The sequence below is a fragment of the Roseicyclus persicicus genome, from assembly GCF_012395815.1.
Taxonomy (GTDB): domain Bacteria; phylum Pseudomonadota; class Alphaproteobacteria; order Rhodobacterales; family Rhodobacteraceae; genus Roseicyclus; species Roseicyclus persicicus.
On sequence record NZ_JAAZQQ010000007.1, the window covers coordinates 1 to 54,113 of the forward strand.

The following is a 54,113-nucleotide window of genomic DNA, read 5'->3' on the forward strand; positions in this document are numbered from 1 at the left end:
GTGCCGTCTCAAGGACTGGCGCAGGATCGCAACCCGATATGACAAGCTCGCACGCAACTTCCTCGCAGCCGCCCAGATCGCCGCAGCCTTCATCTGGTGGATCAATTGAGTCCGGAGCCTAGGCGGCCCGCACCGCGGCAGGGGCGATCTCGGCCAGGACCTCGGCATAGTCGGGGTCCTGCGCGGCCAGGTGCAGCGTCGCGCGCAGCATCCCCGCCTTGGACCCGCAGTCGAAGCGCAGCCCCGAGAAGCGGTAGCCGGATAGCCCGACCGCCCCCGCGCCGCGGGCGATGGCGTCGGTCAGCTGGATCTCGCCGCCCGCGCCCGGGGTCTGGGTGGCCAGAGCGTCGAAGATCGACGCGTCGAGGACGTAGCGGCCCACCACCGCCTCGCGCGAGGGGGCGGCCTCGGGCGCCGGTTTCTCCACCATGCCCGAGGCGGCCACCACGCGGCCCGCGGTGCCGGTCGCGCTGAGGATGCCGTATTTCGACACCTCGGCGCGGGGCACGGTCATGGTCGCCACCATGTGTCCGCCCGCGTAGGCGTCGATCATCTCGGGCAGGGCGGGGGCGTCGAGGATCAGGTCGTCGGGCAGGATCACGGCGACGGGGCCCGGCAGCACGTGGTCGCGCGCGCAGAGCACGGCATGACCGAGGCCCAGCGGCTCATGCTGCATGGTGAACACCACGTCATCGGCGCGGGGGCAGAGTGCGGCCTCCTCCAGCGCCTCGGCGACGGCGGTCTTGCCGCGCGCCTGCAGCTCGGCCCGGAGCGCGGCGTCGTCCATCACGTGGCGTTCGATGGCCGCCTTGGAGGGGTGGCTGACGAAGATCATCCGCTCCACGCCGGCCGCGCGCGCCTCGTCGATCGCGTACTGGATCAGCGGCGTGTCGATCACCGGCAACAGCTCCTTGGGCGTCGCCTTGGTGGCGGGCAGGAAGCGGGTGCCGAGGCCGGCCACGGGAAAGATCGCGGTGCGGACGGGGGTGGTCATGGGACGGTCTCCTTCGTCTGGTCCTGATCTGCGCTGCATTGCAGCAGGATAGGCTCTTGTGCGGAAATGTCAAAAAGCGACCAAATATGGTCGGAAATGGTCATCCGGCCTGCCCGATGCCTGTGCGGGCTGCGCAAATTTCGGGCAGATGCCGTGCCCGGGGCAGGTGCGGGGCGCCGCCATTCCCGGTGTCAAGCGGGCTTTTTGCACGCGCGGCATTGATTTTTCGGCGCAGACATGCATCTTTTGCGACATGCAAGGTCATTAAACGACATATGCCGCGGCACGACCCCCGTCTGCCGCCCCGTCAGCCCGTCCCCGAGGCCGACCCTCCGAGGTGCCCATGAAACATCAGCCGCTCTCCGGCGATCCGTTGCCGTCCCATGCCCACCCCTACCGCTCCGCCGCCGTGATCGGCGCTGGGTCCTGGGGCACGGCGCTGGCCGTCACGCTGGCCCGCGGCGGGGTTCAGACCCGGCTCTGGGGCCGGGACCGCGCGGTGGTCGACGGGATAAACCGGGCGCGCGAGACGCGCTTCCTGCCGGGCGTGCCGATGCCCGCGGGCCTGAACGCGGTGCACGAGATGGAGGCCGCGCTGGCCGGCGCAGATGTCGCGCTGATCGTCGTGCCCTCGCGCGCCGTCCGGTCGGTGGCACGCGCGGTGGCCGAATACGCCGCCCCCGGCCTGCCCGTGGCGGTCTGCGCCAAGGGGATCGAGGCCGAGACCGGCCTGTTGATGACCCAGGTCGCCGAGGAGGAGCTGGGCCGCCGCCCCGTCGGCTGCGTCTCGGGCCCGACCTTTGCGCGCGAGACGGCGCTGGGCCATCCCACCGCCGCGACCGTGGCCTTTCCGTTTTCCTACGCCGACCGGCTCAAGCCCGCGGACAGCGCCGCGGTGCGGCTGGCCCTGTCGCTGTCGACCGAAAGCTTCCGCGCCTATGTCTCGGACGACCTGGTGGGCGTCGAGATCGGCGGCGCGCTCAAGAATGTCATCGCCATCGCCTGCGGGATGATGACCGGCGCGGGCTTTGCCGAGAACACCCGCGCGGCGCTGATCACCCGCGGCGTGGACGAGATGAAGAACCTCGCCGAGGCGCTGGGCGGCCGCCGCGAGACCGTGACCGGCCTGTCCGGCGTGGGCGACCTGACGCTGACCTGTTCCAGCCCGACCTCGCGCAACATGGCGCTGGGGCTGCAGCTGGGGCAGGGGGTGGCGCGCGCCGACTGCTTCGACGGCGAACCCGTCGTGGTGGAGGGCGAGGTGAACGCGAAATCCGTCACCGACCTGGCCCGCCGGGTCGGCGTGACCCTTCCGATCTGCGAGACGGTGCGGGCGATCCTGCACGAGGGCGCCCCCCTCGGGGATGCCTTCGCCGCGCTCTGGGCCCGGCCCATCGAGGCCGAGCCGCGGGCGATGGACCTGTCCTTCTCGCATCCCGCAACCGACCAAGCCATTGCAACACTTGCAGAAAGGATCTCATGACCCGTCACGAAACCTTCGCCAGACCGACCATCGCCGACAAGGACTTCGTTCTTGCCACCGACCTTGACGGCACCTTCCTCGGGGGCACCGAGGAGAGCCGCCGCAAGTTCTATTCCTGGATCGAGGAAAGCCGCGACCGCGTCGGCCTGATCTTCGTGACGGGCCGCGACCCGGGCCATGTGCGCGACCTGACGCGCCGCCGCGGCGTGCCGCGCCCCGACTACGTGGTGGGCGACGTGGGCACCACCATCGCCGAGGTCGACGACGAGCATTTCCTGGCCCCGATCGCGCCGCTGGAGGCCGAGATCGCGGCCGCCTGGAACGACGCGGGGATGCGCGTGCAGGCGGCGCTGCGCAGCGTGCCGGGCCTGACGCTGCAGTCCTCGGGCTTCCGCTTCCGGGTCAGCTACGACATGGACCCCGACCGCTTCGACGACCGCGCCTTCGACATCGTGGCCGAGCTGGGGCTCGACGCGCTGGTCTCGGCCGACCGCTACTTCGACGTGCTGCCCAAGGGGGTGAGCAAGGGGCCGTCGCTGCTCCGGCTGCTGACGCACCTCGGCGTGGACAACCGCAAGGTGCTGGTGGCGGGCGACACGCTGAACGACCTGTCGATGCTGACCATGGGCCTGCCCGCCGTCGCGGTCGGCAATTCCGAGCCGGCGCTGATCTCGGCGCTGGAAGGCATGGAGCATGTCCACCGCGCCCGCGAGGAGGGTGTTGGCGGCATCGCCGAGGCGATCCTGCACCACAAGCTGCTGCAGTAAGGGGAGGGCGCGCGCATGGCATCCGATCTCGTCATCGTCTACCACCGTCAACCTTATGAAGAGGTTGAGGAAAACGGCAAGATCGTGTTCCGCGAGAACCGCAGCCCCAACGGCATCGTGCCGACGCTCAAGGGGTTCTTCGGCCGCGTGAACCACGGCGCCTGGGTGGCGTGGAAGCTGGCCGAGGACCCCGCCGACCCCGGCTTCGAGCGGCGGGTCGAGATCGACGATGCCCATGGCCGCTACACCGTCTCGCGCCTGCCGCTCACCGAGCACCAGGTGCGGGAGTTCTACCACGTCTCCTCCAAGGAGGCGTTCTGGCCGATCCTGCATTCCTTCAAGGAACGCTACAACTACGACCCGGTCGACTGGGAGAACTTCCAGGACGTGAACCGCCGCTTCGCCGAGGCCGCCGCCGAGGAGGCGGCCGAGGGCGCGCTGGTGTGGGTGCACGACTACAACCTGTGGCTGGTGCCGGGCTACCTGCGCCGGATCCGGCCCGATGTGCGCATCGCCTTTACCCACCACACGCCCTTCCCGGCGGCCGACATGTTCAACGTGCTGCCCTGGCGCAAGCAGATCGTGGAAAGCCTGCTGGCCTGCGACGATGTCAGTTTCCACATCCCGCGCTATGCCGCCAACTTCGTGTCGGTGGCGCGCAGCCTGTTCGACGTCGACGCGACGCAGCGCGTGCAGGTGCCCGAGCGCCTGTTCACCGAGGGCACCGCGCTGACCGAACGCACGGTGCACGAGCGTCTGACCTGCGACGGGCACGTGACGCAGGTCAGCGTCTGCCCGCTGGGCGTGGCGACCTCCTTCATCGAGGACCGCGCCCGCCGGCCCGAGACCGAGGCGCGCGTCAAGGCGATCTGGGACGACCTGCGCGGGTCCAAGCTGATCGTCTCGGTCGGCCGGACCGACTACACCAAGGGCGGCGCGCAGCAGCTGCAGAGCTTCGAGCGCGTGCTGGAGGCCAACCCCGAGCTGCGGGGGAAGGTGCGGCTGATGCATGTCTCGGTCTCGGCCAACCGCAACATGTCGGCCTACGAGGACATCCAGACCGAGATCGAGCAGATCGCGGGCCGGATCAACGGCCGGTTTGGCACTCTGGAATGGCAGCCGGTGGCGTTGATCTCCCGCGCGATCCCCTTTGACGAGCTGGTGTCCTACTACCGGGCCGCCGACGTGGCGTGGATCACGCCTCTGGCGGACGGGATGAACCTCGTGTGCAAGGAATTCGTCGCGGCGCGGGTCGACGGCGACGGGGTGCTGGTGCTGTCCGAGTTCGCCGGCGCGGCGGTGGAGCTGGGCGATGCCCTGATCGTGAACCCGTTCTCGAACCGGGCGATGGACCGCACCATCCGCCAGGCGCTGGAGATGGACGGCCCCGAGCGGCGGCACCGGATGGAGCGGCTGCGCCGCGCCGTGGCCGAGAACGACCTGAGCCAGTGGGGCCCGGGCCGGCTCGAGGTGACGCCGGGGCCGAAACGCGCGGCCTGAGCGCCGCGCGGGGAAAACGCGCGTTTTCCGCTGTCGCTCTTTCTGGGCGCTGCGGGCCGTGGGCGTCTTGCTGCAGCAAGACGGCCCGGAAAACCGCGGTTTTCCGGGCCGCGAAACTGCAGTTTCGCGCCGCCGCCCGCGGCGGGCGGCGCTTGGCCCGGATTCGGCTTGCAGTGCTGCGCCACCAATCCTAGAAGGGCGCGAATTTCGTGATGCCATCGGGTTGTCCCGGGTTGCAGACGGCTGCCCGGTCCGGCCCCGACTTTCGTGAGGATGCGATGCAGATCACCGAGACCCTGGCCGAGGGCCTGAAGCGCGAGTACCAGATCACCATCACCGGCGCCGACCTGGAGGCGCGCGTGAACGAGAAGCTGGTCGAGGCGCAGCCCGAGATCGCCATGAAGGGCTTTCGCAAGGGCAAGGTGCCGATGGCGCTCCTGAAGAAGCAGTTCGGCCCCCGCCTGATGGGCGAGGCCATGCAGGAGGCCGTCGACGGCGCGATGCAGGGCCACCTGGACGAGACCGGCCACCGCCCGGCGATGCAGCCCGAGGTCAAGATGGTCAACGAGGACTGGAAGGAAGGCGACGACATCGTCGTGTCCATGTCCTACGACATGCTGCCCGAGATCCCGGCGATCGACTACAAGGCGATCAAGCTCGAGAAGCTGGTGGCCAAGCCCGCCGACGCCGACATCGACGAGGCGCTGCAGAACCTCGCCAAGAACGCCCAGAACTTCGAGACCAAGAAGGGCAAGGCCGCCGACGGCGACCAGGTCGTGATCGATTTCGTCGGCAAGGTCGACGGTGAGGCCTTCGAGGGCGGCGCGGCCGAGGATTACCCGCTGGTGCTGGGCTCGGGGTCGTTCATCCCCGGCTTCGAGGACCAGCTTGTGGGCGTCAAGGCGGGCGAGGAGAAGGCCGTCGAGGTCAGCTTCCCCGAGGAATACGGCGCCGAGCACCTGGCCGGCAAGGCCGCGGTCTTCGACGTGACCGTCAAGGAGGTGAAGAAGCCCGTCGCCGCCGAGGTGGACGACGAGCTGGCCAAGAAATACGGCGCCGAGAGCCTCGAGGCGCTCAAGGGCCAGATCTCCGAGCGCATCGCCGCGGAATACAGCGGCGCCGCGCGCCAGGTGCTCAAGCGCAAGCTGCTGGACCAGCTCGACGCGATGGTGAGCTTCGACCTGCCGCCCGCGCTGGTCGAGGCCGAGGCGAACCAGATCGCGCACCAGCTGTGGCACGAGGAGCACCCCGAGGTGCACGGCCATGACCACGGCTCGATCGAGGCGACTGACGAGCACAAGACGCTGGCCGCCCGCCGGGTGAAGCTGGGCCTGCTGCTGGCCGAGCTGGGCCAGAAGAACGAGGTCAAGGTCTCCGACGCCGAGATGACCCAGGCGATCCTGATGCAGGCCCGCCAGTACCCGGGCCAGGAGCGCGCCTTCTTCGAGTTCATCCAGAAGAACCAGGCCGCGCAGCAGCAGATCCGCGCGCCGCTGTTCGAGGACAAGGTCGTCGACTTCATCGTCGAGCTGGCCGATGTCACCGAGACCGAGATCACCAAGGACGAGCTGAAGGCCGCGGTCGACGCGCTGGAAGCCGAGTGATCCGACGCGCCCCCGCGGCGCGCCAGGACAGGACAGGGGCGGCCCCGCCATGGGCCGCCCCTTCGCATGTCGGGGCGCGGCCGTCCGCATTGTTTTTCTAGCGTGACGCGAACGGTCGGCGTAGACTTCGCCTCGGTCGACAGGGTCAGGGTTTCCGCAATTCCGCAAACGGGGCCCCGCGCGCTAGGGTCTGCGCGTCCCGGACCGTGAGCCGGACCGACACGCAAGATGTGGAAGGAAAACACATGCGTCTTTTTGCAGTAAGCCTACTCGGGGCGCTCGCCTGCGGCACGGCTGCCGTGGCGTGCCCCGCCATGAACATGTCGCAGGGGGCAACCACCTACGGCATGGACCAGCTTGGAAGCGTGCAGAGCGTTGCCCTGATGGCGGGCGGCGACCAGCGGCTGGACCAGTGCGGTCTCGGCGCGCTCGGTGTCGGCCAGTTCCGGTCCGCCCCCGACCACTCCTTCGTCGTGCCCGGCGGCAGCGCCCAGGACGTGGTGCTGGCGGTGACGTCCGACTGCGACGCCGCGATGCTGGTCAACAGCGCCGACGGCCAGTGGCATTTCAACGATGACGGCAACGGCAACCTCGACCCGCGGCTGGTGATCCCGGCCGGCGCCGCGCTCGACGGGCAGGTCGATGTCTGGATCGGCACCTTCGCCGGCGGCGAATGCGCCGCGACCCTGAACATCGCCCAGTCCGGCGTCGAGATGCCGATCGCCGTCCCGGCCCCCGGCCCGATGGCCGCCGCGACCCCGCAGCCGATGCCGATGCCCATGCCCGCGCCCGCCCCGGCGCCGCAGGGCAACACGCCGACCTTCTCGCTGAACGGCGCGACCCCGGCGCCGATGCCGCAGCCGATCGTCCCGCAGCCGGCGCAGCCGCAGCCGATGCCGACGCAGACCCTGCCGCAGCCGGTGCCGATGCCGCAGCCCGTGCCGATGCCGATGCCGGTCCCCGTGCCGGTGCCAGCGCCGGCCGCCCCGGTCCCCGTGCCGGTGCCGATGCCCGCGCCGGTGATCCCGGCCGCGATCTGCCCCAACCCCAACATGGTCGGCCCCTCGCTGACGGTGTCCGGCCCGCAGCTGCAGAGCCCGCAGGCCTACATGGCGATGGTCGGGGCCACCCACGACATCAACCCCTGCGCCGACATCGGCGGCTGGGGCTACGCGGACGAGGCGCCGAGCTTCACGCTCTACATGTCGGCGATGGACGGCTACACCTTCACGGCCGAGACCAACTCGGACTGCGACCCGACGATGATCCTGCGGGACGCCTTCGGGCAGTGGTACTTCAACGATGACGGCCCGAACGGCCTGCAGCCGATGATCGAGGTCGACGGCAGCAGCCTGAACGGCCGCGTGGACATCTGGGTCGGCTCCTTCGGGGGCTCCACCTGCCAGGGCACCATCGTGTTCCGCACCGCCTCGGTCGCGCCGCCGATGCCGCCGGTGGGCGGCGGCTGCCCGAACCCGGGCCTGCAGGGCATGATCGTGAACACCACCGGCTCGGCGCTCTACAGCCCGACCGACTACCAGACCATGGCCGGCGGGTCGCAGGACATCAGCGCCTGCGGGCTCCCGATCTCGGGCTTCGGCTTCGTCCAGGCGCAGCCCAGCTTCACCTTCTTCCTCTCGGGGATGCAGGAGTATGGCCGGCTGGAGATCCAGGGCGAGGCGGCCTGCGACACCATCATGCTGGTCCGCACGCCCGACGGGATGTGGCACTTCGACGATGACTCGAACGGCAACTTCAACCCGATGATCAACCTGACCAACACCTTCATGCTGAACGGTCGCGTCGACATCTGGATCGGCAGCTACGGCGGCACCTCCTGCCCGGCGACCGTCGAGATGGAGACCTGGTACAACTGACCGGCCGCACAACGGCCAGACCTCCGGCCCCCGGGAGATGCCTCTCCCGGGGGCCGTTTCGTTCACGCTTCCTTAGGGGGCGGCTGGCAGGATCTTCGCCATGATGCGGCGCGTGATCCCCTGTCTCCTCGCCCTGGCCTGGCCCCTGGCCGGCGGCATCGGCCCGGCCCTGGCCTGCCCCGACCCGCGCGCCGTCCCCGCCCGGTGGGAGGCCGCAACCGGGCGCGACCTGTGGTCGCCGGCGGTGTTCCCGGTCGAGGCGGGGGGCGACACGCTCCTGTCGCGCTGCGGCGTCGGCGGGCGCGGCCACGTCCGGTCCCCGCCGGATTTCCTGTTCGATCTCAGCCGGATGGGCCGCTACGACCGGCTCCATGTGCGGTCCAACGCCGACTGCGATACGGTGCTCCTCTTGCGCGACCCGGCCGGGCGCTGGCATTTCGACGACGACAGCGGCACCGGGCGCACCGCCTCGCTCAGCCTGGCGGACCCGGCCGATGGCGCCTACGCGATCTGGGTCGGCACCTACCGCGGCCGCCCCTGCCGCGCGCGCCTGACGCTGGAAACCTTCTGATGCCGCCGCCTCAGCGCGACAGCCGCATCAGCCGCGAGGCCGGCCCCTCGTCGGTGACGAACAGGACGGAGCCGTCGAGGTCCACCGCCACGTCGCGCACCCGGCCCACGCCCTCGGCCAGCCGTTCCTCGCCCGTCACCGCGTCGTCGGTCAGGTCGAGCCGCACCACCGCCTGCGCTACCAGCCCCGCGGCCAGGATGTCGCCCTGCCAGTCGGGGAACATGGCCCCGTCGTAGACCACCATGCCACCCGGCGCGATCACCGGGTCCCAGTAGTAGCGCGGCTCGACGAAATCGGGCGCATGGGCGGCGCGGCCATCGCCGATCGCGCGCCCGTCGTAGTTCACCCCGTAGCTGGCGACGGGCCAGCCGTAGTTGCCGCCCGGCACGATCAGGTTCAGCTCGTCCCCGCCCGCGGGCCCGTGTTCCAGCACCCAGAGCCGGCCCTCGCCATCGACCGCGGCACCCTGCACGTTGCGGTGGCCGTGGCTCAACAGCCCCGGCAGCGCGCCGGGCACGCCGGCGAAGGGGCCGTCGGCGGGGGCGCTGCCGTCGGGCATCACGCGGATCACCGCGCCGTAGCCGGTGGCGGGGTCCTGCGCGCGGCCGGCGTGGCGCATCCGGTCGCCGGTGGTGATCGCCACGCTGCCGTCGGGCAGGGGCACCACGCGGCTGCCGAAATGACCCGGGGTGGGCGCGGGCGGATCCTGGCGGAAGATCTCGGCCAGCCCCTCGATCCGGGTCAGGTCGGGCGACAGCGTGGCGCGCGCGGCGGCGGTCGCCGATCCCATCAGGCCGGCCGGCGCGGCGTAGGTGAGGTAGAGCGCCCGGCTCTCGGCGAAGTCGGGGGCCAGCGCGAGGTCGAGAAGCCCGCCCTGCCGCCGGGCCACCACCTCGGGCACACCGGCGAGGGGCGCCGAGACCGTGCCGTCGGGCGCGACGTGGCGCAGCGTGCCGCCGCGCTCGGTCACGAGGTAGCCGGCGCCGCCCGGCAGCACCGCGACGGCCCAGGGCGTGTCGAGCCCCGCGGCGACCTCGGACAGGGCCGGGGCGGGCGCGGTCACCTGCGCCGGCGCCTCGGTCTGGCCGGGAAAGGCGGGCGTCACGTCGGGGCGGTTCGGGGCGCCATCGGGCCAGGGCTGGGCATGGGCCGAGGCCGCGGCGGCGAGGGCGGCGAGCAGGGCGAGGGCAGGGCGCATGGGGCAATCTCCGGTCCGGGTCCGCGCAACGAAATAGGCCGCATCCCGGGGGATGCGGCCTGAACTTATCGCGAAGGACGCGAGGCTTAGCCCTGCGGGCCGTCGCCCTCGTCCTCGGAGGTCGCGCCGCCGATATCGTCGAACAGCTCGGCGATCTCGAATTCGGCCGCGGCCTCTTCCTCGGCGGCGAGCTCCTGGATCGTCTTGCCCGACGCCTGCAGCTCGGCCTCTTCGGGCGAGCGGGCGACGTTCAGGACGATCTCGACCTCGACCTCGGGGTGCAGCACGACCTGCACCGCGTGCAGGCCCAGCTCCTTGATCGGCCGGTTCATCTGCACCTGGCGGCGGTCGACGGTGACGCCCGCCTCGGTCGCGGCATCGGCGGCGTCGCGGGTGGTGACGGATCCGTAGAGCGCACCGGCGTCGGACGCCGAGCGGATGATGACGAAGCGCTGGCCGTCAAGCTTGGCGGCGAGGGCCTCGGCCTCTTTCTTGGTCTCGAGGTTGTTGGCCTCGAGCTGCGCCTTCTGGGCCTCGAAGGACTTCAGGTTGGCGTCGTTGGCGCGCAGGGCCTTTTTCTGCGGCAGCAGATAGTTGCGGGCGTAGCCGTCCTTGACGGTCACGACCTCGCCCATCTGGCCGAGCTTGGCCACGCGTTCGAGCAGGATGACTTCCATGGGTCGGGCCTCCTTACTTCACGGCGTAGGGCAGAAGGGCCAGGAACCGGGCGCGCTTGATGGCCTGGGCCAGCTTGCGCTGATTCTTGGCGCCGACCGCGGTGATGCGGGAGGGCACGATCTTGCCGCGCTCGGAGATGTAGCGCTGCAGGAGACGCACGTCCTTGTAGTCGATCTTGGGGGCGCCTTCGCCCTCGAAGGGATCGGTCTTGCGACGGCGGAAAAACGGTTTGGCTGCCATGGTCTCTCTCCTTCCTCTCAGCGGCGCTCGCGGCGGTCGCCGCGGTCACCACGATCCCCGCGATCGCCCCGGTCACCCCGGTCGCCGCGATCCCCGCGGTCGCCACGGTCACCGCGCTCGCGGTCGTCCCGCTTCTGCATCTGCACCGACGGGCCCTCTTCGTGGGCCTCGACCTTGACGGTCATGACGCGCATCACGTCGTCGTGCAGGCGCATCAGGCGCTCCATCTCCTGCACGGCGGCCGGCGGCGCGTCGGTGCGGAAATAGGCGTAGTGGCCCTTGCGGTTCTTGTTGATCTTGTAGGCCATGGTCTTGAGACCCCAGTATTCGGTCTCGACCACGTTGCCGCCGTTGTCCTTGAGGATGGTGCCGAAGTGTTCGACGAGGCCCTCGGCCTGCGCGCCGGACAGGTCCTGACGCGCGATCATCACATGCTCGTAGAGAGGCATGGAAGCTCCAGTTCTGTTACGGGCGTCTTTCAAAGGCCGGGGCATCTGCCGTCCCCGCCCCCCGGACCACGAGGGAGTACGCCGATCATCAGACATGCGGCGAGGACCCGCGGCGTATAGCGGCCGGGGCCGCGCGTGGCAAGCCCCGTGGCGGCGGCGGCACCTGCCCAATTCTCGCCATGATTCCGGCGCAGAATTGCTCGGCTCAAGATGAGTCGTTCACCGGGGGGTGACACCATGCGCGATACCTGGACACCGACTGGCTGGCAGCGGTCGCTTGCCTTGGCCCTGCGCCGCTTCGGCGCGGAGGAGGACGGGCTTTCCACGGTGGACTGGGTGGTGATCGCCGCGGGCGCCACGGCGATGGGGATCATGACCCTCAGCACGGGGCGCGACACCGCGACCGACTATTCGGCCGATATCCGCACCGAGCTGGAGGGCGGGCGCTTCGTCGCGCCGTGGCTCGACGCGCTGCCAGTGCAGCAGCCCTGACGGCGCGGCGCGCGCGACCCACGTGCCCCGCCGGATGACCCCGACGCCGCCGCGCCGCGGAAGCATCCGATTGCCGCCAAATTTCCAACACATGTGCCCAATATCCCGACGGGGAAATGTCCGGCCCCCGGGCCATCCATGGGATGAGGTGCATGTTGCGTATCGGCTCGAACCTGCGTCGCCCGGTCGTCCGGTTCCTGACCGAGGACGACGGCGTGTCGACGATCGACTGGGTTCTGATGTGCTGCGGCGCCACCGGTGCCGCGATGATCCTGCTCAACGTCACCGGCCGCGAGGTCGGCACCTATTCGGGCGACGTGCGCGACGAGCTGCAGTCGTCCTATTTCCAGGCGTCCTGGACGGAGGCGGTGGAGCTGCCGCCCCAGGACGAGTGGGGCAACCAGGGCGTCATCACCCCTGTCTACGAGGGCGGGACGGGCGGCAGCGATGCCTTCGAGCAATTCCTGCGCGGCAACAACGGCCACGGCAACGACGCGGACGGCTGCGACGCGTCGAACCCGGGCAACAACCCCAACTGCGTGGGCGACACCACCGACGATGACGGCGCCCCCGGCGGCGGTGGCGGCACCGTGACGCCGACCCCGACGCCCACGCCGACGCCCACCCCGACGCCGACCCCGACGCCCACGCCGACGCCCACGCCGACGCCGACGCCCACGCCCACGCCCACGCCCACGCCGACCCCGACGCCGCCGGCCGCGACCTGCCCGAACGGCAGCCAGACCGGCACGGCGCTCATGGCGAGCGGGACGCAGCTGTGGTACATCCTGACCTATGCCAACATTCCCGCCGGCGGGCCGCTGCGGATCGAGGATTGCACCGGGTTGCCGGGCACGGGCCGCATCACCCTGAACCCGACCTATTCGCTGACCGTCTACGACATGCAGGGCTACAACCGGCTGGAGATCGAGACCTACGGCAACTGCAACACGGTCCTTCTTGTGCGCGATCCGGCCGGCAACTGGTACTACGACGACAACAACGGCGACGGCTCGAACGCCGAACTCAACGTGCCGAACAACCCCACGCTGTCGGGCCGCGTCGACATCTGGGTCGGCACCAAGGGCGGCAACAGCTGCAACACGACGCTGGAAATCGAGACCTGGTGATCCGCCCCAAGGGCGACAGGACAAGGGGCGGCCCCGGCGCGGGCCGCCTTTTTCGTCGCGTTGCGCCGGGGGCGGCCTTGCGCTAGCCCATGGCGCGAGTGGACCACGAGGGACAGCGATGACACGAGCCTTTCTTTTCCCCGGCCAGGGGGCGCAGACCATCGGCATGGGGCGTGACCTGGCCGAGGCCTACCCGGCCGCGCGCGCGGTGTTCGACGAGGTCGACGCGGCGCTGGGCGAGAAGCTGTCGGCGCTGATCTGGGAGGGCGACCAGGACACCCTGACCCTGACGCGGAACGCGCAGCCGGCGCTGATGGCGACCTCGATGGCGGTGATGGCGGCGCTGAAGGCCGAGGGGGTCGAGGTGACGGCGGCGGCCTATGTGGCGGGTCATTCGCTGGGCGAATACTCGGCGCTGGCGGCGGCCGGCGCGCTGAGCCTGGGCGACGCGGCGCGGCTGCTCAGGCTGCGGGGCGAGGCGATGCAGAAGGCGGTGCCGATGGGCGAGGGGGCGATGGCGGCGCTCCTCGGGCTCGACTTCGAGGCGGTCAGCGCGATCGCGGCCGAGGCGGCCGAGCACCAGGTCTGCGCCGCGGCCAACGACAACGACCCCGCGCAGGTGGTGATCTCGGGCCACCGCGCCGCGGTGATGCGGGCGGTCGAGATCGCCAAGGTGCAGGGCGCCAAGCGGGCGGTGATGCTGCCGGTCTCCGCGCCCTTCCATTGCGCCCTGATGGAACCCGCCGCCGACGCGATGGCCGAGGCGCTGAGCCACGTCGACATCGCCGAGCCGAAGGTGCCGCTGGTCGGCAACGTGACGGCGCACGCCGAAAGCGACCCGATGCTGATCGTGAACCACCTGGTTGACCAGGTGACGGGGCGGGTGCGCTGGCGCGAGAGCGTGCAGTGGATGGTCGCCCACGGCGTGACCGAGACCTGGGAGATCGGGGCGGGCAAGGCGCTGTCGGGCATGGTCAAGCGGATCGAGCGGTCGGTCGAGACCCGCGGCCTTGCCACGGCCGACGAGGTGCGCGCCGCCGCGGCGGCGGTTCACGGTGCGTAGGCGGCTCTGGCTCTGGCTGGCCGCGGCGGCGGTGGTCGTCGCGGGGACGGCGGGCCTGATCGCGCTGGCCACCGCGGGCGGCACCATCCTGCGCGTGGAGGAGGGCCGGCGCATCATCGTCGAGGGCCCGATCACCGGGGCCGCGACGGAACGGTTCCAGCGCTTCGTCGAGGCCAACCCGGGGCTGCTGGAGGTGGTGCTGGGCGACAACAGCGGCACCGGCGACGTGACCTGGCTGGTGCAGATGGGCGACGTGATCCGGCGCGAGGGGCTGATGGTGCGGGCGACCGGCACGCTGGACAACGACGCCATCTTGCTGTTCCTCGCGGGCACGGTGCGGGGGCTGGACGGTGGCCGGCTGGTTCTGACCGGCGACGCGGCGGCGCGGCGGGCGGGCCTTCCGGTGGACAGCCGTCCGGTGGCCGCGACGCTCAGGACGCAGTACGTGGAGCGGATGCTGGGCAGCCCGGACTTCGCCGCCTACATGGCCGAGACCCGCGCCACGGCGGACCGGGTCGAGATCGGGGCGGCGGAGATCGCGCGCTTCGGGCTGGCGACGGCGCCCTGACGGGCGGAACGGGGCACGGCCCCGCAAGGACGGAAAGCGGAGGACAGGCATGTTCGATCTGACGGGAAAAGCGGCGCTGGTGACGGGCGCCTCGGGGGGAATCGGGGCCGAGATCGCCCGCGCGCTGCACGGCGCGGGCGCGACGGTCGCGCTGTCGGGCACGCGCGAGGCGCCGCTGGCAGAGCTGGCCGGGGAGCTGGGCGCGCGGGCGCATGTGCTGCCCTGCAACCTGAGCGACGCCGCCGCGGTCGAGGCGCTGCCGAAACAGGCGGTCGAGGCGATGGGCGCGGTCGACATTCTGGTGAACAACGCCGGCATCACGCGGGACAACCTGTTCATGCGCATGTCCGACGAGGAATGGGCCAGCGTGCTGGAGGTGAACCTGACCTCGACCTTCCGGCTGTGCCGGGGCGTGCTGCGCGGCATGATGAAGGCGCGCTGGGGCCGGATCGTGAACATCTCGTCCGTCGTCGGCGCGACCGGCAACCCGGGGCAGGGGAACTATGCCGCGTCCAAGGCGGGCATGGTGGGGATGTCCAAGAGCCTCGCCTACGAGGTGGCGAGCCGGGGCATCACCGTGAACTGCATCGCGCCGGGCTTCATCGAGACGGCGATGACCGACAAGCTGAACGACGACCAGAAGGGCAAGATCCTGGGCCAGATCCCGGCGGGCCGGATGGGCAGCGCGGCCGAGATCGGCGCCGCGGCGCTCTATCTCGCCAGCCCCGAGGCGGGCTACGTGACCGGCGCCACGCTGCACGTGAACGGCGGGATGGCGATGATCTGACGGGCCCGTGCCGCGGTGCGGGGCTGACGCGAAGGCAGTTGCCTTCGGTTCGGACTATGCTATAGGCGGCGCAGATTTGGCCGGGGGCTTTCGGGTTTTCGGCAACGGACCGTTTGGGCCATGGCCCCCGCGGCCCGGTGAGCGGCCCGAGAGGCAAAACGCAAACGAAGGCGCCGGGACACGAGCGGCACCGCAACGAACGAGGATGAAGATGAGCGACATCGCAGAGCGCGTGAAGAAGATCGTGGTGGAGCACCTGAGCGTCGAAGAGGACAAGGTGACGGAGAATGCCTCCTTCATCGACGACCTCGGCGCGGATTCGCTCGACACGGTCGAGCTGGTCATGGCCTTCGAGGAAGAGTTCGGGATCGAGATCCCCGACGACGCCGCCGAGACCATCCAGACCTTCGGCGACGCGGTGAAGTTCATCGAGGGCGCGCAGTAAGCGCGGCCGCCTCGGCACGGATGTGACGGCCCCCGCAGCGATGCGGGGGCCGTTTTCCGTTCCGGGACGGCGGCCTGACGCCGGCGCGGGGCCCGAGGGATTGCGCCCGGTCGCCCGCGCGCGGTATCAGGGCCGGAAGGGCAAGATTGCGACAAGGGGACAGCAGGCATGCGTCGAGTGGTTGTGACGGGGCTTGGTCTGGTGACGCCGCTGGCCTGCGGCGTCGAGAAGACCTGGGAGCGGCTGTTGGCCGGGCAGTCGGGCGCGGGCCCGATCACGCGTTTCGACGCGAGCCACCTGGCCACCACCTATGCCTGCGAGGTGCCGCTGGGCGACGGCAGCGACGGGACCTTCAACCCCGACGAATGGATGGAGCCCAAGGAGCGGCGCAAGGTCGACGATTTCATCCTCTACGGCATGGCCGCCGCGGTGCAGGCGGTGGCGGATTCAGGCTGGATGCCCACGGACCGCGACGCACAGGAGCGCACGGGCGTGCTGATCGGGTCGGGGATCGGGGGGCTGTCGTCGATCGCGGACACCTCGATCACCCTGAAGGAAAAGGGGCCGCGGCGGGTCTCGCCGTTCTTCGTGCCGGGTGCGCTGATCAACCTGATCTCGGGGCAGGTCAGCATCCGCTACGGGTTCCGCGGGCCGAACCACGCGGTGGTGACGGCCTGTTCGACGGGGGCGCACGCCATCGGCGACGCGGCGCGGCTGATCCAGTGGGGCGACGCGGACGTGATGGTCGCGGGCGGGGCCGAGAGCCCGATCTGCGAGATCGGCATCGCGGGCTTCAACGCCTGCAAGGCGCTGTCCACCAAGCGCGGACATGAGCCGGAAAAGGCGTCGCGGCCGTGGGACAGCGACAGCGACGGCTTCGTCATGGGCGAGGGCGCGGGCGTGGTCGTGCTGGAGGAATACGAACACGCCAAGGCGCGGGGCGCGAAGATCTACGCGGAGATCCTGGGTTATGGCCTGTCGGGCGACGCCTACCACATCACCGCGCCGCCGCCGGATCACGAGGGCGCCGAGCGCGCGATGCGCGCCGCGCTGAAGCGGGCGGGGCTGCAGCCGTCGGACGTGGATTACGTGAACGCGCACGGCACCTCGACCATGGCCGACACGATCGAGCTGGGCGCGGTGGAGCGGCTGATGGGCAACCATGCGGGCAGCCTGCGGATGTCGTCGACCAAGTCGGCCACCGGGCACCTGCTGGGCGCGGCCGGGGCGATCGAGGCGATCTTCTCGATCCTGGCCATCCGGGACAACGTCGCGCCGCCGACGATCAACCTGGACAACCCCGCCGCCGAGACGGCGATCAACCTGTGCGCCAACGCGGCGCAGGCCGGCGAAATCAACATCGTGCAGTCGAACAGCTTTGGCTTCGGCGGCACGAATGCCTGCCTGATCATGGGACGGGTGTAACACGCCGATGTGGAAGAGCGTCGCCGCCAACGGGATGAGTTTCCTCATCATCGTGCTGATCGCGCTGGCGGGCGCGATCGCGTGGGGGCAGCGCGAGTTCCGCGCCGCGGGGCCGCTGGAGCAGGCGACCTTCTTCGAGGTGCCGCGCGGCGCGACGCTGCGGCGGGTGTCCGAGGATCTGCAGGAAGCCGGCGTGGTGTCGTCGGCGGTGCTGTTCCGGCTGGGCGCCGAGTATGCCGACATGGGCAGCCAGCTGCGGTTCGGGAACTACGAGATCCCGGCCGGCGCCTCGATGGAGGAGGTGCTGGCCATCGTCACCGCGGGCGGGCCGTCGCGGTTCCGCTACACGGCGACCTATGTCCTGCGGCTGGAGGGCACGGGCGAGCTGCGCCTGCGCGAGCGGGTGCCGGGGACCGAGGAGATCGTGGCGCTGGCCGATTTCGCCTACGAGGACGGGGTGCCGGCGGTCTATTCCGACCTGGTGGAGAGCGGCACGCCGGTGGTCTACCGGGTGGCGGTGCCCGAGGGGTTGACCAGCTGGCAGATCGTGGAGGGCCTGCGCGCCGCCGACTTCCTGTCGGGCGAGATCGCCGAGGTGCCGCCCGAGGGGTCGCTGGCGCCCGACACCTTCGAGGTGCGGCGTGGGCAGGACCGGCAGGAGATCCTCGACCGGATGCAGGAGGCGCAGGCGGCGATCCTCGCCGAAGCCTGGGCGAACCGGCAGGACGGGCTGCCGCTGGCCAGCCCCGAGGAGGCACTGATCCTGGCCTCGATCATCGAGAAGGAAACCAGCGTGCCCGAGGAGCGCGGCCGCGTGTCGAGCGTCTTCGTCAACCGTCTGAACCGGGGCATGCGGCTGCAGACGGACCCCACGGTGATTTACGGAATCACCGAAGGACGGGGCGTTCTGGGCCGCGGGCTGCGCCAGAGCGAGCTGCGCGCGGAGACGCCGTGGAACACCTATGTCATCGAGGGCCTGCCGCCGACACCGATTGCGAACCCGGGGCGGGCGGCGATCGAGGCGGCGGTGAACCCGGACACGACGCCCTTCATCTTCTTCGTGGCGGATGGGACGGGCGGCCATGCCTTTGCCGAAACCCTTGAAGAACATAACAGAAATGTCGCCCGCTGGCGCGAGATCGAGGCCGAGCGGGCCGCGTCGGGGCAGTGAGCCGCTGTGCAGGGGTTAATGGCGCGTAAACGGGCGCAGACGCGTTAACCCATTGTAAATAAAAAACTTATTGACCCGCCGAACGGTCCATGGCATCCCTTTGGGCATGCTGGAAGACATGGGTGAACGGCCCGGGGATGCCCCCCGAGGCCGTTTTTTCGTGCGCTGCGCCGGGCTGGCGCGGCCCACCCGTCTCATGTGCTGCTCGTGACCGGGGGATCCTTGGACACGGGGATTTTTCATGACGGACCTGATTTGCGGGGATGACGGGCTGGCGCATGCCGAACGGACGGTGGCGCGGGCCTACAAGGCGCTGGAGGTGGCGGTCGAGCTGTTGGAGAGCACGCTCGACGCGGCACGCGCGGCGCGGGATTGCGACGAAACCGGCGTGATCAAGGATGTGCGGGCCGTGGGCGTCGCCTTCCAGACCGCGCTGCAGCTGGAGGGCAAGGCGCGTGAGGCAGGAAGCCAGAGATACGGGGGGCGCGGGGGCGGAGAGCTCGACCTCGACGCGGCGCGCGCTGAGATCGGGCGCCGACTGGCTCGCCTCCGCGCCGCCGGAGGTGACGGAGACCTTCCTGAAGGGGCTGAGTGACGGGGCGCTGGCGGCGCTGCCGTATCTGTTCGAGGTCTGGGCCCTGCCGCACCAGCTGCCGCCCGAGGGGGACTGGACCAGCTGGGTGATCCTGGGCGGGCGCGGTGCGGGCAAGACGCGGGCCGGCGCGGAATGGGTGCGGGCGATGGTCGAGGGACCGACGCCCGCGGCACCGGGGCGCGCAAGGCGCGTGGCGCTGGTGGGGGAGACCTACGACCAGGCGCTGGCGGTGATGGTGAAGGGGGAGAGCGGGCTGATCGCCTGCTCTCCGCCAGACCGCTGCCCGCGGTGGATCGCGGGGGAGCGGCGGCTGGAGTGGCCGAACGGGGCGGAGGCGCGGTTGTATTCGGCGCATGACCCCGAGGCGCTGAGGGGCCCGCAGTTCGACGCGGCCTGGGTCGACGAGCTGGCGAAGTGGCCGAAGGCGCAGGAGACCTGGGACATGCTGCAGTTCGCGCTGCGGCTGGGGGAACATCCGCAGCAGGTGGTGACGACCACGCCGCGGAACGTGGCGGTCCTGAAGGAGCTGTTGGCGCGGGACAGCACGGTGGTGACGCGGGCGCCGACGGAGGCGAACCGGGCGAACCTGGCGCCGAGCTTCCTGAAGGAGGTGCGGGCGCGCTACGGGCAGCAGCGGCTGGGGCGGCAGGAGCTGGACGGGGAGATCCTGGAGGACGCGGAGGACGCGCTCTGGACGCGCGGGATGCTGGACGGGTTGCGCGCGGACCGGGTGCCCGAGGGGGCGCGGGTGATCGTGGCGGTGGACCCGCCGGTGACGGGGCACGCGGGCTCGGACGCCTGCGGGATCGTGGCGGTGGCGGTGATCGAGCACGGGCCGCCGCATGGCTGGACGGCGGTGGTGCTGGAGGACGCGAGCGTGGAGGCGGCGAGCCCGAAGGCCTGGGCCGAGGCGGCCGCGGCCGCCTACCACCGGCACGGGGCGGCGCGGATGGTGGCCGAGGTGAACCAGGGCGGCGACCTGGTGGCGACGCTGATGCGGCAGGTGGACCCCTTCGTGAACCTGCGCGCGGTGCGGGCGAGCACCGGCAAGACGGCGCGGGCCGAGCCGGTGGCGGCGCTCTACGAGCAGGGGCGGGTGCGGCACCTGGGCGTGCTGGCGGCGCTGGAGGACGAGATGTGCCGGATGACCCGGCGCGGGTTCGAGGGCAAGGGCAGTCCGGATCGGCTGGACGCGCTGGTCTGGGCGCTGACCGAGGGGCTGCTGGCGCCGGGCGCGGGGGCGCTGAAGCCGCAGATCCGGGGGCTCTGAGAGCCGGTTCCGAAACCGACGAGGATTTGGCCTGGAGGGGCCGGGACGGGGGACCCAAGGGGCCGCCCCGTCTTCATGCATCACGTGAGGAGAGAGGCGCATGGTATTGGATTTCTTGCGAAAGGCCAAGGCCGAGACGCCGGAGCGCAAGGCCTCGGCCGGCGCGCGGATCGCGGTCTGGGGCACGGCGGGCCGGGTCGCCTGGACCCCGCGGGACACGGTGTCGCTGACGCGGAACGGGTTCCAGGGCAACCCGGTGGGGTTCCGGTCGGTGAAGCTGATCGCCGAGGCGGCGGCGGCGCTGCCGGTGATCTGCCGGGACCCGAGCCGACGCTACGAGGTGCACCCGGTGCCGGCGCTGCTGACGCGGCCGAACCCGGGACAGGGCAAGGCGGACCTCTTGGAGGCGGCCTATGCGCAGCTGATGCTGGCGGGCAACGCCTATGTGGAGGCGGTGCCGGCCGAGGCGGGCGGGGTGGCCGAGCTGCACGTTCTGCGGTCGGACCGGATGAGCCTGGTGCCGGGCAGTGACGGCTGGCCGATGGCCTATGACTACGTGGTGGGCGCGAACCGGCACCGCTACGCGGCCGAGATCATCTGCCATATCAAGACCTTCCACCCGCAGGACGACCATTACGGGCTGGCCCCGCTGCAGGCGGCGGCGACCGCGCTGGACGTGCATTCGGCGGCGGCGCGGTGGTCGAAGGCGTTGCTGGATAACGCGGCGCGGCCGTCCGGGGCGATCGTCTACCGGGGCGTCGACGGCGCGGGGACGATGAGCGAGGACCAGTTCGCGCGGCTGCAGGAGGAGCTGGAGACGCACCACCAGGGGGCGCGGAACGCGGGGCGGCCGATGCTGCTGGAGGGGGGGCTCGACTGGAAGCCGATGGGCTTCAGCCCGAGCGACATGGAGTTCCAGAAGACCAAGGAGGCGGCGGCGCGGGACATCGCGCTGGCCTTTGGGGTTCCGCCGATGCTGCTGGGGATCCCGGGGGATGCGACCTACGCGAATTACGCCGAGGCGAACCGGGCCTTTTACCGGCTGACGGTGCTGCCGCTGGCGCAGAAGGTGCTGGCGCAGATGGGGCATTGGCTGTCGGGGCTGACGGGGGAGGCGATCGAGCTGGCCCCGGACCTTGACCAGGTGCCGGCGCTGGCCGCGGAACGCGAGGCGCAGTGGCGGCGCATCGCCGAGGCCGATTTCCTGACCGAGGCCGAGAAGCGGCGGATGCTGGGCCTGCCCGAGCGGCCGGAGGGGGCATGAGCGAGCGGGGCACGGGCGGGTCGCGGTACCTCTATGCCCCCTTCGACGCCGCCAATGCCCGGATCGAGGCCAACGAGCGGGTGCAGGACGAGCGCTGGCAGGCGCTGACCTTTCGGCTGGAGGCCATCGAGGCGGCCATCGAGCGGCTGGAGCGGCGGCTGTGGCTGGCGGTGTTCGGGGTGGTGTCGGTGATCCTCGCGCAGGGGGTCCACGAGCTGATGCAGATGAACGGCGCGGGATAGGAGCATGACATGACACAGTTTTCCATGGCCGGGCTGGAGACGAAGTTCGTCCGGTTCGACCCCGAGGACCTGACGGTCACGGGCGGGCGCGAGATCGCGGGCTACGCGAGCCTGTTCGGGGCCTGCGACCAGGGCGGCGACATCGTGGAGCGCGGCGCCTATGCCGGCAGCCTCTCGCGGCTGGCCGAGGCGGGGCGGCGGGTGAAGATGCTGTGGCAGCACGACCCGGCCGAGCCCATCGGCATCTGGGACGAGGTGCGCGAGGACGGCCGCGGGCTGTTCGTGAAGGGCCGCCTGCTGAAGGAGGTGGCGCGCGCGCGGGAGGCGGCGGCGCTGATCGAGGCGGGGGCCATCGACGGGCTGTCGATCGGTTACCGCACGCTGCGCGCGACGAAGGACGGGCAGGGGCGCAGGCTCCTGTCGGAGGTGGAGCTGTGGGAGGTGTCGCTGGTGACCTTCCCGATGCTTCCCGACGCGCGGGTCAACGCCCCGGCCGAGGCGGCCAAGGGGGCGGAGGACCTGCGCGAGCTGGCCCGGGCGTTCGAGGACGCCCGCGCCAGGCTGGCGGCGCGCGAGCCCCGCTGACCCCATCCGCACGGAGAAGAAGGTGATGGAGATGACCGAGACCCGACAGGGCGCGGCGGATGCGCCGCGCGCGGAGCTGGCGCCGGTGGCCGAAGTGACGGAGGCCCTGGGCGGCTTCCTGAACGAATTCAGCCGGTTCCAGGACGACATGAAAGCCAAGTTCCAGAAGCAGGAAGAGCGTATTGCCATGCTGACCACCAAGACCCTGACCCACCCCCGCCCGGCGCTGTCGACCGAGACCGACCGCGGCGCGCCGCACCGCAAGGCGCTGGCCACCTACCTGCGCAACGGCGACGACGACGCGCTGCGCGGGCTCGAGATCGAGCACAAGGGCCTGAACACGGCGGTGAACGCCGAGGGCGGCTTCCTCGTCGATCCGCAGACGGCCGAGACGATCCAGTCGGTGCTGCGGTCGTCGTCGTCGCTGCGGGCGGTGGCCAACGTGGTGCAGGTGGAGGCGACGTCCTTCGACGTGCTGATCGACACCACCGACACCGGCGCGGGCTGGGCCGACGAGGTGGCCGACACGACCGAGACGGCGGCGCCGCAGATCGAGCGCATCTCGATCCCGCTGCACGAGCTGTCGGCCATGCCGAAGGCGTCGCAGCGGCTGCTGGACGATGCGGCCTTCGACGTCGAGGGGTGGCTGGCGGGCCGCATCGCCGACAAGTTCGCCCGCGCCGAGGCCGCGGCCTTCGTGGGCGGCGACGGGTCGGGCAAGCCGACGGGCTTCCTGAGCGCCTTCGCGATGCCGGACGCGGCCTGGAGCTGGGGCACGCTGGGCTACGTGGCGACCGGCACCACGGGCGATTTCGACGCGACGAACCCGGCCGACGCGGTGGTCGACCTGGTCTACGCGCTGGGGGCGCAGTACCGGGCGAACGGCACCTTCGTGATGAACTCCAAGACCGCGGGCGCGGTGCGGAAGATGAAGGATGCCGACGGCCGCTTCCTGTGGTCGGACGGGCTGGCCGCGGGCGAGCCCGCGCGGCTGATGGGCTACCCGGTGCTGATCGCCGAGGACATGCCCGACATCGCGGCCGACGCCATGGCCATCGCCTTCGGCGATTTCCGCGCGGGCTACACCATCGCGGAGCGGCCCGAGCTGCGCGTGCTGCGCGACCCGTTCAGCGCCAAGCCGCACGTCCTGTTCTACGCGACCAAGCGGGTCGGCGGCGCGATCTCGGACTACGCGGCGATCAAGCTTCTGAAGTTCGGGCTGTCCTGATCGGGGGCACGGCGGAGTGAGCCATCCCGCCCCGCGCCGGTGACGGTCGCGGGGCGGGCGGGGCGGCGGGCCGTGCGCGATCCAGCTGCGCGTCTCTCCGCTCGAGCAGCGCGGACGGGGCGCCGTCCCACCCCAGACGACGGCAGGAATTTCGGAGAAAGCGACGATGATGATGGTCGAATTGACCTCGGTGCCCGGTGCGGCCTTGCCGGTCGGCGAGCTGGCTGCGCATCTGCGGCTGGCGCGCGGCTTCAGCGACGACGGGAGCCAGGACGGGCAGCTGGAAAGCTGTCTGCGCGCCGCCAGCTCGGCCATCGAGGCGCGCATCGGCAAGGCGCTGTTCGAGCGGCGCTTCGCCCTGACGCTGGTGGCCTGGCACGACCCGGAGGCGCATGTGCTGCCGCTGGCGCCGGTGAGCCGGATCGACAGCGTGAAGGTGATCACGCGGGCCGGGGCCGAGACGCTGGTCGACCCGGGGCTCTACGCGCTGCGCCACGACCGGCACCGGCCGGTGCTGGCGGCCACGGGCACGGCGCTGCCGACGCCGAGCCAGGGCGGGACGATCGAGGTGGAGTTCACGGCCGGCTACGCGGCGGAGTGGACGGGCATCCCCGCCGATCTGCGGCAGGCGGTGCTGATCCTGGCGGGCGAGTTCTGGGGGCAGGACCTGGCGGCGGACACAGGCATGCCGTTCTCGGTGTCGGTGCTCTTGGAGCCGCACCGGCCGATGCGGCTGCGGGGGGCGGCGCAATGAGGGCGCCGGCGATGACGCGGCGCCTGCTGCTGGAGGCGCCCGAGCGGGTGCCGGACGGGGCGGGCGGTTACGGCGAAGCCTGGGTCGCGCTGGGCCATGTCTGGGCGGCGGTCGAGACGCGCGGCGCGGGCCGCGAGGTGGACCAGGCGGCGCGGCTGCAGCTGAAGGTGACGATGCGGGCGGTGCCGCAAGGTGCCGCGGCGCGGCCCACGGCCGAGATGCGGTTTCGGGACGGAGACCGGCTCTACCGGATCGAGGCGGTGCACGAGGGCGACGCGCTGGGGCGCACGCTGGTCTGTTTCGCGGTCGAGGAGGTCGCGCGATGAGCTATGGCAGCACGGCGGCATTGCAGGCGGCCGTCTACGGCGCGCTGGCGGGCGACGCGGCGGTCGCGGCGCTGTCGGGGGGCGCGGTCTACGACGCGCTGCCACCGGGGCCGGTGCCGCCGCTGTACGTGGCGCTGGGGCCGGAGCGGGCGCGGGACGCCGGCGACAAGACCGGGGCGGCTGCGGTGCATGACATCGCGGTCACGGTGGTGAGCGAGGGCGCGGGGTTCGCCGCGGCCAAGGCGCTGGCCGCGGCGATCTCGGATGCGCTGGCCGGCGCCGACCTGGTGCTGGCGCGGGGGCGGCTCATGAGCCTCGATTTCCTGCGGGCGCGGGCCCGGCGGGTCGATGCCGGGCGCGAGATCGAGCTGTGGTTCCGCGCCCGGGTGGACGAGAGCGCGACCTGAACGTCGCCCCGCAACAATTTGACAAGACTGGAGAATGACATGGCAGCCCAGAGCGGCAAGGACCTTTTGGTGAAGGTCGACATGGACGGCAACGGCGTGTTCGAGACGATGGCGGGGCTCAGGGCGACGCGGCTGAGCTTCAACGCCGAGCAGGTGGACGTGACGAGCCTGGAGTCGGCGGGGGGCTGGCGCGAGCTGCTGGCGGGCGCGGGCGTCAAGTCGGCCTCGATCTCGGGGGCGGGCATCTTTCGCGACGCGGCGACGGACGAGCGCGCGCGGCAGATCTTCTTCGACGGGGCGACGCCGGGGTTCCAGGTGGTGATCCCGGATTTCGGGATCGTGGAGGGCGCGTTCCAGATCACCTCGATCGAGTACGCGGGCAGCCATGACGGCGAGGCGACCTACGAGATGTCGATGGCCTCGGCGGGCGCGCTGACCTTCACGGCGATCTGAGCCATGGCGAACCCCCATGCGGGCGAGGTGGCGCTGGTCGTCGATGGCGAACGGCGGGTGGCGAAGCTGACGCTGGGGGCGCTGGCGGAGCTGGAGGAGCGGCTGGGGGCGGAGAGCCTGGCCGACCTGGTCGCGCGGTTCGAGGGCGAGAGCCTGCGCGCGCGGGACGTGCTGATGCTGGTCTGCGCGGGGCTGCGGGGCGGGGGGTGGCGGGGCGACCCCGCCGACCTGGTGTCGGCCGAGATCGAGGGCGGGCCGCTGGAGGCCGCGCGGGTGGCAGCAAGGCTGCTGGCGCTGGCGTTCCGGGTGCCGGGATGAGTGCGCCGCGCTTCGACTGGCCGGCCCTGATGCGGGCCGGTTTGCAGGGGCTGGGGCTGACGCCCGACGCGTTCTGGCGGCTCACGCCGGCGGAACTGCTGCTGATGCTGGGCGAGGTGCCCGGCGCGGCGCCGATGGGGCGCGGCGCGCTGGAGGCGCTGATCGCCCGGTTCCCGGACAGGACGGACAAGGAGGGCGGCGATGGTCGCGATGGATGAGGGACTCGAGGCGCTGGACGCCCAGATCGCGGAGCTGGAGGTGAGCCTGGCGGCGGCCACCAGCATGACGGCGGCGTTCCAGGCGGAGCTGAGGGGGATGCAGGACGCGATGCTCTACACCGGCCGCGAGGTCGACAGCATGAGCCGGTCGATCGGCGGCGGGCTCAGGCGTGCCTTCGACGGGGTGGTGTTCGACGGGATGCGCCTGTCGGACGCGTTGAGGACGGTCGCGCAGAGCATGGTGGACGCGGCCTATTCCACCGCGATGCGGCCGGTGCAGACCGCGCTGGGCGGGGCGATCGCCAACGGGATCAACAGTCTGGTGAGCGGGATCCTGCCCTTTCAGAAGGGCGGGGCGATCGCGCAGGGGCGGGTGATGCCCTTTGCGCGGGGCGGGGTCGTGCAGGGGCCGACCCCGTTCCCGATGCGGGGCGGCATGGGGCTGATGGGCGAGGCGGGCCCGGAAGCGATCATGCCGCTCCGCCGCGGGCCGGACGGGCGGCTGGGCGTGGCGGCCGCGGGCGGGGGTGCGCCGGTGCAGGTGGTGATGAACATCACCACGCCGGACGTGCAGGGGTTCCAGCGCAGCCAGACGCAGATCGCGGCGCAGATGGGCCGGGCGCTGGCGCGCGGCCAGCGCAACCGCTGAGGAGGGCAGGCGATGGGGTTTCACGAGGTCCGGTTTCCGGCCAACCTGAGCTTCGGCTCGGTCGGCGGCCCCGAGCGGCGCACCGAGGTGGTGGCGCTGACCAACGGCTACGAGGAGCGCAACACGCCCTGGGCGCAGTCGCGCCGGCGCTACGACGCGGGGGTCTCGCTGCGGTCGCTGGACGACATCGCGGCGCTGATCGCGTTCTTCGAGGCGCGGCGCGGGCAGTTGCACGGGTTCCGCTGGAAGGACTGGTCGGACTACAAGAGCTGCGCGCCCTCGGGCACGCCGGGCTTCCGCGACCAGGAGATCGCGGTGGCCGATGGCGTGGCGACGGTGTTTGCCCTGAGCAAGACCTATGGCGAGGGCCCGGATGTCTATGTGCGGCCGATCGCCAAGCCGGTGCTGGGCACGGTGCTGCTGGGCGTGTCGGGCGACGAGCAGGTGCTGGGCCTCGACGCGGAGGTCGATGTGACGACGGGGCTGATCACCTTCGCCGAGCCGCCGGACGCGGGCGAGGTGATCACGGCGGGGTTCGAGTTCGACGTGCCGGTGCGCTTCGACACGGACGTGATCCAGACCAGCGTGGCGAGTTTCCAGGCGGGCGAGGTGCCAAACGTGCCGGTCGTGGAGATCCGGCTGTGAGCGGGGCGGCGGCGCTGGATGCGCATCTGGCGACCGGGGCGACCGGGGTCTGCCGGTGCTGGAAGCTGACGCGGGGCGACGGGGTGGTCTACGGCTTCACCGATCACGACCGGGCGCTGGTGTTCGACGGGGTGACGTTCAAGCCCGACAGCGGGATGTCGGCCGCGGCGCTGGTGCAGACCACGGGCCTGTCGGTGGACAACACCGAAGCCGTGGGCGCCCTGTCGGACGCGGCGATCACCGAGGCGGATATCGCGGCGGGGCGCTTCGACGGGGCGGCGATCGAGGCGTGGCTGGTGCAGTGGGCGGCCCCCGAGAACCGGGTGCTGCAGTTCCGCGGCACGCTGGGGGAGCTGACGCGGGCGAACGGGGCCTTCACCGCGGAGCTGCGCGGGCTGGCCGAGCGGCTGAACACGGCGACGGGGCGGGTCTACCAGCGCAGCTGTTCGGCGGTGCTGGGGGATGGCGACTGCCGGTTCGACCTGGGGACGCCGGGCTACGCGGCGGATGTCGCGGTGGTGGCGGTCGAGGGCGCGCGGGTGCTGTGGTGCGCGGGGCTGGAGGGCTTTGAGCCGCGCTGGTTCGAGCGCGGGCGCTGCGCGGTTCTGGACGGGGCCGCGGTGGGGCTGGCGCAGGCGGTCAAGGTCGACCGGCCCGAGGGTGGGCTGAGGCGGGTGGAGCTGTGGGACCGGCTGCGCGCGGGGATCGCGGCGGGCGACCGGGTGCGGCTGACGGCGGGCTGCGACAAGCGGATGGAGACCTGCCGGCTCAAGTTCAACAACCTGCTGAATTTCCGGGGCTTCCCGGACATCCCGGGCGAGGACTGGATGGTTGCGCACCCCAGCCGCGTGTCGGCGCGGGACGGGGGCAGCCGGCGGTGAGCGCGGTCGTGGTGGCCGCGCGTGGCTGGCTGGGCACGCCCTATGTGCACCAGGCGAGTTGCCGGGGCGCGGGGTGCGATTGCCTGGGCCTCCTGCGCGGGGTGTGGCGGGAGCTGTACGGGGCCGAGCCCGAGCCGGTGCCGGGCTACACGGCGGACTGGTCCGAGGCGTCGGGCGAGGAGCGGCTCTGGGCCGCCGCGCGGCGGCATCTGGTGGAGAAACCCGTGGCCGACGCGTGCCCCGGCGACGTGATCCTGTTCCGGATGCGGGACGGGGGCGTCGCCAAGCATGTGGGGCTGCAGGCCCGGGTGGGCCGGGAGGCCAGCTTCGTCCACGCCTATTCGGGGCGTGGAGTGGTGGAAAGCGCGCTGACGCCGCCCTGGGCGCGGCGGGTGGTGGCGCGCTTCGCGTTTCCGGAAAGGATGTGACGGCATGGCGACGATCCTTCTGTCGGCTGCGGGGGCGGCCATCGGCGGCCTGACCTCGGGCACCATGCTGGGGCTGACCGGCGCCGTCATCGGCCGCGCGGTGGGCGCGACGCTGGGCCGGGTGATCGACCAGCGGCTGCTCGGCGCGGGGTCGGAGCCGGTGGAGCGGGGCCGGATCGACCGGTTCCGCATCACGCAGGCGGGCGAGGGGGCGCCGGTGGCGCAGCTGTTCGGCCGGATGCGGCTGGGCGGGCAGGTGATCTGGGCCACGCGCTTCGTCGAGACCACCACGACCAGCGGCGGCGGCAAGGGCGCGCCGCCGCAGCCGAGGACCACGACCTATTCCTATTCGGTGTCGCTGGCCGTCGCGCTGTGCGAGGGCGAGATCCGGCGCGTGGGGCGGGTCTGGGCGGACGGGGTGGAACTGGACCTCACCACGGTGTCGATGCGGGTCTATGCCGGGACCGGGGACCAGATGCTCGACCCGTTGATGGAGGCGGTGGAGGGGGCGGGGCAGGTGCCCGCCTATCGCGGCATCGCCTACGTGGTGTTCGAGGACCTTGACCTGACGCCCTACGGCAACCGGGTGCCGCACTTCGCCTTCGAGGTGACGCGCGCGGCGCAGCCCAGGCGCGAGATGCTGCCTGCCGCGGCCGACCTGGTGCGCGCGGTGGCCCTGATGCCGGGGACGGGGGAATACGTGCTGTCGACGCGGCCCGTGACCTATCGGGCGGGCCTCGGGGTCAGGGACGCCCTGAACACCAGCGCGGCCGGCGGCGGGTCGGATTTCACCCGGTCGCTGGACCAACTGCGCGGCTGCCTGCCCAATCTCGCCTCGGTCAGCCTGATCTATTCCTGGTTCGGGGACGACCTGCGCGCGGGCGCCTGCACGGTGCGCCCCAAGGTCGAGGACAAGAGCCGCGACGGGGTCGAGATGCCCTGGACGGCGGGCGGGATCGGCCGCGCCGCCGCCGAGGAGCTGGCGCGGGTGGACGGCCGTCCGGTCTATGGCGGGACGCCGGCGGACGGATCGGTGATCGAGGCGATCGCGGCGATCCGGGCCGGCGGGCAGGAGGTGATGTTCTACCCCTTCCTGCTGATGGAGATCCTGGCCGGCAACGGGCGGCCGGACCCGTGGTCAGACACCGGCGACCAGCCGGCGCTGCCCTGGCGCGGGCGGATCACGGGCGACAAGGCGCCGGGGCTGCCGGGAAGCCCGGACGGCACGGCCGCGAACGACGCGGCGGTGGATGCCTTCTTCGGCAGCGTGACGGCGGCGGATTTCGCCGTGGCGGCGGGGGCGGTCGCCTACTCCGGGCCGGCGGAGTGGTCCTATTCCCGATTCATCCTGCATTCGGCCGCGTTGTGCGCCGCGGCGGGCGGTGTCGAGGCGTTCTGCATCGGGTCGGAGATGCGCGGGCTGACCCAGATGCGGGGCACGGGCGGCGAGTTCCCGGCGGTGGCGCGGCTGCGCGCGCTGGCGGCCGAGGTGCGCGCGCTGCTGCCGAACGCCAAGCTGAGCTATGCCGCGGATTGGTCGGAATATTTCGGCTATCACCCGCAGGACGGGTCGGGGGACGTGCTGTTCCATCTCGATCCGCTCTGGGCCGACCCCGAGATCGATTTCGTCGGGATCGACAATTACATGCCGCTGTCGGACTGGCGCGACGGGCTGGACCACGCCGATGCCGGCTGGGGCGAGATCCATGCGCTGGATTACCTGCGCGCGAACGTGGAGGGCGGCGAGGGCTACGACTGGTTCTATCCGACCGGGGAGGCCCGCGCGGCGCAGCGGCGTGAGCCGATCACCGACGGGTTGCTGCAGAAGCCGTGGATCTTTCGCTACAAGGACATCGCGGCGTGGTGGCGCGAGCCGCATTACGACCGCGTCGGCGGGGTGGAGGGGGATATCCTGCGCCTCGGCGGGCAGCTGGCGGGCACGTTCGTGGGGTCGTCGGTGACGGTGACGGACGGGGCCGGTGCGAATGACGCGGGACGGCCGGTGTCACGGATCGAGCACGGCGGGGCGGGCTCGCATGTGTCGGCGGGCGTGACGCTGGCGGTGGATGAGACCTACACGCTGCGGTTCCTGGTGAAATCGGCGACGGGTGTGCCGCAGGCGAGTGCGGCCAGCGTCTATGACGGGGCGGTGCAGCGGCTGGACTACGTGGCCGGCGCGGACTGGCAGGAGGTGCGGCTGGCGTTCCGGCCTGGTGCCGCGGGCGTGACGCTGTCGCTGTCGGACCTGCGGGGCGGGGGCGATGCGACCGACCTGCTGGTGTCCGAGGTCGCGCTGATCTCGGCCTCGGCGACGACGCCTTGGGTGCCGCGGTCGAAGCCGATCCGCTTCACCGAGATCGGCTGCCCTGCCGTCGACAAGGGCACCAACCAGCCCAACGTCTTCTTCGACCCGAAGAGCTCTGAGAGCGCCCTGCCGCGGTATTCCAACGGACGGCGCGACGACCTGATCCAGCAGCAGTACCTGCGCTCGGTGCTGTCCTACTGGGCCGAGCCCGGGCGCAACCCGGTGTCGGACGTCTATGGCGGCCCGATGCTGGAGATGGACCGCGCCCATGTCTGGGCCTGGGACGCGCGGCCCTGGCCGGCGTTTCCGAACGACGTGGAGCGCTGGTCGGACGGGGACAACTGGCGGCTTGGCCACTGGATCACGGGCCGGATCGAGGCGGCGCCGCTGGACCAGGTGGTGGCCGAGCTGTGCGAGGCGGCGGGGGTGGAGGATTACGACGTCTCGGCCCTCTACGGGCTGGTGCGCGGGCACCTGTCGGGCGAGACGGAAAGCGCCCGGGCGCGGCTTCAGGCGCTGATGCTGGCGTATGGATTTCAGGCCGTGGAGCGGGAGGGGCGGCTGGTGTTCCTGCCTTTGCCGCGCCGGGCGGAGGCGGTGATCGACGCGGGCGACACGGCGCGCGACGAGGAGGACTGGGGCGGCATCGCCGGGATCCGCGCCGCCGAGGCCGAGACCGCGGGGCGGGTGCGGGTGGGCTTCGTCGCGGCCGAGGCGGGCTACGAGGAGCGGGTGGCCGAGGCGGTGTTCCCCGGCGACGACGCCGATGGGGTGACGGCCTCCGACCTGCCGCTGGCCCTGACCGGCCCCGAGGGGCAGGCCATCGCCGAGCGCTGGCTGGCCGAGGCGCGGGTGGCGCGGGACCAGCTGCGGTTCGCCCTGCCGCCGTCGCGGCGGGCGCTGGGCGCGGGGGCGCTGGTGGCGCTGGGCGACGGGTCGACCTGGCGGATCGACCGGGTCGAGGACCGGGGCGTGCGGATGATCGAGGCGGTCCGGGCCGAGCCCTCGGTCTTCGAGCCCTCCGACGCGGTGGAGGAGCGCGCGCCGGCCTCGGAGTTCGTGCCGCCGGTGCCGGTCGCGCCGGTGTTCCTGGACCTGCCGCTCCTGTCCGGGGCGGAGGTGGAGCACAGCCCGCACCTGGCGGTCACGGCGCGGCCCTGGCCCGGGTCGGTCGCGGTCTATGCCGCGCCGGGGGCGGACGGGTTCACGCTCAACCGGCTGATCGAGCGCCGCGCGGTGATGGGCGAGCTGGTGACGCCGCTGGCCGCCGCGGCGCCGGGGCTCTGGGATCGCGGTGCGCCCATGCGGGTGCGGATCGCGGCGGGCCAGCTGTCGGCGGCGGAGGCGGGGGCGGTTCTGAACGGGGCCAACCTGGCCGCGATCGGGTCGGGGGACGACGGCGACTGGGAGGTGATCCAGTTCGCGGGCGCGACGCTGGTGGGCGAGGGGCTGTGGGACATCGGCCTGCGCCTGAGGGGGCAGCAGGGCACCGATGGCGTGATGCCCGAGCTGTGGCCGGAGGGAAGCCTGTTCGTGCTGCTGGACGGGGCGCCGGTGCAGATCGACCTGCCGCCCGCGGCCCGCGGCCTGGCCCGCCACTACCGCATCGGGCCGGCGCGGCGGAGCGTGGACGACCCGAGCTACGTCGAGCGGGTGGCCGCCTTTGCGGGCGTCGGCCTGAGACCCTACGCGCCCGCGCACCTGCGCGCCACGCCGACCGGCGGGGACCTTTACCTCAGCTGGATCCGGCGCACCCGGATCGACGGCGACAGCTGGGAGGGGATCGAGGTGCCGCTGGGGGAGGCGGCGGAAAGCTACCTCCTGCGCGTGACCGATGCCGGGGGGCCCAGGCGCGAGGCGACGCTGGCCGCCCCCGCCTTTACCTACACCGCCGCGATGCGGGCCGGGGACGGCACGCAGTCGCCCTTCACCATCGAGGTTGCCCAGCTGTCCGACCGTTTCGGGCCGGGGCCGTTTGCAAGGATCGAGATCGATGACTGACACACCGCGCCTGTCCCTTCCGCTGCTGGCGCCCGCACAGGCGCAGAAGCACGTCACCGTGAACGAGGCGCTGGTGCGGGTCGACGGGATGACCCAGCTGGTGCTGGCCTCGGCCAGCCTGACGACCCCGCCGGCGGCCGCGCCCGAGGGGACGGTCTACGCCGTGCCGCCGGGGGGCGTGAACGCCTGGGCCGGGCAGGACGGCAGGCTGGCGCTGTCGGTGAACGGCGGCTGGGTCTTCGTGGCGCCGCAGCGGGGCTGGCGGGCCTTCGTGCTGGACAGCGGGCTGCCGGCGGTCTGGGACGGGGCCGACTGGCGCCCGGGCGCCGTGTCGCTGAGTCCTGCGGGTGCTTCCATGTCCTTGTCATCGCTGGATATCGAGGTGGTCCTCAGCGCGGGCCCCGCCGTGACCACGGCGCCGGTGATCCCCGCGCGGGCGCTGCTGTTCGGGGTGACGGGCCGCGTCACCGAGGCGATCACCGGCACCGCCGCGAGCTGGGACCTGGGCGTGCCCGGCGATACCGGGCGGTTCGGCACCGGGCTTGGCACCGGCCTCAATTCCTGGGTCAACGGGCCGGCGGCGCCGATCGTCTACTGGACGCCCACGGCGCTGGAGATCACCGCGCAGGGGGGCAGCTTCGCCGGCGGCGCGCTCACCCTTGTCCTGCACTACGCCGAGCTGCGCCTGCCCGACCCGGTGTAGCCTTTCCGTGACGCGGCCCCTTCCGTCATGGACCGGTGCGCCTATCTGCGGTAGAAGCACAGGCGACGGACCGGAGGGCGCTGGCATGGCGAAGCTGCAACGGAAACTGGCCGGGCTCGACCCGGTCTGGACGCGCATCCTGGACGAGGCCGAGCAGGCGGTGCGCGACGAGCCGCTGCTGGGGGGCCTGATCCACGGCTGCATCCTGCACCACGACACGCTGGAGCGCGCGCTGGCCTACCGGATGGCGCAGAAGCTGGCCTCGGGCGAGATGTCGGAGCAGCTGCTGCGCGAGATCGCGGACGAGGCCTATGCCGCAGACCCCAGCCTGGGCGTGGCCGCGCGCGCCGACATCATGGCCGTCTACGACCGCGACCCGGCCTGCCATCGCTACATCCAGCCGCTGTTGTTCTTCAAGGGGTTCCAGGCCGTGCAGGCCTATCGCGTCGGCCATTGGCTGTGGACGCAGGGGCGCACCGATTTCGCCTATTTCATCCAGATGCGGGTGTCCGAGGTCTTTGGCGTCGACATCCACCCGGCCGCCCGGATCGGCAAGGGCCTGATGATCGACCACGCCCATTCCATCGTCGTCGGCGAGACGGCGGTGGTGGGGGACAACGTGTCGATGCTGCATTCGGTGACGCTGGGCGGCACCGGCAAGGAGACCGAGGATCGCCATCCCAAGATCGGCGACGGCGTGCTGATCGGGGCAGGGGCCAAGGTGCTGGGCAACATCCGCATCGGCAACTGCTCGCGCATCGCGGCGGGCTCGGTGGTGCTCGAGGAAGTGCCGCCCTGCAAGACGGTGGCCGGCGTGCCCGCCCGCATCGTGGGCGAGGCCGGCTGCGACCAGCCCGCGATGAACATGGACCACCTGCTGCCGAGCGGGGGCAGCACCGGCCGCGGGTGACGCGCGCCCGGTCCTAGCCCAGCCAGCCGTGGCGCCTGAGGGTGGCCTCGATCCGGTCCTCGGTCTCGGGGACGGCGGCGTTGATCGACTGGTCGTGCAGGATCCACCACAGGTAGGCGTCGACGTCGGGGGCGAGGTCCGGGGCACGGGCCAGCGCCTCCTCGGCACCGAGATCCAGCACGTTGGCCGCGATGTGGTGCAGGTCGCTGCGGGCGAACAGCACCACGGGCTTGCGGTGCAGGTAGGCCGACAGGGCCACGCCCGAGTTCTGCGTCGCCACATAGTCGCAGACCTGCAGCAGCGCCGCCATCGGGCGGTCGACCAGCGACAGGCGCGGGTGCCGGTCGGCGAGCGCCGACAGCGCCGCGCGCTCGGGGCGGGTGTAGGTCTCGGCCGGGTGCAGCGTGGCGTGGACGGCCCGGGTGGTGTCGCAGCGCAGGATGGTCTCCAGCATCTCGACCGGGCTCATCGACTGGAACGACCGGTGCTCCAGCAGGCGGCCCTGCAGCGGGACGTAGACGATGCCGTCGCGCCGGGCGCGGTCCGCCTCGGGCCCGAACAGCCGGTCCCGGATGCGCCGGGCGAAGCGCCGGGCCTGTGGCTGCGGGGCGGCGGCCGGATCGAAGCGCGCGGCGGCCACGGGCCAGGTCCAGCGCTCGGCGCTGCGCTCGATCTTCCAGAACGGGTAGATGTAGTTCTTGCGGATGGTGAGGCCGCGGTCGGTGAGCGGCGGCTCCATCAGGTAGATCGCGCGGCCCGGCCGCGACGCCGAGGCCAGGCGCTCGGCCGGGGTCTGCACGTGGTAGTGCGGGGTCAGGCCGTGGCGCTGCAGCACCGCGGCCAGCCGGCGCAGGAACAGGTGTTCGCCGCGCTCGGCCATGTCGGTGAGCACGGGGTCGAGATAGAGGCGAACGTCCGTCTCCGCCGCCATCCTTGCCCCGGTCAGGCCGAGGCGCGCGACTGCCGCTTGCGCTCGTGCGGGTCGAGGAAGCGCTTGCGCAGGCGGATCGCGTTGGGCGTGACCTCGACCAGCTCGTCGTCGTCGATGTAGGCGATGGCCTGTTCCAGCGTCATCGTGATCGGCGTGGTCAGGCGCACCGCCTCGTCCGAGCCCGACGCGCGGATGTTGGTCAGCTTCTTGCCCTTCAGCGGGTTCACCTCGAGGTCGTTGTCGCGGCTGTGCTCGCCGATGATCATGCCCTCGTAGACATCCTCCTGCGCGCCGATGAACATGCGGCCGCGGTCCTCGAGGTTGAACAGCGCGTAGGCGACCGAGGTGCCGTTCTCCATCGAGATCAGGACGCCGGCGCGCCGGCCCGGGATCGGGCCCTTGTGCGGCGCCCAGCTGTGGAACACGCGGTTCAGCACGCCGGTGCCGCGCGTGTCGGTCATGAATTCCCCGTGATAGCCGATCAGCCCGCGGGCCGGCACCAGCGCCACGATGCGCGTCTTGCCCGTTCCGGCGGGCTTCATTTCCACCAGCTCGCCCCGGCGTGGGCCCGTGACCTTCTCGATGACCGGGCCGGTGAACTCGTCGTCCACGTCGATCGTCACCTCCTCGATCGGCTCCAGCGTCTGGCCGTTTTCCTCACGCAGGAGCACCCGAGGCCGCGAGATCGACAGCTCGAAGCCCTCGCGGCGCATGTTCTCGATCAGCACGCCCATCTGCAACTCGCCGCGGCCCGCGACCTCGAAGGCCTCGCCGCCGGGGGTGTCGGTGACGCGGATGGCGACGTTGGATTCCGCCTCCTTCATCAGCCGGTCCCGGATGACGCGGGACTGGACCTTCTTGCCGTCGCGGCCGGCGAGCGGGCTGTCGTTGATGCCGAAGGTGACCGAGATCGTCGGCGGGTCGATCGGCTGGGCGGGCAGGGCGGTGTCGACCGACAGGTCGCACAGCGTGTCGGCCACGGTGGCCTTGGACATGCCGGCCAGCGTCACGATATCGCCCGCGACGGCCTCGTCGATCTGTTGCTGGCTGAGCCCGCGGAAGGCGAGGATCTTGGTGACGCGGAACTGTTCCAGGCGCTCGCCGGTGCGGCTGAGGGCCTTGATCGTCTCGCCCACGGTCAGGCGGCCGGATTCGACCCGGCCGGTCAGGATGCGGCCGATGAAGGGGTCGGCGCCCAGCGTGGTGGCCAGCATCCGGAACGGCTCGGCCTCGCGCGCGATCTGCGCCGGCGGCGGCACGTGGCGCACCACGAGATCGAACAGCGCGCCCAGGTCCTTGCGGGGGCCGTCGAGCGTCTCGTCGGCCCAGCCGGCGCGGCCCGAGGCGTAGAGATGCGGGAAATCGAGCTGCCCCTCGTCGGCGTCGAGCGCGGCGAACAGGTCGAACACCTCGTTCAGCGCGCGGTCGGGCTCGGCGTCGGGCTTGTCGACCTTGTTCAGCACCACGATCGGCCGCAGCCCCAGCGCCAGCGCCTTGGAGGTGACGAACTTGGTCTGCGGCATCGGCCCCTCGGCCGCGTCCACCAGCAGCACCACCCCGTCCACCATCGACAGGATGCGCTCCACCTCGCCGCCGAAATCGGCGTGGCCGGGGGTGTCGACGATGTTGATGCGGATCCCCTTCCACTCCACGCTGGTCGCCTTGGCGAGAATGGTGATCCCGCGCTCGCGCTCGAGGTCGTTGCTGTCCATCGCGCGCTCGGCCACGGCCTGGTTCTCGCGGAAGGCGCCGGACTGCTTGAGGAGGTTGTCGACCAGCGTCGTCTTGCCGTGGTCGACATGCGCGATGATCGCGATGTTGCGGAGGTCCATGGGGGGCCCTTGAGGAAATCGGTGGGATTGCCGGAGCCCCTACAGGGTCGGACCCGGTTTGGCTAGGGCCAAAGCAAACTCTTGCAAGAGTTTGCCCAAAGCCATGCAAGGCTTTGCGCCCGTCCTTGCAAGGACGGGGCAAGGGTCTTGCAAGACCCTTGCGCGGTCAGGTCTTGCGGCGCAGGCGTATCACCACGTCCAGCTTGGCGATCTCGTAGCCCTCGGGCACGTCGGGCAGCGAGCGGATCTCCAGCTCGGTCGCCGGCGCGTCGGTCAGGGTGCCGCTGTCCTCGAAGTGGAAATGCGGGTGGTCGTCCATCCGCGTGTCGAAGTAGCTGCGCGAGCCGTCGACCGTGACCTCCTGCATCAGCCCCGCGTCGCAGAACGCCTTGAGCGTGTTGTAGACGGTGGCCAGCGAAACCTTGTCGCCCGTCGACAGGACCGCGTCGTGCAGCCCCTCGGCCGTGACGTGCCGGTTTTCCCCGTCGCCCACCAGCAGCGAGGCCAGCGCAAGGCGCTGCCGCGTCGGCCTCAGGTCGGCCTTGGCGAGCCAGCGTTTTCCGCGTTCGAGGGCTTCGGGGGTCATGGCGTCGGGTCTTTCTCGGGCTTGACAGCAGTATATAGGGGGCTTTCCGCCCCGGTTTCAATCGCAAAGCGCCCCGCGGCCCCGCCCTTGCGCCCTCGCAAGCCCCGGTGCTAGACCGGACGGACGGGGCAGGACCGACCACAACATCTGCGGGGGGACATGGCAGACTATCCGACATCCTTCGATCGGGAGGCGCTGCTCGCCTGCGCCCGCGGCGAGCTCTTCGGGCCCGGCAACGCGCAGCTGCCCGAGCCGCCGATGCTGATGATGGACCGGATCACCGAGATCTCGGGCGACGGCGGCCTGCACGGCAAGGGCCATGTCGTGGCCGAGTTCGACATCACCCCCGACCTGTGGTTCTTCTCCTGCCATTTCCCCGGCAACCCGATCATGCCGGGCTGCCTCGGGCTCGACGGGCTGTGGCAGCTCACCGGCTTCAACCTCGGCTGGCGCGGCTGGACCGGGCGCGGCTATGCCCTCGGCGTGGGCGAGGTGAAGCTGACGGGCATGGTCCGGCCGGACCGCAAGATGCTGACCTACAAGGTGGATTTCACCAAGGCCATCCAGACCCGCCGCCTGACCATGGGCGTCGCCGACGGCACCGTCGAGGCCGACGGCGAGGTGATCTACCAGGTCCGCGACATGAAGGTGGCGCTCAGCGAGAGCTGAGGGCCGCGCCGCGCCCGCCGCCTCGCCGCGGGGCCGAACCGCCTTGCCCCATCCCCCTTGCTATCCTAAACAACCCCGAGGACGGAGGGAGCACACCATGCGCCGCGACAGACCGGAGGTTTGCGGATGAGACGCGTCGTCGTCACCGGGCTGGGCATCGTCTCGCCCATCGGCAACACCGCCGCCGAGGTGGAGGCGTCCCTGCGCGCCGGCCGCTCGGGCATCGAGACCCACCCCGACATGGTCGAGCACGGCTTCCGCAGCACCGTCGCGGGCACGCTCAAGATCGACCCGTCCGAGCACATCGACAAGCGCGCGCTGCGCTTCATGGGCCCCGGCGCCGCCTACGCGCACATCGCCATGGGGCAGGCCATCGCCCACGCCGGCCTGACCGAGGCCGAGATCGTCAACGAACGCACCGGCCTCATCGCGGGCTCGGGCGGGCCGTCGACCAGCGCCATGTTCGCCGCGCACCAGTCGGTGCTGTCGACGGGTGCCACCAAACGGATCGGCCCCTTCGCGGTGCCGAAATGCATGTCCTCCACGATCAGCGCCAACCTCGCCACCGCCTACCGGATCAAGGGCATCAACTACTCGATCACCTCGGCCTGCTCGACCTCGCTGCACTGCATCGGGGCGGCGGCCGAGCAGATCATGCTGGGCAAGCAGGACGTCATGTTCGCCGGCGGCGCGGAGGAGCTGGACTGGACGCTGTCCTGCCTCTTCGACGCGATGGGCGCGATGTCGTCGAAATACAACGACACGCCGCAGCAGGCGTCCCGCGCGTTTGATGCAGGCCGCGACGGCTTCGTCATCGCGGGCGGCGGCGGCATCGTGGTGCTGGAGGCGCTGGAGCACGCCCAGGCCCGCGGCGCCACCATCCTGGCCGAGGTCACGGGCTTTGCCGCCACCTCGGACGGGCACGACATGGTCGCCCCCTCGGGCGAGGGCGGCGAGCGCGCCATGCGGCTGGCGCTCCAGACCCTGCCGCAGGGCCGCCGCGTCGACTACATCAACGCCCACGGCACCTCGACGCCGGTGGGCGACGTGGGCGAGGTCAAGGCCGTCCGCCGCGTCTTCGGCGAAGGCGCCACGCCGCCGATTTCCTCCACCAAGTCGATGACCGGGCACGCACAGGGTGCGGCGGGCGCGCTCGAGGCGATCTTCTGCCTCCTGATGCTGCAGGGCGACTTCATCGCCCCCTCGATCAACGTCGAGACGCTCGACCCGGCCCTCAGCCCGGACGAGATCGCGACCGCCCTGCGCGAGAACGCCGGCCTCGACACGGTGATGACGAATTCCTTTGGTTTCGGCGGCACGAACGGCTCCATGCTGCTCAGCCGGTTTGACGGGTAAGACGGACATGGCGAACTTGATGACGGGCAAGCGCGGCTTGATCATGGGGGTCGCGAACGACCGTTCCATCGCCTGGGGCATCGCGCGCGCCCTGCACGCCGAGGGCGCGGAGCTGGCCTTTTCCTACCAGGGCGAGGCCTTCGGCAAGCGGGTCGAGCCGCTGGCCGCCTCGGTCGGCTCCGACCTCATGATCGACGTCGACGTCACGGACGACGCCAGCCTCGACGCCGGTTTCGCGGTGCTCAAGGACCGCTGGGGCAGCCTCGACTTCGTGGTCCACGCCATCGCCTTTTCCGACAAGAACGAACTGACCGGCCGCTTCATCAACACCTCGCGCGAGAACTTCCGCAACTCGCTGACGATCTCCTGCTACTCCTTCATCGACGTCGCCCGCCGCGCGGCCGAGCTGATGCCGCAGGGCGGCAGCCTCGTGACCCTCACCTACCAGGGCTCGAACCGGGTCACGCCGTTCTACAACGTGATGGGCGTCGCCAAGGCGGCGCTGGAATCCTCGGTCCGCTACCTCGCCAACGACCTCGGCCCGCAACAGATCCGCGTCAACGCGATCAGCCCCGGGCCGATGAAGACGCTGGCCGGCGCGGCCATCGGCGGCGCGCGCAAGACCTTCAAGACCACCGAGGCCAACGCCCCCCTGCGCGCCAACGCCACGCTCGAGGCGATCGGCGGCACCGCGGTCTACCTGTGCTCGGACTACGGCGCCTGCACCACGGGCGAGATCGTGATTGTCGACGGCGGCTACCACGTGCTGGGGATGCTGCAGCCCGAGAACCTGTGACGGGGGCCGGGGGGCCGCGCACCCTCGTCGTCCTGTCCTTCAACCGGTCGGGCAGCAACTACCTCTCGGACCTGCTCGCGGCGCTGCCCTTCGTCGCCAGCCAGACCGAGGTGTTCAACCCCCGGGCGGTGCAGGTCCATTCCTTCCAGGACGGCGAGGCCAGCGTGCGCGCGCGTCTGCACCGCGTTGCGGCACAGCTCGGCGTCGACCTGCCCGACCCGGCCGCCGACCTGCGCAGCCTGATGACGCATCCGCCCCTCGTCGCCCGCGTCCGTGCCGAGCCTTTGGCCGCCATCGCCTGCCTCGCCGCGTACAACGCGCGCCCGCTCTCGGCGCTCAAGATCTTTCCCCACCACCTGCCTGTCGCCGCCGTCGACCGCCTGCTGGGCGATCCGCGAATCCTTCCCTGCGCACTCCTGCGCAACCCGCTCGACACCTTCATCTCGATGGAGAAACGCCGCCTGTCCGGGGCCTTCCGGGGCGTCGACACCACCGCGCTGCGGCCCGTGCTGTCGCCCCGCAGGTATCGCCGGTTCCTCCGGGGGCGGGTGCCATGGCTCGACCTGATGCGCCGCCACCGGCACCGGCTGCACCTCGCCCTGTCCTACGAGGCGCTGGTGGCGCTGCCCGATGATGCCGCCCGCGCCACGGCGCTGCGCCGGCACCTTGGGGATTTCGACCAGGGCGCGCCGCTCCTCCCGATCCGTCCCGCCCCGCCGCAGGACCGCGCCGGCACATGGTCGGACAAGATCGCCAACGCCGGTGACTTCGCCCGGGGCTGCGCCGACCTGGGCCTCGTGCCCGGCGCCGACCTCGCACCCTGGCCCGAGCCCCTCACAGCGCTCTGAGGCGGCGCGCGCGGCCCCCCTTGCCGGCCCGTCCGCGCCCCCGGGGCGGCCCGCACCCCGAAGAAGAACGCGGCCGCCCCGGGGTGGGGCGGCCGCGCCTGTGGTGTCATGCCGCCCGACCGGCGGACGGGCTCAGTTCGGGATGATCCGGTAGATCTCGCCCTCGTCCATCGCGGCATAGAGGTTGCCGTCCGGCCCCAGCACGACCGACCGGAAGCGCCCCGGCTCCATCGGCAGCGGCATGGAGATCACCTCGGCCGACATCCCGTCATCCGCGATGTTCAGAAGGTCGATCCGCTGGCCCACGGGCGTGCCGCCGAAGCCGATGCCCATGATCCCCACGGCCATCATGCCGTTCCAGTCGCCCCACTGGTCGCCCACCAGGAAGGCGGCCGAGCCCGTGCCCTGCGACAGCCCGTCGTTGACCCAGGCGGGCGGCATCGCGTCGGGGTAGGTGGCGGTGTCGGTCATCGGCATGAAGGCCGCGCGCTCCGCCGGGTCCATGCCCTCCATCTGGTTCGGCGAATAGCCGCAGTAGTTGTCCGGGCAATCGCCCCGGCCCGCCATGTTCGGGCGCGGATCCCAGCCGCCGTTGCCGCCGGGCCGAAGCACCGTCACCTCGTCGGAATGCCACGGCCCGTGCTCGGCGATCACCACCGCGCCGGTGTCGGGGTCGAAGGCGATGCCCTGCACGTTGCGGTGGCCATAGGTGAAGATGCGCGGGTCGAAGCCCTCGGGGGCGCCGTTGTCCGGGGCGGGGTTGCCGTCGCCGTCGATGCGCAGCACCTTGCCGGCCAGCCGCACCGGCGACTGCGGGCCGTCACCGCTGTGGATGTCGCCGGTGGTGACGTAGAGATAGCCGTCGTGGAACCGGATCCGGCCGCCGTTGTGCGCGCCCGGCCCGCCGAAGGGGTGATCCGAGGCCGCCGGCTTGTAGGGGATGTCGTCCACGATATCGACCCGGTCCGAGACCGAGGCGAAGTCATCGGCGACCCGCAGCCGCAGGACATGGTTGGATTGCGCGCCGGTGGCGGTCGAGGCCGAGTAGACGTAGATCAGCCGGTTCGACGCGAAGTCGGGGTCCACGGCCACGCCCAGCATCCCGGCCTGCCCCTCGCAGAACAGGTCGTCGGCGGTGGTGGCGTAGCCCTCGGACCCGGTCATGCCCAGCAGGCGCATGACGTCGCCCGAGGGCATCCGCACCGACAGCCCGTGGCATTTCTCGGTGAAGAACATCGTCCCGTCCTCGAGGAACGCCATGTCCCACGGCCCGTTCAGCTCGGACATCACGGTCTCGTAGGTCAGGCTGGGCGCGTTGGCCTGGGCCGCCGTCCCGTGGATGGCGACCAGGGCGGTCGATGCAAGGGCTGCGCAGAGCATCAGCCCGGTCTTTGCAGGTTTCATCGTCTTCCTCCCGAAAAAACGGCACCCTCCCCGGTGCCGCGCCGTGCGGATGCGTGCACCCCGTGGTGCACCCCTTCCGCGGGCGCCTGGCCCGAGGCCGTCCGCACGAGCCGGCCTCGTCCCGTCCTGCGCCCGCGGATCCCGACGGGCGGGCGGCCGCGAAGGGCCCGCCGCCCGGTTCTCCCGCCGCCGGCTAGCGGAACGTCGTGGAGATGAACTCCGACAGCGCCGCGATCTCGGCGTCGGTCAGATCACGCGCATTGGGGATCATCAGCCCCGAGTTGGGCCCGATCCGCTCGCCCGAGCGGTAGATCTCCAGCTTTTCGGTGATGTAGTCCGCCGTCCGGTTCTGCAGCGACGGGTAGACCGAGACGCCCCGGCCCGTCCGTCCGTGGCAGGCCGAGCAGGACGCGGCGTAAAGCTCGGCGGCGGCGACGGGTGCGGCGGTGTCGGCGATGGCGGCCGGCGGTCCCGCCAGCATGGCCGCGCAGACGGCGGCCAGCACACGAGATGATGTCATGGATCCTCCCTTCCATGTCGTCACGGTCCGTGGCGGCGGGGCCGTCCGGGGCGCGTGGCCCGGGGCCGGCGCGTCCGCGTCAGACCGTCGCAGGGGGAGGTAAATGCGCCGATGGCGCCGTCAATGATGCCTGACCTTGTCAGCAATGGCGCCGGTCACGCCGGCCGCCCGGCACCCGCCGGCGGCCGATCTAGGCCCGGCCCGCGGGCCGCATTGCGCGTCGCGCGCGCGCGCCCCGCGATGCGGGAGGGGGGCCCGGTCCTGCCGGGCCCCGCGGTCGCGCTCAGGCGACGGCGACGACCTCGACGGCAAAGGTCAGGTCCTTGCCCGCCAGCGGGTGGTTGGCGTCCAGCGTCACCGTCTCCTCGGTCACCTGCGCCACCGTCACCGGCATCGCGCGCCCGTCGGGCGTCTGCACCTGCAGCTGCGTGCCGAGGTCCAGCGGGATGTGCTCGGGCACCGCCGAGCGCGGGATCTCCTGGATCGCCTCGGCGTGGTGCGGCCCGTAGGCTTCGGCGGCGGGGATCGTCACGGTCTTGCTCTCGCCGGCCGACATGCCCGACAGCGCGGCCTCGAGGCCGGGAATGATCTGGCCCGCGCCCATCTCGAAGGTCAGCGGGTCGCGCCCCTCGGAGCTGTCGAAGGTGGTGCCGTCCGACAGGGTGCCGGTGTAGTGAATCGAAACGGTGCTGCCAGGGGTGGCCTGGGTCATGGGTGTATCCTTTGTCGGGGGAAGGTGGGTTCTGCGGCGTGGGTCGGTCTGCCGCGGCTCGGCCCCAAGGTAGGCCAGCGCGCCGCGGGATGAAACCCGGGCGTCACGAATTGTCGCGGCCGCGCGGACGTGCAAGGGTGCGCCGCGAACCGGAAGGGGAGGGCCGATGACCCGCATCACCGCCTGCGTCTTCGACGCCTACGGCACGCTGTTCGACGTCAGCGCCGCCGCCCGCGCGCTGGCCGCCGAGCCCGGGCGCGAGGGCTTTGCCGCCGTCTGGCAGCAGGTCGCCGCCGACTGGCGCGCCAAGCAGCTGGAGTATTCCTGGCTCCGCGCCGTCACCGGCGACTACTGCGATTTCTGGCAGCTGACCGAGGACGGGCTCGACTGGGCGCTCGCCCGCGCGGGGCTGGCCGATGCGGGCCTCCGGGCCGCGCTTCTCGACCTCTACTGGCACCTCGCGGCCTACCCCGAGGTGCCCGCCGTGCTCGCCCGCCTCAAGGCCGCGGGCCTGACCTGCGCCATCCTGTCCAACGGCTCGCCCCGGATGCTGGACGCCGCCGTCGCCTCGGCCGGCATCGCGCCCCATCTCGACGCCGTCCTCAGCGTGGCGGATGTCGGCACCTTCAAGCCCGACGCGCGTGTCTACGACCTCGTCGGCGCGCGGCTGGGCACCGCCCGCGACGCGGTGCTGTTCGTGTCCTCCAACGGCTGGGACGTCTGCAGCGCCGCCGCCTACGGCTTCCGCACGCTCTGGGTCAACCGCGCCGGCCTGCCCGTGGACCGGCTGCCCGGACAGCCCGACCACGTTGCCGCCGACCTCACCGCCGTGCCCGCCCTTCTGGAGATCTGAATGGAGTTCGTCACCGCCGCCGACGGCCTGCGCCTGGCCTATGACGTCACGGGCGAGGGGCAGCCGCTCCTCTGCCTGCCGGGCCTCACCCGCAACATGGACGACTTCGAGCCGGTGGTGGACGCCTTCGCCGGCCGCGCGCAGGTCATCCGCATGGATTTCCGCGGCCGCGGCGCGTCGGACTGGGGCGACCCCGCCACCTACCAGATCCCGCAGGAGGCCGCCGACGTGCTGACCCTCCTCGACCACATGGGGCTGGACCGCGTCACCATCCTCGGCACCTCCCGCGGCGGCCTCGTGGCGCTGGTGCTGGCCGCGATGGCGCGGCCCCGGATCGCCGGCGTCGTCTTCAACGACATCGGCCCCGTCGTCAGCCCCGAGGGCCTCGCCTACATCATGGAGTATCTCGGGCGTCCGCCGCGCTTCAAGACGCTGGAGGAGGCCGCCGCCAGCTTCCCGCGCCACTACGCCCCGGCCTTCCGCGACGTGCCCGAGGCCAACTGGGCCGCGCTCGCCCGCCGCATCTACCGGCAGGAGGACGGCCGCCTCGTCAACCGCTACGATCCTGCCTTGCGCGACGCCGTCGCCCCCGCCTTCGCGCCCGAGGCGCAGGCCCCCGACCTCTGGCCGCTGTTCGACGCGCTCGCCGGCGCGCCCCTCGGCCTCATCCGCGGCGCGGGCTCCAACATCCTGTCGGCCGACACCGCCGCCGAGATGCGCCGCCGCCGCCCCGACATGGCCCATGCCGAGCTGCCCGACCGCGGCCATGTTCCCTTTCTCGACGAAGCCCCCGCGATCCGCGTGATCGCCACCGTTCTGGACCAGACCCAATGACCGACCTCCCGATGATCGAGGCCGCCGCCGCCCGTGCCAGGGGCGTGGTGCGCGAAACCCCGCTCCTGTCCTCGCCCTTCCTCGACGCGATCGCGGGCCGGCCCGTCTACGCCAAGGCCGAGGTGCTGCAGCACACCGGCTCCTTCAAGTTCCGCGGCGGCTGGTCCGCCGTCTCTGCGCTCGACCCCGCGACGCGGGCCCGCGGCGTCCTCGCCTTCTCCTCCGGCAACCACGCGCAGGGCGTGGCCCATGCCGCGCAGCTCCACGGCGTGCCCGCCATCATCATCATGCCCAGGGACGCGCCGGCCCTGAAGATCGAGAACACCCGCGCGCTGGGCGCCGAGGTCGTGCTCTACGACCGCGCCGGCGGCGAGAACCGCGAGGAGATCGGCGCGCGCCTCCAGGCCGAGCGCGGCATGACCCTGATCAAGCCCTTCGACGAGCCGCAGGTGATCGCGGGGCAGGGGACCTGCGGGCTGGAAATCGCCGCGCAGGCCGCCGCCCTCGGCATCACGTCGGGCACCGTCCTCACCTGCTGCGGCGGCGGCGGCCTGACCTCGGGCATCGCGCTGGCGCTCGAGGCCCACGCCCCCGGCTTCACCGTCCGCCCGGTCGAGCCGCAGGGCTTCGACGACACCGCGCGCTCGCTGGCCGCCGGCACCCGCACCGGCCACGGCGCGCCCGAGGTCGGGCTCTGCGACGCGATCCTCACGCCCATGCCCGGCGCGATCACCTTCCCGATCATGTCCCGCCTCTGCGGCCCCGGGATCGTCGTGACCGAGCTCGAGGTGAAGGAGGCGATGCGGCTGGCCGCCGTCCGCCTGAAACTCGTCGTCGAGCCCGGCGGCGCCGTCGCGCTGGCCGCGGCGCTGTTCCACGGCCGCGACCTCGCCGACGGCCCGGTGATCGCCACGCTCTCGGGCGGCAACGCCGACCCGGAGGTCTACGCCGGGATCCTCGCGGGCGGCTGATCCTTCATCTTTCCGAAAATACGCAGGCTCACTCCGCCGCGGGCACCGGCGCCGGGGCAGGGCGCCCGCGGGTGCCGGCGTAGATGGCCAGCGCCCCGCCCATCAGCACGGCGCCCAGCAGGAACGGCGCGCCCGGCAGCCAGACCGCGCCGCCCTCGCGCGTGAACCAGAAGAACGCCTGCGTCATCATCAGCGGCGACAGGATCATCGACAGGGCCGAGATCGACGAAAGCACGCCCTGCAACTCGCCCTGCGCGTCCTCGCCCGCCGCCCGGCTCATCACGCCCTGCATCGCGGGGGCGACGATGGCGCCCACCGCCGAGACCGGGATCAGCACCCAGATCATCCAGCCCTGGTTGGCAAAGCCGTAAAGGACAAGGCAGACCGTGTTCAGCACCAGCCCCCAGAGCACGGCCCGGTGTTCCCCCAGCCGCGGCAGCACGGCCCGGATCAGCCCGCCCTGCACCACGGCCATGGCCACGCCATAGGCCGCCAGCGACAGTCCCACCGTCCCGGCACTCCAGCCAAACGCGCCTTGCGTGTAGTAGGCCCAGACCGCGGGGTAGGTGAAATTGGCGATCTGGTAGGCCAGCATCACCGCCAGCAGCGCCTTGACCCCGGGCAGCCGGCCCATCTGGCGCAGTGCGCCCGCCGGGTTCGCCCGCCGCCAGTCGAAGGCGCGGCGGCGCTCGGCCGGCAGGCTCTCGGGCAGGACGAACCAGCCGAAGGCGAAGTTCGCCGCTGCCAGGCAGGCCGCCGCCACGAAGGGCGCCCGCGGGTCGAGCCCGCCGAGGAGCCCCCCGATCGCCGGCCCGAGGATGAAGCCGATCCCGAACCCCGCCGAGATCAGCCCGAAATTCTGCGCGCGCCGGTCGCGGTCGGTGATGTCGGCCATGTAGGCCAACGCCGTCGAATGCGTCGCCGCCGCGATCCCCGCCACCACGCGGCCGGCCAGCAGCAGCCAGATCGTGCCCGCCACCGCCATCACCACGTAGTCGATCGCCATCACCGCCATTGATACCAGCAGCACCGGCCGCCGCCCGAAACGGTCCGACAGGTTGCCGATGGTGGGCGAGAAGCCGAACTGCATCACCGCGTAGACCGCCGACAGGATCCCGCCCCAGAGCGCGGCATCCGACAGCGTCGCGCCCCGCACCTCGCGGATCAGGTCCGGCATCACCGGCAGGATCAGCCCGATGCCCATGGCGTCCAGCGACACGGTGATCAGGATGAACAGGACGGGCAGGCGGCGGGTGGCCATCGGCGGGCTTTCGGATTGACAGTCACCTGTCAATCTAGGTTGACAGTCGGCCCTTGTCCATCGCCGATTTCCCGCGCCGCGCGGGCAAAGGCCCGGGCCTCGTCCGGCGCGGTGCCCAGCGTCGCCCGGCCCTCCAGCGGCGGCAGCGCCAGGCCGGGGTGGGCCTCGGCCACCAGCCGGGGCAGGGGGGTGCCGGTCGCCCGCGCCTCGGCGGCCAGCCGCTTCACCTCGCCTTGCGCCTCGGGCCGCGGCATCGCGCGGGCCAGCGCGAAGCTCAGCGCCTCGGCATGGATCAGGCCCAGCGGGTCGGCCAGCCGCGCCGCCATCGCGCTGCGGTCGGGCGCGACCTGCGCGGCCACCTCGGCCAGCACCGTGGCCGATTTCCCCGCCGCCATCACCAGCTGCGGCAGCACCAGCCATTCGGTGAACCAGGCCGCCCCGTCCCGCGCCTCCCGCGCCGCGCCGGCGCCGAGCGCCGCGCCCTGCGCGGCCGAGAAGCGGCCGAGCGCCACCAGAACCGACGGCGCCACCGGGTTCTCCTTCTGCGGCATGGTCGACGACGCCCCGCCGCCCGCCAGCCGCACCTCCGCCACGTCGCTGCGGGTCAGGATCAAGAGGTCCTCGCCCGCCTTCGCGCCGGCCGCCGCAGCCGCGCCGCAGGCCTCGGCCACCTCCGCGATCAGCGACCGCTCCGCGTGCCAGCTCCGCCCCGGGTCCGCCAGCCCCAGCGCCGCGGCCAGCGCCGCCCGGATCGCCGCGGGGTCCGGCCCCAGCATCGTCCCCGTGCCGCCCGCCCCCGACAGCGACACGCACAGCCGCGGCCGCAGCGCCCGCAGCCGCTCCGCCGCCCGGATCACCGGCCAGCCCCAACCCGCCACCAGCGCGCCGAAGCTCGACGGCACCGCCACCTGCCCGTAGGTCCGCGCCGCCATCGGCGTCTCCGCCTCGGCCTCGGCCAGCCGTCCCAGCGCCCCCGCCGCCGCGACCAGCCGCGCCTCGACCAGCCCCAGCGCCTGCCGCAGCCGCAGCATCAGGCCGGTGTCCTGGATGTCCTGGCTCGTCGCGCCCCAGTGCAGCCAGGCCGCGTGCTCGGGCGCCTCCAGCGCCTTCCTGAGCGCCGCCACCAGCCCCGGCACGCTGACCCCGTTCTGCCCCACCCCCTGCGCCAGCGCGGCGGGGTCGATCTGCAGCTCCATCGACGCCCGGTGCAGGAAGGCCCCCGACACCTCCGGGATCACGCCGGCCTTGCCCTGCACCTTGGCCAGCGCCCCCAGCACCAGCATCATCGCCCGGATCTCGGCCGTGTCCGAGAACAGCCGCCCCAGCTCGGCATCCCCGAACAGCCGCGCGTAGAGCGGCGACGAAAACGGGCTCGCGCTCACGCCGCGCCCTCCAGGTGCCCGATCTCGCGCAGGAACCCCGTCAGCAGCGCCGCGTATTCCTCGGGCTTCTCGACGCAGGGCAGGTGCCCCGCCCCCCGGATCAGCGCATAGCGCGCGCCCGGGATCAGGTCGGCCAACTCGCGCACCAGGTCGGGAGGGGTCGACCCGTCCTCGCTCCCCGCGATCACCAGCGCGGGCAGCCGCAGCGCCGCCGTGGTGGTGTAGAAATCCGTGCCCGCGATGGCCGCGGAACAGCCGGCATAGCCCGCGCCCGGCGTCGTCTCGACCATCCGGCGCCAGGGCCAGACCCGGTCGCTCTCGCGGAACCCCTTGGAAAACCACCGCGTCATGATCGCGTCGGCCATCGGCCCGGTGCCGTCGCGTTCCGCGATGGCGATGCGCTCGGCCCACATCTCGCGCGTGCCGATCTTGGGCGCGGTGTTCGACAGCACCACCGCGCGCACCAGGTCCAGCCGCTTGGCCGCCAGCCCCTGCGCCGTCATCCCCCCGATCGACAGCCCGACGAAGACGCTGTCCCTGACCCCCAGCGCGTCCATCAGCCGCTCGGCGTCATGGATCAGCCCGCCCATCGTGTAGGGCGCCGGCGGGCAGGTCGACAGCCCATGCCCCCGCTTGTCGTAGCGGATGATCCGCAAGCCCGCGGGCAACAGCGGCAGGATCGGATCCCAGAGCCGGAAATCGGTGCCGAGCGAGTTCGAGAACACCACCGCCGGCGCATCGCGCGGGCCGGTGTCGGCGTAATGCAGCACCACGTCGCCCAGATCGAGACAGTCCATCTCCTGCCCTCCCTCTCTCGCCCCCGTTCCCGCGGTTGTGCGCCAGCCCCGGTCCGGCTGCAAGCGCGGTGTCGGGAAAAGACCGGCCCGCGGCGCGGTTCGGCCTTGCCCCTGCGCGCCCCTGTGCAAGGATGGCCGCGGAGGAGAAGGGGGGACGAGCCGATGCCATCCACGATCCGCGCCGCGGTCTGCCGCGCCTTCGGGGCGCCGCTGCAGATCGAGACGCTCACCCTGCGCGATCCCGGCCCCGGCGAGATCGAGGTCACGATCGAGGCCGTCGCCATCTGCCACTCCGACATCTCCTACATGGAGGGCGCCTGGGGCGGCCCGCTGCCCGCCGTCTACGGCCACGAGGCCGCGGGCCGCGTCACGGCCCTCGGGCCCGGTGTGACCCAGGCCGCGCTCGGCGACCGCGTCCTCGTCACGCTGATCCGCGCCTGCGGGGCCTGTCCCGACTGCGCCCGCGGCCAGCCGGTCTACTGCTTCGGCAACGAGACGCGCGCGCCCAAGCTCACCGACGCCACCGGCGCCCCGGTGCATGCCGCCATGGAATGCGGCGCCTTCGCGGAAAAGGCCGTGGTCGACCAGTCCCAGGTCGCCCGCCTCGGCGAGGCCATCGCGCCCGAGGCCGCCTGCCTGCTCGCCTGCGGCGTGCCCACCGGCGTCGGCGCGGCGGTCAACACCGCCCGCGTCCGCCCCGGCGACATCGTGGTGGTGATCGGCGCCGGCGGCGTCGGCCTCAACGCGATCCAGGGCGCGCGGCTCGCGGGCGCGGCCCGCATCGTCGCCATGGACCTCGAACCGAAAAAGCTCGACGACGCCCGCGCCTTCGGCGCCACCGACACCATCCTCGCCACCGAACCGAAACCGTGGAAGATCTTGCAGAAGATCACCGGCGGCCGCCTCGCAACCCATGTCCTCGTCACCGTCGGCGCCATCCCCGCCTACGACGTGGCGCTGCGCCTGATGGCGCCCGGCGGCACCGCCTGCGCCATCGGCATGCCCCACTCGGGCGCCACCTCCGCCTACGAGCCGGTGATCCTCGCCGCTCTCGGCCAGGGCCTGCGCGGCACCAAGATGGGCGACGTGGTGCTCGCGCGCGACATCCCCTGGATGGTCGACCTCCACGCCCAGGGCCGCCTCAAGCTCGAGGAACTCATCTCCCGCCGCTGGCCCTTCGACCAGATCAACGCCGCCATCGCCGACACCAACACCGGACAGGCCCGCCGCAACGTCTTGACCCTGACCTGACCCCCTCATCTTTGCTTCCCAAATACTCCGGGGGTCCGGGGGCAGCGCCCCCGGGTCCCGCCAACCAGAGACCCACCCCATGCAGCTCCAGTCCCTCGAGATCTTCACCATCGCGCCCCCGCCCCCCGGCTGGGGCGGCCGCTACTGGCTGATCGTCCGGCTCCGCACAGCCTGCGGCATCACCGGCCTCGGCGAGGTCTACGCCGCCGCCGTCGGCCCCAAGGCGATTCGCGCGGTCATCCACGACGTGTTCGAGCGCCACATGGAGGGCGAAAGCCCCGAGAACATCGAGCTGATGTCCCGCCGGGTCTGGTCTTCGGGCTTCACCCAGCGCGCCGACCCGACCGTCTTCGGCGCCTTCGCGGGGCTCGAGATGGCCTGCTGGGACATCCTCGGCAAGGCGCGCGAGCGTCCGGTCTGGGCGCTGCTGGGGGGCCGCATGAACGACCGGCTGCGCGCCTACACCTACCTCTACCCCGACGAGGGGCGCAGCCCCGAGGAGGTGGCCCGCTTCTGGATCGACCCGCTGGCCACGGCCGAGGCCGCCGCCGCGCGCGCCGCCGAGGGCTGGACCGCGGTCAAGTTCGACCCCGCCGGCCCCTACACCATCCGCGGCGGCCATTCCCCCGCCATGTCCGACATCTCCCGCTCGGCCCTGTTCTGCCAGAAGATCCGCGAGGGGGTCGGCGACCGCGCCGACCTCCTGTTCGGAACCCACGGCCAGTTCACCCCCGGCCACGCCATCCGGCTGGCCCGCGCCATCGAGCCCTGGGATCCGCTCTGGTACGAGGAGCCGATCCCGCCGGACGACATCCCCGGCCTGGCCGAGGTCGCCCGCGCCACCTCGATCCCGGTCGCGGCCGGCGAGCGGCTCTGCGGCAAGCTGGAATTCGCCGCGGCGCTGCGGGCGGGCGTCCGCATCGTGCAGCCCGCGCTGGGGCGCGCCGGCGGCATCTGGGAGGGGCGCAAGATCGCCGTCCTCGCCGAGGCCCACGGCGCGCAGGTCGCGCCGCACATGTATGCCGGCCCGGTGGAATGGGCGGCGAACGTCCATCTCGGCGTCGCCTGCCCGAACCTGCTGATGGTCGAGGCGATCGAAAGCCCCTTCCACGCCGCCCTCGTCACCGGCCGCCCCGCGGTCCAGGCGGGCTTCGTCGAGGCCCCGACCGCGCCGGGCCTCGGGATCGAGCTGAACGACGCGGTGGCCGAGGCCCATGTCTACACCGGCAACCGCCTGCACCTCGAGATGCAGGAGGCGCCCTGCGACTGGGCGCGCGGCAACGCCTTCGCGGGCGGGGCGGCGGACTGAGCCCGACCCGAAGGCGCCGCCTGCGGCGGCACGACCCTGGCCTCGCCGGGCCCCCGCGGGGGCCCGGCTCAGGGGCAGGGGCAGGCCCCCGCACCCCCGTGCGTATTTGGGGAAAGATGAAGCGCAGGGGTCAGCCGCGCTCGGTCTCGTGGGCGTAGCGCAGGCGCGCGACCTCCTCGTTCTTCTCGGCCCGGCGCAGGTCGGTCAGCCGGCTTTCGACGTAGCTCAGGTGTTCCTCGACCGCGGCGCGGGCGGCGGGCGCGTCGCGGGCCTGCAGCGCCTCGTTGATCGCGCGGTGGTGGTCGAGCAGCAGGTCGCGGGTGGTGCGGCTCTTGAACATCATCTGGCGGTTGAAGAACACGCCCTGCTTCAGCAGGTCGAAGATCGACCGCATCATGTGCAGCAGGATCACGTTGTGGCTGGCCTCGAGGATGGCGAGGTGGAATTCGGCATCGAGCTCCGCCTCGTCGGCCGGGTTCCGTTTCTTGTGGGCGGCTTCCATCTTGCGGAAGATGGTGTCCATCACCTTGAGGTCGGTGTCCGAGCCGTGGATCGCCGCGCGTTCGGCGGCGATGGCCTCGAGGTCGCGGCGGAAGGCGATGTAGTCGAACACCGCCTCCTCGTGGCTGGCGATCAGCCGGATCAAGGCGGGCGAGAAGGCCGAGCCGAGCACGTCGGCCACGTAGATGCCGGCGCCTGCCCGGGTGGCGAGCAGCCCCCGGTCCTGCAGTTCGGCCACCGCCTCGCGCAGGGACGGGCGCGACACGCCCAGCCGCTCGGACAGCTCGCGCTCGGAGGGCAGCCGTTCGCCCGGGCGCAGGATGCCGCGCAGGATCAGCTGTTCGATCTGCCGCACCACCGAGTGCGACAGTTTCTCCGCCTCGATGCGTTGAAACGGCATGGGTTCCCTCCCGGATTGGTCAAAGAATATGACCAGCGGGAGGGGGCTGTCCAGTGACCTGACCCTGGGTCAGCGGATCGGGCGGATGATCACCTCGACCCGGCGGTTCTGCTGCCGGCCGTCGGGGGTGAGGTTGGAGGCGACGGGCTCGCTTTCGCCGCGGCCGAAGGCGCGGACGCGCGCCGGCGCGACGCCTTCCTCGAGCAGCACGCCCGCCACCGCCTGGGCGCGCCGCGCCGACAGGTCCTGGTTGTACTCGGCCGAGCCGGTGTTATC

General features: G+C 71.9%; 58 protein-coding genes and 1 pseudogene (1 of these 59 running past the window's edge). 43 read left to right on the top strand and 16 right to left on the bottom strand.

Going from position 1 to position 54,113, the window contains the following annotated elements; translation table 11 throughout:
- Positions 1–109: pseudogene (locus HCU73_RS16920) on the top strand (IS5/IS1182 family transposase); the annotation flags it as partial.
- Between the two features lie 9 nt (positions 110–118).
- On the opposite strand, the gene HCU73_RS16925 reads toward HCU73_RS16920, so the two are convergent.
- Positions 119–994 (bottom strand): UTP--glucose-1-phosphate uridylyltransferase, encoded by an 876-nt coding sequence (locus HCU73_RS16925; protein WP_168624670.1) that lies wholly within the window; start codon positions 992–994, stop codon positions 119–121.
- A gap of 343 nt (positions 995–1,337) precedes the next feature.
- Between HCU73_RS16925 and HCU73_RS16930 the strand changes: the two genes are divergently transcribed.
- The 6 genes from HCU73_RS16930 to HCU73_RS16955 all read left to right on the top strand — a co-directional run bounded on the left by HCU73_RS16930 (position 1,338) and on the right by HCU73_RS16955 (position 8,796).
- A complete protein-coding gene (locus HCU73_RS16930) occupies positions 1,338–2,477 on the top strand; it encodes an NAD(P)H-dependent glycerol-3-phosphate dehydrogenase (RefSeq protein WP_168624671.1) in 1,140 nt (379 codons plus the stop codon).
- Positions 2,474–3,244 (top strand): HAD-IIB family hydrolase, encoded by a 771-nt coding sequence (locus tag HCU73_RS16935; protein WP_168624672.1) that lies wholly within the window; start codon positions 2,474–2,476, stop codon positions 3,242–3,244. Before HCU73_RS16930 ends, HCU73_RS16935 begins: the two co-directional genes overlap by 4 nt.
- A 15-nt stretch (positions 3,245–3,259) precedes the next feature.
- Positions 3,260–4,744, top strand: a complete 1,485-nt coding sequence (gene ggpS, locus HCU73_RS16940; protein WP_168624673.1) for a glucosylglycerol-phosphate synthase — start codon at positions 3,260–3,262, stop codon at positions 4,742–4,744.
- A 278-nt stretch (positions 4,745–5,022) separates the two neighbouring features.
- On the top strand, positions 5,023–6,348 hold the full coding sequence (tig, locus tag HCU73_RS16945; RefSeq protein WP_168624674.1) for a trigger factor: 1,326 nt from the start codon (positions 5,023–5,025) through the stop codon (positions 6,346–6,348).
- 314 nt (positions 6,349–6,662) lie between these two features.
- Positions 6,663–8,225: a hypothetical protein gene (locus HCU73_RS16950; RefSeq protein ID WP_168624675.1), complete on the top strand. Its 1,563-nt coding sequence runs from the start codon at positions 6,663–6,665 to the stop codon at positions 8,223–8,225.
- 100 nt (positions 8,226–8,325) lie between these two features.
- A complete protein-coding gene (locus HCU73_RS16955) occupies positions 8,326–8,796 on the top strand; it encodes a hypothetical protein (protein ID WP_168624676.1) in 471 nt (156 codons plus the stop codon).
- A 10-nt stretch (positions 8,797–8,806) separates the two neighbouring features.
- On the opposite strand, the gene HCU73_RS16960 is transcribed toward HCU73_RS16955, so the two are convergent.
- The 4 genes from HCU73_RS16960 to rpsF all read right to left on the bottom strand — a co-directional run bounded on the left by HCU73_RS16960 (position 8,807) and on the right by rpsF (position 11,361).
- Positions 8,807–9,994 (bottom strand): PQQ-dependent sugar dehydrogenase, encoded by a 1,188-nt coding sequence (locus HCU73_RS16960; protein WP_168624677.1) that lies wholly within the window; start codon positions 9,992–9,994, stop codon positions 8,807–8,809.
- 86 nt (positions 9,995–10,080) lie between these two features.
- A complete protein-coding gene (gene rplI / locus HCU73_RS16965) occupies positions 10,081–10,671 on the bottom strand; it encodes a 50S ribosomal protein L9 (protein WP_168624678.1) in 591 nt (196 codons plus the stop codon).
- A gap of 13 nt (positions 10,672–10,684) precedes the next feature.
- Complete coding sequence (rpsR, locus tag HCU73_RS16970; RefSeq protein ID WP_168624679.1) at positions 10,685–10,912, bottom strand: 30S ribosomal protein S18; 228 nt, start codon at positions 10,910–10,912, stop codon at positions 10,685–10,687.
- A gap of 17 nt (positions 10,913–10,929) precedes the next feature.
- Positions 10,930–11,361, bottom strand: a complete 432-nt coding sequence (gene rpsF, locus HCU73_RS16975) for a 30S ribosomal protein S6 (protein WP_168624680.1) — start codon at positions 11,359–11,361, stop codon at positions 10,930–10,932.
- Between the two features lie 237 nt (positions 11,362–11,598).
- On the opposite strand from rpsF, the gene HCU73_RS16980 reads away from it, so the two are divergent.
- From HCU73_RS16980 to cysE, 27 genes are all read left to right on the top strand, one after another.
- Positions 11,599–11,853 (top strand): hypothetical protein, encoded by a 255-nt coding sequence (locus HCU73_RS16980; protein WP_168624681.1) that lies wholly within the window; start codon positions 11,599–11,601, stop codon positions 11,851–11,853.
- A gap of 152 nt (positions 11,854–12,005) precedes the next feature.
- Entirely contained in the window at positions 12,006–12,983 is a 978-nt protein-coding gene (locus tag HCU73_RS18640) for a hypothetical protein (protein WP_210730691.1), read from the top strand.
- A 118-nt stretch (positions 12,984–13,101) separates the two neighbouring features.
- Complete coding sequence (fabD, locus tag HCU73_RS16990; RefSeq protein WP_168624682.1) at positions 13,102–14,046, top strand: ACP S-malonyltransferase; 945 nt, start codon at positions 13,102–13,104, stop codon at positions 14,044–14,046.
- The gene (locus HCU73_RS16995) at positions 14,039–14,614 is read left to right on the top strand and encodes a hypothetical protein (RefSeq protein WP_168624683.1); all 576 of its coding nucleotides are present in this window, start codon (positions 14,039–14,041) and stop codon (positions 14,612–14,614) included. The genes fabD and HCU73_RS16995 overlap by 8 nt, the downstream gene beginning before the upstream one ends.
- A gap of 49 nt (positions 14,615–14,663) precedes the next feature.
- On the top strand, positions 14,664–15,401 hold the full coding sequence (gene fabG, locus HCU73_RS17000; protein ID WP_168624684.1) for a 3-oxoacyl-[acyl-carrier-protein] reductase: 738 nt from the start codon (positions 14,664–14,666) through the stop codon (positions 15,399–15,401).
- Positions 15,402–15,612: 211 nt separating this feature from the next.
- On the top strand, positions 15,613–15,846 hold the full coding sequence (locus tag HCU73_RS17005; RefSeq protein WP_168624685.1) for an acyl carrier protein: 234 nt from the start codon (positions 15,613–15,615) through the stop codon (positions 15,844–15,846).
- 168 nt (positions 15,847–16,014) lie between these two features.
- Entirely contained in the window at positions 16,015–17,271 is a 1,257-nt protein-coding gene (gene fabF / locus HCU73_RS17010; protein WP_168624686.1) for a beta-ketoacyl-ACP synthase II, read from the top strand.
- A 7-nt stretch (positions 17,272–17,278) separates the two neighbouring features.
- Entirely contained in the window at positions 17,279–18,442 is a 1,164-nt protein-coding gene (gene mltG / locus HCU73_RS17015; RefSeq protein ID WP_168624687.1) for an endolytic transglycosylase MltG, read from the top strand.
- Positions 18,443–18,683: 241 nt separating this feature from the next.
- Positions 18,684–19,037, top strand: coding sequence for a hypothetical protein (locus HCU73_RS18795; protein WP_168624688.1), 354 nt, complete (start codon positions 18,684–18,686; stop codon positions 19,035–19,037).
- Positions 18,964–20,307 (top strand): DNA-packaging protein, encoded by a 1,344-nt coding sequence (locus HCU73_RS17025; RefSeq protein WP_168624890.1) that lies wholly within the window; start codon positions 18,964–18,966, stop codon positions 20,305–20,307. Before HCU73_RS18795 ends, HCU73_RS17025 begins: the two co-directional genes overlap by 74 nt.
- A 100-nt stretch (positions 20,308–20,407) precedes the next feature.
- Entirely contained in the window at positions 20,408–21,571 is a 1,164-nt protein-coding gene (locus HCU73_RS17030; RefSeq protein ID WP_168624689.1) for a phage portal protein, read from the top strand.
- Positions 21,568–21,813, top strand: a complete 246-nt coding sequence (locus tag HCU73_RS17035; protein WP_168624690.1) for a GTA head formation protein, RCAP_rcc01685 family — start codon at positions 21,568–21,570, stop codon at positions 21,811–21,813. Before HCU73_RS17030 ends, HCU73_RS17035 begins: the two co-directional genes overlap by 4 nt.
- Positions 21,814–21,822: 9 nt before the next feature.
- Positions 21,823–22,398 carry an HK97 family phage prohead protease gene (locus tag HCU73_RS17040; protein WP_168624691.1) on the top strand — a complete coding sequence of 192 codons (576 nt, stop codon included), beginning with the start codon at positions 21,823–21,825 and terminating at the stop codon, positions 22,396–22,398.
- A gap of 25 nt (positions 22,399–22,423) precedes the next feature.
- Entirely contained in the window at positions 22,424–23,626 is a 1,203-nt protein-coding gene (locus tag HCU73_RS17045) for a phage major capsid protein (RefSeq protein WP_420853592.1), read from the top strand.
- Positions 23,627–23,795: 169 nt separating this feature from the next.
- A complete protein-coding gene (locus HCU73_RS17050) occupies positions 23,796–24,380 on the top strand; it encodes a head-tail connector protein (RefSeq protein ID WP_239025617.1) in 585 nt (194 codons plus the stop codon).
- A gap of 11 nt (positions 24,381–24,391) precedes the next feature.
- Positions 24,392–24,706 carry a phage head closure protein gene (locus HCU73_RS17055; protein WP_239025618.1) on the top strand — a complete coding sequence of 105 codons (315 nt, stop codon included), beginning with the start codon at positions 24,392–24,394 and terminating at the stop codon, positions 24,704–24,706.
- Positions 24,703–25,113: a DUF3168 domain-containing protein gene (locus HCU73_RS17060; RefSeq protein ID WP_168624695.1), complete on the top strand. Its 411-nt coding sequence runs from the start codon at positions 24,703–24,705 to the stop codon at positions 25,111–25,113. The genes HCU73_RS17055 and HCU73_RS17060 overlap by 4 nt, the downstream gene beginning before the upstream one ends.
- A gap of 39 nt (positions 25,114–25,152) precedes the next feature.
- A complete protein-coding gene (locus HCU73_RS17065) occupies positions 25,153–25,566 on the top strand; it encodes a phage major tail protein, TP901-1 family (RefSeq protein WP_168624696.1) in 414 nt (137 codons plus the stop codon).
- Positions 25,567–25,569: 3 nt separating this feature from the next.
- The gene (locus HCU73_RS17070; protein WP_168624697.1) at positions 25,570–25,884 is read left to right on the top strand and encodes a gene transfer agent family protein; all 315 of its coding nucleotides are present in this window, start codon (positions 25,570–25,572) and stop codon (positions 25,882–25,884) included.
- Complete coding sequence (locus tag HCU73_RS17075; RefSeq protein ID WP_168624698.1) at positions 25,881–26,102, top strand: rcc01693 family protein; 222 nt, start codon at positions 25,881–25,883, stop codon at positions 26,100–26,102. Before HCU73_RS17070 ends, HCU73_RS17075 begins: the two co-directional genes overlap by 4 nt.
- On the top strand, positions 26,086–26,751 hold the full coding sequence (locus HCU73_RS17080; protein ID WP_168624699.1) for a phage tail tape measure protein: 666 nt from the start codon (positions 26,086–26,088) through the stop codon (positions 26,749–26,751). The genes HCU73_RS17075 and HCU73_RS17080 overlap by 17 nt, the downstream gene beginning before the upstream one ends.
- A 12-nt stretch (positions 26,752–26,763) precedes the next feature.
- Positions 26,764–27,396 carry a DUF2460 domain-containing protein gene (locus tag HCU73_RS17085; protein WP_168624700.1) on the top strand — a complete coding sequence of 211 codons (633 nt, stop codon included), beginning with the start codon at positions 26,764–26,766 and terminating at the stop codon, positions 27,394–27,396.
- Entirely contained in the window at positions 27,393–28,277 is an 885-nt protein-coding gene (locus HCU73_RS17090) for a baseplate hub domain-containing protein (protein WP_168624701.1), read from the top strand. The genes HCU73_RS17085 and HCU73_RS17090 overlap by 4 nt, the downstream gene beginning before the upstream one ends.
- Complete coding sequence (locus HCU73_RS17095; RefSeq protein WP_168624702.1) at positions 28,274–28,705, top strand: NlpC/P60 family protein; 432 nt, start codon at positions 28,274–28,276, stop codon at positions 28,703–28,705. Before HCU73_RS17090 ends, HCU73_RS17095 begins: the two co-directional genes overlap by 4 nt.
- A gap of 4 nt (positions 28,706–28,709) precedes the next feature.
- Complete coding sequence (locus tag HCU73_RS17100; RefSeq protein ID WP_168624703.1) at positions 28,710–33,011, top strand: baseplate multidomain protein megatron; 4,302 nt, start codon at positions 28,710–28,712, stop codon at positions 33,009–33,011.
- Complete coding sequence (locus HCU73_RS17105; protein ID WP_168624704.1) at positions 33,004–33,714, top strand: DUF2793 domain-containing protein; 711 nt, start codon at positions 33,004–33,006, stop codon at positions 33,712–33,714. The genes HCU73_RS17100 and HCU73_RS17105 overlap by 8 nt, the downstream gene beginning before the upstream one ends.
- An 85-nt stretch (positions 33,715–33,799) precedes the next feature.
- Positions 33,800–34,624, top strand: coding sequence for a serine O-acetyltransferase (gene cysE / locus HCU73_RS17110; RefSeq protein ID WP_168624705.1), 825 nt, complete (start codon positions 33,800–33,802; stop codon positions 34,622–34,624).
- Positions 34,625–34,637: 13 nt separating this feature from the next.
- On the opposite strand, the gene HCU73_RS17115 is transcribed toward cysE, so the two are convergent.
- From HCU73_RS17115 to irr, 3 genes are all read right to left on the bottom strand, one after another.
- On the bottom strand, positions 34,638–35,555 hold the full coding sequence (locus tag HCU73_RS17115) for a hypothetical protein (protein ID WP_168624706.1): 918 nt from the start codon (positions 35,553–35,555) through the stop codon (positions 34,638–34,640).
- A gap of 11 nt (positions 35,556–35,566) precedes the next feature.
- Positions 35,567–37,387 (bottom strand): translational GTPase TypA, encoded by a 1,821-nt coding sequence (typA, locus tag HCU73_RS17120; protein WP_168624707.1) that lies wholly within the window; start codon positions 37,385–37,387, stop codon positions 35,567–35,569.
- Between the two features lie 166 nt (positions 37,388–37,553).
- Positions 37,554–37,973 carry a Fur family transcriptional regulator Irr gene (gene irr / locus HCU73_RS17125; RefSeq protein ID WP_168624708.1) on the bottom strand — a complete coding sequence of 140 codons (420 nt, stop codon included), beginning with the start codon at positions 37,971–37,973 and terminating at the stop codon, positions 37,554–37,556.
- A 159-nt stretch (positions 37,974–38,132) separates the two neighbouring features.
- Between irr and fabA the strand changes: the two genes are divergently transcribed.
- From fabA to HCU73_RS17145, 4 genes are all read left to right on the top strand, one after another.
- Positions 38,133–38,642 (top strand): bifunctional 3-hydroxydecanoyl-ACP dehydratase/trans-2-decenoyl-ACP isomerase, encoded by a 510-nt coding sequence (gene fabA, locus HCU73_RS17130; protein WP_168624709.1) that lies wholly within the window; start codon positions 38,133–38,135, stop codon positions 38,640–38,642.
- 126 nt (positions 38,643–38,768) lie between these two features.
- A complete protein-coding gene (locus HCU73_RS17135; RefSeq protein ID WP_168624710.1) occupies positions 38,769–39,998 on the top strand; it encodes a beta-ketoacyl synthase N-terminal-like domain-containing protein in 1,230 nt (409 codons plus the stop codon).
- Between the two features lie 7 nt (positions 39,999–40,005).
- Positions 40,006–40,794: an enoyl-ACP reductase FabI gene (locus HCU73_RS17140; RefSeq protein ID WP_168624711.1), complete on the top strand. Its 789-nt coding sequence runs from the start codon at positions 40,006–40,008 to the stop codon at positions 40,792–40,794.
- Positions 40,791–41,642: a sulfotransferase gene (locus HCU73_RS17145; protein ID WP_168624712.1), complete on the top strand. Its 852-nt coding sequence runs from the start codon at positions 40,791–40,793 to the stop codon at positions 41,640–41,642. Before HCU73_RS17140 ends, HCU73_RS17145 begins: the two co-directional genes overlap by 4 nt.
- 132 nt (positions 41,643–41,774) lie before the next feature.
- On the opposite strand, the gene HCU73_RS17150 is transcribed toward HCU73_RS17145, so the two are convergent.
- From HCU73_RS17150 to HCU73_RS17160, 3 genes are all read right to left on the bottom strand, one after another.
- Positions 41,775–43,046 carry a PQQ-dependent sugar dehydrogenase gene (locus HCU73_RS17150; protein WP_168624713.1) on the bottom strand — a complete coding sequence of 424 codons (1,272 nt, stop codon included), beginning with the start codon at positions 43,044–43,046 and terminating at the stop codon, positions 41,775–41,777.
- Between the two features lie 193 nt (positions 43,047–43,239).
- Entirely contained in the window at positions 43,240–43,566 is a 327-nt protein-coding gene (locus HCU73_RS17155) for a c-type cytochrome (RefSeq protein WP_168624714.1), read from the bottom strand.
- Positions 43,567–43,849: 283 nt separating this feature from the next.
- Entirely contained in the window at positions 43,850–44,278 is a 429-nt protein-coding gene (locus tag HCU73_RS17160) for an FKBP-type peptidyl-prolyl cis-trans isomerase (RefSeq protein WP_168624715.1), read from the bottom strand.
- A 166-nt stretch (positions 44,279–44,444) separates the two neighbouring features.
- Here HCU73_RS17160 and HCU73_RS17165 point away from each other — a divergent pair, with 166 nt between their 5' ends.
- The 3 genes from HCU73_RS17165 to HCU73_RS17175 are packed head-to-tail and all read left to right on the top strand — an operon-like array spanning position 44,445 to position 46,936.
- Positions 44,445–45,131, top strand: coding sequence for a haloacid dehalogenase type II (locus tag HCU73_RS17165; protein WP_168624716.1), 687 nt, complete (start codon positions 44,445–44,447; stop codon positions 45,129–45,131).
- Positions 45,132–45,965, top strand: a complete 834-nt coding sequence (locus tag HCU73_RS17170) for an alpha/beta fold hydrolase (protein WP_168624717.1) — start codon at positions 45,132–45,134, stop codon at positions 45,963–45,965.
- Entirely contained in the window at positions 45,962–46,936 is a 975-nt protein-coding gene (locus tag HCU73_RS17175; RefSeq protein ID WP_168624718.1) for a threonine ammonia-lyase, read from the top strand. Before HCU73_RS17170 ends, HCU73_RS17175 begins: the two co-directional genes overlap by 4 nt.
- Positions 46,937–46,964: 28 nt before the next feature.
- On the opposite strand, the gene HCU73_RS17180 is transcribed toward HCU73_RS17175, so the two are convergent.
- From HCU73_RS17180 to pcaD, 3 genes are read right to left on the bottom strand one after another with little or no spacing between them, the layout of a single operon-like run.
- Entirely contained in the window at positions 46,965–48,197 is a 1,233-nt protein-coding gene (locus HCU73_RS17180; RefSeq protein ID WP_168624719.1) for a TCR/Tet family MFS transporter, read from the bottom strand.
- A 29-nt stretch (positions 48,198–48,226) separates the two neighbouring features.
- Positions 48,227–49,579: a lyase family protein gene (locus HCU73_RS17185; RefSeq protein ID WP_168624720.1), complete on the bottom strand. Its 1,353-nt coding sequence runs from the start codon at positions 49,577–49,579 to the stop codon at positions 48,227–48,229.
- Positions 49,576–50,376 (bottom strand): 3-oxoadipate enol-lactonase, encoded by an 801-nt coding sequence (pcaD, locus tag HCU73_RS17190; RefSeq protein WP_168624721.1) that lies wholly within the window; start codon positions 50,374–50,376, stop codon positions 49,576–49,578. The genes HCU73_RS17185 and pcaD overlap by 4 nt, the downstream gene beginning before the upstream one ends.
- Before the next feature lie 162 nt (positions 50,377–50,538).
- On the opposite strand from pcaD, the gene HCU73_RS17195 reads away from it, so the two are divergent.
- A complete protein-coding gene (locus HCU73_RS17195) occupies positions 50,539–51,627 on the top strand; it encodes an alcohol dehydrogenase catalytic domain-containing protein (RefSeq protein ID WP_168624722.1) in 1,089 nt (362 codons plus the stop codon).
- Between the two features lie 79 nt (positions 51,628–51,706).
- Positions 51,707–52,936 carry a mandelate racemase/muconate lactonizing enzyme family protein gene (locus tag HCU73_RS17200; protein ID WP_168624723.1) on the top strand — a complete coding sequence of 410 codons (1,230 nt, stop codon included), beginning with the start codon at positions 51,707–51,709 and terminating at the stop codon, positions 52,934–52,936.
- Positions 52,937–53,066: 130 nt separating this feature from the next.
- Here HCU73_RS17200 and HCU73_RS17205 read toward each other — a convergent pair whose 3' ends face one another.
- Positions 53,067–53,837, bottom strand: a complete 771-nt coding sequence (locus HCU73_RS17205; protein ID WP_168624724.1) for a FadR/GntR family transcriptional regulator — start codon at positions 53,835–53,837, stop codon at positions 53,067–53,069.
- Between the two features lie 69 nt (positions 53,838–53,906).
- Positions 53,907–54,113, bottom strand: partial view of a YiaD family glycine zipper/OmpA-like lipoprotein gene (locus HCU73_RS17210; protein WP_168624725.1) — the final stretch only. Its footprint extends 447 nt past the window's final position; only the last 207 of its 654 coding nucleotides appear in the window; its start codon lies beyond the right edge, outside the window; the stop codon is at positions 53,907–53,909.

What these genes read in the sequence shown, in the direction of transcription:
- HCU73_RS17105 (WP_168624704.1), top strand. Translation starts at nt 33,004, where the DNA reads ATGACTGACACACCGCGCCTGTCCCTTCCGCTGCTGGCGCCCGCACAG.
- HCU73_RS17080 (WP_168624699.1), top strand. Translation starts at nt 26,086, where the DNA reads ATGGTCGCGATGGATGAGGGACTCGAGGCGCTGGACGCCCAGATCGCG.
- irr (WP_168624708.1), bottom strand. Translation starts at nt 37,973, where the DNA reads ATGACCCCCGAAGCCCTCGAACGCGGAAAACGCTGGCTCGCCAAGGCC.
- typA (WP_168624707.1), bottom strand. Translation starts at nt 37,387, where the DNA reads ATGGACCTCCGCAACATCGCGATCATCGCGCATGTCGACCACGGCAAG.
- HCU73_RS17050 (WP_239025617.1), top strand. Translation starts at nt 23,796, where the DNA reads ATGATGGTCGAATTGACCTCGGTGCCCGGTGCGGCCTTGCCGGTCGGC.
- HCU73_RS17135 (WP_168624710.1), top strand. Translation starts at nt 38,769, where the DNA reads ATGAGACGCGTCGTCGTCACCGGGCTGGGCATCGTCTCGCCCATCGGC.
- HCU73_RS17070 (WP_168624697.1), top strand. Translation starts at nt 25,570, where the DNA reads ATGGCGAACCCCCATGCGGGCGAGGTGGCGCTGGTCGTCGATGGCGAA.
- HCU73_RS18640 (WP_210730691.1), top strand. Translation starts at nt 12,006, where the DNA reads ATGTTGCGTATCGGCTCGAACCTGCGTCGCCCGGTCGTCCGGTTCCTG.
- pcaD (WP_168624721.1), bottom strand. Translation starts at nt 50,376, where the DNA reads ATGGACTGTCTCGATCTGGGCGACGTGGTGCTGCATTACGCCGACACC.
- fabD (WP_168624682.1), top strand. Translation starts at nt 13,102, where the DNA reads ATGACACGAGCCTTTCTTTTCCCCGGCCAGGGGGCGCAGACCATCGGC.
- HCU73_RS17035 (WP_168624690.1), top strand. Translation starts at nt 21,568, where the DNA reads ATGAGCGAGCGGGGCACGGGCGGGTCGCGGTACCTCTATGCCCCCTTC.
- HCU73_RS17055 (WP_239025618.1), top strand. Translation starts at nt 24,392, where the DNA reads ATGACGCGGCGCCTGCTGCTGGAGGCGCCCGAGCGGGTGCCGGACGGG.
- HCU73_RS16960 (WP_168624677.1), bottom strand. Translation starts at nt 9,994, where the DNA reads ATGCGCCCTGCCCTCGCCCTGCTCGCCGCCCTCGCCGCCGCGGCCTCG.
- HCU73_RS16955 (WP_168624676.1), top strand. Translation starts at nt 8,326, where the DNA reads ATGATGCGGCGCGTGATCCCCTGTCTCCTCGCCCTGGCCTGGCCCCTG.
- HCU73_RS17075 (WP_168624698.1), top strand. Translation starts at nt 25,881, where the DNA reads ATGAGTGCGCCGCGCTTCGACTGGCCGGCCCTGATGCGGGCCGGTTTG.
- HCU73_RS17140 (WP_168624711.1), top strand. Translation starts at nt 40,006, where the DNA reads ATGGCGAACTTGATGACGGGCAAGCGCGGCTTGATCATGGGGGTCGCG.
- HCU73_RS17155 (WP_168624714.1), bottom strand. Translation starts at nt 43,566, where the DNA reads ATGACATCATCTCGTGTGCTGGCCGCCGTCTGCGCGGCCATGCTGGCG.
- HCU73_RS17180 (WP_168624719.1), bottom strand. Translation starts at nt 48,197, where the DNA reads ATGGCCACCCGCCGCCTGCCCGTCCTGTTCATCCTGATCACCGTGTCG.
- fabA (WP_168624709.1), top strand. Translation starts at nt 38,133, where the DNA reads ATGGCAGACTATCCGACATCCTTCGATCGGGAGGCGCTGCTCGCCTGC.
- HCU73_RS17160 (WP_168624715.1), bottom strand. Translation starts at nt 44,278, where the DNA reads ATGACCCAGGCCACCCCTGGCAGCACCGTTTCGATTCACTACACCGGC.
- HCU73_RS17100 (WP_168624703.1), top strand. Translation starts at nt 28,710, where the DNA reads ATGGCGACGATCCTTCTGTCGGCTGCGGGGGCGGCCATCGGCGGCCTG.
- HCU73_RS17200 (WP_168624723.1), top strand. Translation starts at nt 51,707, where the DNA reads ATGCAGCTCCAGTCCCTCGAGATCTTCACCATCGCGCCCCCGCCCCCC.
- fabG (WP_168624684.1), top strand. Translation starts at nt 14,664, where the DNA reads ATGTTCGATCTGACGGGAAAAGCGGCGCTGGTGACGGGCGCCTCGGGG.
- rplI (WP_168624678.1), bottom strand. Translation starts at nt 10,671, where the DNA reads ATGGAAGTCATCCTGCTCGAACGCGTGGCCAAGCTCGGCCAGATGGGC.
- HCU73_RS17040 (WP_168624691.1), top strand. Translation starts at nt 21,823, where the DNA reads ATGACACAGTTTTCCATGGCCGGGCTGGAGACGAAGTTCGTCCGGTTC.
- HCU73_RS17175 (WP_168624718.1), top strand. Translation starts at nt 45,962, where the DNA reads ATGACCGACCTCCCGATGATCGAGGCCGCCGCCGCCCGTGCCAGGGGC.
- HCU73_RS16935 (WP_168624672.1), top strand. Translation starts at nt 2,474, where the DNA reads ATGACCCGTCACGAAACCTTCGCCAGACCGACCATCGCCGACAAGGAC.
- HCU73_RS17030 (WP_168624689.1), top strand. Translation starts at nt 20,408, where the DNA reads ATGGTATTGGATTTCTTGCGAAAGGCCAAGGCCGAGACGCCGGAGCGC.
- cysE (WP_168624705.1), top strand. Translation starts at nt 33,800, where the DNA reads ATGGCGAAGCTGCAACGGAAACTGGCCGGGCTCGACCCGGTCTGGACG.
- HCU73_RS16980 (WP_168624681.1), top strand. Translation starts at nt 11,599, where the DNA reads ATGCGCGATACCTGGACACCGACTGGCTGGCAGCGGTCGCTTGCCTTG.
- HCU73_RS17085 (WP_168624700.1), top strand. Translation starts at nt 26,764, where the DNA reads ATGGGGTTTCACGAGGTCCGGTTTCCGGCCAACCTGAGCTTCGGCTCG.
- ggpS (WP_168624673.1), top strand. Translation starts at nt 3,260, where the DNA reads ATGGCATCCGATCTCGTCATCGTCTACCACCGTCAACCTTATGAAGAG.
- fabF (WP_168624686.1), top strand. Translation starts at nt 16,015, where the DNA reads ATGCGTCGAGTGGTTGTGACGGGGCTTGGTCTGGTGACGCCGCTGGCC.
- HCU73_RS18795 (WP_168624688.1), top strand. Translation starts at nt 18,684, where the DNA reads ATGACGGACCTGATTTGCGGGGATGACGGGCTGGCGCATGCCGAACGG.
- HCU73_RS17060 (WP_168624695.1), top strand. Translation starts at nt 24,703, where the DNA reads ATGAGCTATGGCAGCACGGCGGCATTGCAGGCGGCCGTCTACGGCGCG.
- mltG (WP_168624687.1), top strand. Translation starts at nt 17,279, where the DNA reads ATGTGGAAGAGCGTCGCCGCCAACGGGATGAGTTTCCTCATCATCGTG.
- HCU73_RS17165 (WP_168624716.1), top strand. Translation starts at nt 44,445, where the DNA reads ATGACCCGCATCACCGCCTGCGTCTTCGACGCCTACGGCACGCTGTTC.
- HCU73_RS16930 (WP_168624671.1), top strand. Translation starts at nt 1,338, where the DNA reads ATGAAACATCAGCCGCTCTCCGGCGATCCGTTGCCGTCCCATGCCCAC.
- HCU73_RS17005 (WP_168624685.1), top strand. Translation starts at nt 15,613, where the DNA reads ATGAGCGACATCGCAGAGCGCGTGAAGAAGATCGTGGTGGAGCACCTG.
- HCU73_RS17205 (WP_168624724.1), bottom strand. Translation starts at nt 53,837, where the DNA reads ATGCCGTTTCAACGCATCGAGGCGGAGAAACTGTCGCACTCGGTGGTG.
- rpsR (WP_168624679.1), bottom strand. Translation starts at nt 10,912, where the DNA reads ATGGCAGCCAAACCGTTTTTCCGCCGTCGCAAGACCGATCCCTTCGAG.
- HCU73_RS17195 (WP_168624722.1), top strand. Translation starts at nt 50,539, where the DNA reads ATGCCATCCACGATCCGCGCCGCGGTCTGCCGCGCCTTCGGGGCGCCG.
- HCU73_RS16950 (WP_168624675.1), top strand. Translation starts at nt 6,663, where the DNA reads ATGAACATGTCGCAGGGGGCAACCACCTACGGCATGGACCAGCTTGGA.
- HCU73_RS17170 (WP_168624717.1), top strand. Translation starts at nt 45,132, where the DNA reads ATGGAGTTCGTCACCGCCGCCGACGGCCTGCGCCTGGCCTATGACGTC.
- HCU73_RS17150 (WP_168624713.1), bottom strand. Translation starts at nt 43,046, where the DNA reads ATGAAACCTGCAAAGACCGGGCTGATGCTCTGCGCAGCCCTTGCATCG.
- HCU73_RS17065 (WP_168624696.1), top strand. Translation starts at nt 25,153, where the DNA reads ATGGCAGCCCAGAGCGGCAAGGACCTTTTGGTGAAGGTCGACATGGAC.
- rpsF (WP_168624680.1), bottom strand. Translation starts at nt 11,361, where the DNA reads ATGCCTCTCTACGAGCATGTGATGATCGCGCGTCAGGACCTGTCCGGC.
- HCU73_RS17045 (WP_420853592.1), top strand. Translation starts at nt 22,424, where the DNA reads ATGGAGATGACCGAGACCCGACAGGGCGCGGCGGATGCGCCGCGCGCG.
- HCU73_RS17115 (WP_168624706.1), bottom strand. Translation starts at nt 35,555, where the DNA reads ATGGCGGCGGAGACGGACGTTCGCCTCTATCTCGACCCCGTGCTCACC.
- HCU73_RS16925 (WP_168624670.1), bottom strand. Translation starts at nt 994, where the DNA reads ATGACCACCCCCGTCCGCACCGCGATCTTTCCCGTGGCCGGCCTCGGC.
- tig (WP_168624674.1), top strand. Translation starts at nt 5,023, where the DNA reads ATGCAGATCACCGAGACCCTGGCCGAGGGCCTGAAGCGCGAGTACCAG.